We start from the raw sequence: 55,851 nt of genomic DNA, 5'->3' as shown, positions 1-55,851 counted from the left end.
CGAGCTGCTCGGCCGTCGCGGCGGCCGGTTGCTCACCCCGGATTGCCCGGAGTGGCCGGCGCTGGCGTTCTCGGCGTTCGGCGGTGCCGCGGCCCGACCGCAGGGCGCACCACCGCTGGTGTTGTGGGCGCTGGGCCCGGCGCGCCTGGACGAGGTGACACCGCGCGCGGCCGCGCTGGTCGGTACCCGGGCGGCCACGGCCTACGGCGAGCACATCGCGGGGGATCTGGCGGCGGGGCTGGTCCAGCGCGACATCGCGGTGGTCTCCGGCGGCGCCTACGGTATCGACGGTGCGGCGCACCGCGCGGCGTTGCGGTGCGAGGGGATCACGGTGGCGGTGCTGGCCGGCGGCATCGACATCCCTTATCCGGCAGGGCATTCGGCATTGCTGCACCGCATCGGCCAGCACGGGTTGCTGTTCAGCGAGTATCCGCCCGGCACGCGTCCGGCGCGGTACCGGTTCCTGACCCGCAATCGCCTGGTCGCCGCCGTGGCCGGGGCCGCCGTGGTGGTGGAGGCCGGCTTGCGCAGCGGGGCCGCAAACACCGCGGCCTGGGCCCGTGCGCTGGGCCGGGTGGTGGCCGCAGTGCCGGGCCCAATCACCTCGTCGGCGTCGGCGGGGTGTCACGCGCTGCTGCGCAACGGGGCCGAGCTGATCACCCGCGCCGACGACATCGTCGAGCTGGTCGGGCGGATCGGCGAACTCGCCGGCGACGAGGAGCGGCCGGCCACCGAGCTCGACGGGCTGGGCGAGTCCGAGCGCCGGGTGTACGAGGCGCTGCCCGGTCGCGGTGCGGTCTCCGTCGACGAAATAGCCGTCGCCGCAAGCCTGATGCCCGAGCAGGTGCTGGGCCCGTTGGCGATCCTCGAGCTGAGCGGGCTGGCCGAACGCGACGACGGGCGATGGCGCATCGTGCGGGCCCGCCGCGCCCGCACGGGAGGGGGCTAGGTGACCCAGGGGAACACGTCGGCCGTCGAGCGTGCGCCCTCGGCCGCCCGGGACCGGTTGGGTTCGCCGAGCCGGGCCAGGATCTGCGCGCCGGCCGTGACGACGTCGGAGAACACCGAGGGGGTCAGCCACGCCGGTTGCAGCGCGAACAACAGGTCTTCGGTCGACGTGTTACCGCTGGCACCCGGGGCGAACGGGCAACCGCCCAGGCCGCCGAGCGCGCCGTCGACCACGGCCGCCCCGGCCTGGATCGCGGCCATGGTGTTGGCCACCCCCAGCCCCCAGGTGTCGTGCCCGTGGAAGACGATCTCGTGCTCGGGTGCCACCTCGTGCACGCGCGAAACAAGTTGCCGCACTTGGTCGGGCGTGGCTTGCCCCAAGGTGTCACACAGCACCACGCTCGAGATGCCCGCCGTCCGGTTGTCGCTCACCAAGTTGACGACGTGCTGCGGGTCGACCGCGCCGCGATACGGACACGTGAAGGCGGTCGCCAGGGTGAGCTGCACCCGCGCGCCGCCCAGCGCCGCGATATCGATGGCCTCGGGCAATGCGGCCATGCTCTGCGTGGTGGCGCGGCCCACGTTGGCGCGGTTGTGTGCGTCGCTGACCGACAGGCAGTACTGGACGTTCTGCGCGCCGGCCGCCACCGCGCGGGCGATGCCGCGTGGGGTTGCCGTCCACACCCAACACCGTTGCCGCTCTTCGGGTGTCAACGCCTCGATGACCTCGACGGTATTGGCCATCGGCGGCACCAGATCCGGGCGGGCCATCGCCCCGATCTCCAGCTCGTCGATGCCGGCGCCGAGCAGGAACCGCGCCAGCCCGACCTTCGTGCGCGCATCGAGCAGCTGGCCGGTGAGTTGCAAACCGTCACGCAAGGTCACATCGCGTAGCCGCACCGGGGTCGTCATCGGACCGCCTCCTTGATGTCGAGTGTGCGAATGTCCGGCGGCAGGGCGCCGAGGATCTCCTCGGTGTGCTCACCGAGATCCGGTCCGAGGCTGCGGATCGCCGCGGCGTGGTCACCGATGCGGGGCACGATGCCGGGGAACGCCACGGCGGGCAGGACCTCGGTGCCGGTCGACACCGGCAGGTGCTGGATCATGCCGCGCGCCCGAAACTGCTCATCGGCCTTGATGTCGGCGGCCGTGTTGATCGGACCGGCCGGAACTGCGGCGGCCCCCAGCGCCGAAAGTGCTTCGCGCGCAGTCCTGGTGGCTGTCCACGCGCTGATCGCCTCGTCCAGCTCGTCGCGGGCCTGCCAACGCTGGGCGTTGTTGGCCAGGCGGGGGCTTTCGGCCAGGTCCGGCCGGCCGATCACGTTCATCAAGCGGCGGTAGATGCCGTCGCCGTTGCCGGCGATCACCAGCCAGCGGTCGTCGGCGCATCGGTAGGCATTCGAGGGGGCGATCCCCTCCATGCGACCGCCGGTACGGGTCCGGGTCACCTGGTAGGCGTCGTACTCGGGCACCAGCGACTCCATCACCGAGAAGACCGCCTCGGTCAGCGCGACGTCCACGGTGCGGTCGGCGATCGACGTCAATCGCCCTGCGACCCGGTCTTTTTGGCGTCGGTGCACGGCGACGAGCGCGCCGAAGGCGGCATAGATGCCGGCGATGGAGTCGCCGATCGACACGCCAGTGCGTGCCGGCGGACGGTCCGGTTCGCCGGTGAGTGCCCGCAGACCTGCCATCGCTTCGGCCACCGCGGCGAAACCCGGTTCGTGCCGACGCGGTCCGGTCTGCCCGTAGGCCGAGACGCGGACGAAGATCAGGTCCGGATTCTGCGCGCACAACTCGGCGGGGCCGATGCCCCACCGCTCCACGGTGCCCGGCCGGAAGTTCTCCAGCACGATGTCGCAGCCCCGGGCCAACTCGCGCACCCTCGCCTGGCCGTATTCGCTGCTGAGGTCGATCACCACGGACTTCTTGTTGCGGTTGATGGTGCGAAACAGCATCGAGGTCGTACCCGAGTACAGCCGCCACGTCCGTAGCTCGTCGCCGGTCACCGGCCGCTCGACCTTGATCACCTCGGCACCGAAATCGGCTAACAACCGTCCCGCGGTCGGCGCGGCGATGTAGTTGCCCAGCTCGAGAACCCGTATCCGATCGAGCGGTCCCTTATCCAATCCGTTGCCTCCTCCCTTACCCACGTCTGCCTCCATAACCCACATCGTGCATTAGAACCCACAATATGGGAAATGACTCTTTCATCCCGTGACGTGACCCGCTACAGTCAGTTCTTGTCGTTTTGCTCACAATGCGGATGACAACCCACTTTGTAGACCCGGCGCTCGGGCGGCGGGCTCTCGACGACGAGAGGGCGGCATGACCACAGCACCGACCAGGACCGGGAGTGGACATTCCGTGGGCGCCCAGCTGGACGGCTTGCCGGTGGGTGCGGTGCACCGCAAGCTCGTCGTGGCGGTCGGACTCGGCTTGTTCTTCGAGATCTACGAGATCTTCTTGTCCAGCACCATGAGCGCCACGCTCAGCCACGACTTCGGCGTGCGGGGCGCCGCGCTCAAGCTGGTTCTGGCGTCATCGTTCATCGGAATGTTCTTCGGCGCAGCATTTTTCGGTCGCCTCGCCGATCGGATGGGTCGCCGCAAAGCATTCCTGCTCGGCCTCGGCTGGTTTTCCGCCTGCTCGCTGGCCGGCGCGTTCGCGCCGTCGCCCGCGTTGCTGGTACTCGCGCGTTTGTTGGCCGGGGTGGGCATCGGCGCCGTCTATCCGGTCGCCGACTCCTATCTGGCCGACGTTTTACCCAAAGAACACCGTGGCCGGCTGGCCTCTTACGCCTACACGTGTTCGTTTCTCGCCGTACCCTTCGTCGGCTTTCTGGCGTGGTGGTTGACCCAGCACTCGCCGCTCGGCATCGCGGGGTGGCGGTGGCTGCTGGCCCTGGGTTCCGGCGGGGTCGTCATCGTGTTCGCCCTCAAGCGCTGGCTCGTGGAATCGCCGCGCTGGCTGGTGTATGCCGGACGAATCGACGAGGCCCAGCGGGCCTTGAATATCTTCGCCGCCGGGTCGAATGTGCCCGCCCTGCGAATCGATGCGGTGACCGACGACTCCCGCGCCGAACCTCGTCGGGAACCGGCGCTGCTGCGGCGCGCCCCCTACCACCGCCGGGTGGCGATGCTGATCGTGTTCCACCTGTTTCAGACCTTCGGCTACTACGGGTTCGGCACCCTGGCCGCGCTGGTGCTGGTCAGTCGCGGCTACACCGTCACGTCGTCGATGTTGTTCAGCGCGTTGTCGTTTCTCGGCTATCCCATCGGCTCACTGACGGCCATCCCATTGCTGGCCAGGTTCGAACGCAAGTTCCTGCTCGTCGGCTCGGTCGTCGCCCTGGCCGTCTTCGGACTGCTGTTCGCGACGCAGTCATCGGCCGTGGCGATCGTGTTCTTCGGCTTTTTGACCACCGCCACCAGCAACGTCTTCTCCAACGTCTACCACGTGTACCAGGCGGAGATCTTCCCGACGAGCGTGCGCGCCACCGCGGTCGGTTGGACCTACTCGTTATCCCGATTATCCAGTGGGGCAGCACCTTTCGTTCTCATCCCGATCCTGGACCGGCACGGCGCCGGCGTGATGTTCACCGTGGTGGCAACCGCGCTGGTCGTCGTCATCGTCGCCGTCCTGACGCTGGGTCCGCGGACCTCGCGCCGCAGTCTCGAGGAAATCAACCCGACATGACGGCCCGGGAGCAACGGTGATCGATTTCGGGGCACTACCGCCGGAGATCAACTCGGCCCGCATGTACGCCGGTGCCGGGCCGGGACCCATGATGGCCGCGGCCGCGGCCTGGGATTACCTGGCGGCCGAGCTGTCCTCGAGCGCGGCCAGCTATTCGGCGGTGACGGCCGAGCTGACCAGCTCGTCTTGGTTCGGCCCGGCGTCGCGCTCCATGCTGGCGGCCGCCACGCCCTACATCTCCTGGCTCAGCGCGGCCGCGGCGCTGGCCGAACAAACCAGCATCCAGGCCAAAAGCGTCGCCTCGGCGTTCGATACGGCCTTTGCGATGACGGTCCCGCCGCCGGTGATCGCCGAGAACCGCGCGCAGCTGCTGGCGCTCATCGCGACCAACATCTTGGGACAGAACACCGCGGCCATCGCGGCCACCGAGGCCGCCTACGCGCAGATGTGGGCCCAGGACGCCGCGGCCATGAACGGCTATGCCGGCCTGGCGTCGACGGCCGCCCAGCTCGTCCCGTTCGCCGAGCCGCAACAAACCACCGACCAGGCCGGACTGACCCAACAGCACGCGGCGGTTGCCGCGGCGGCGACCGGGACTGGCGCGCCGTCGACGCCGCCGGCATCGCTGACCGACCTGGTCAACAGCTTGTCCAGCCAGGTTAAGGGACTTCTGTTCGGTCCCTTGGACGTCATCTACTGGCCGATGGTCTATGCGGGATCCCTGATTTTCTTGCAAATGGGCGCGCTGTGGCCCGAGCATCTGGTCGGTGCCGCCGCGGTGGGCTTGGCCGCACCGCCCGCCCTCGCGGCCCCCGTCGGTCTCGGGGGCGGGCTGATCTCGGCAAGTCTGGCTTCGTCAACCAAGGTCGGTTCGCTGTCGGTTCCACCGGGCTGGTCCGCGACGACGCCCACGGCAGCAGAACACCCCATCGTCCACGCGATCAACACCGGGGGCGTTAGCGGCCCGTCGAACGGCCCGGAAGCGCTGCTGCGCCAACTGGCGCCGGCGCGTGGCAGACGTGACCGCGGCGGCCTGCCGCCCCGTGAATACGGATTTCGCCCCCGCTTCACCGTCCGTCCGCCATCGGCCGGGTAACTAACTGAGCCGCAACATACTTCGAACACCAGAGTGCTCCTGGAGACCGGAGATAATCGAGTAAGGAGATCATATGTCCTTTGTTACCGCGCAACCCGAAGCATTGACGGAAGCCGCTGGCGCATTGCGCGCCATCGGCGATGGGCTCGCGGCCCAGAACGCGGCGGTGGCAGTACCGACCACCGAGGTGATTCCCGCTGCCGCGGACCAAGTTTCAATACTGACCGCGGCGCAGTTTGCGGCCCACGCGCAGCTGTATCAACAGGTCAGCGCACAAGCGATGGTGATTCACGAAATGTTCGTCAGCGCTTTGGCTTTCAGTTCCGGATCGTACGCGGCGACCGAGGCCGCCAACGCGATCGCAGCCGGTTAAGGGGGCATGGTGCTCGACTTCGGGGCGTTGACACCGGAGATCAACTCGGGGCTGATGTACGCCGGTCCCGGCTCGGCGTCGATGACGGGAGCGGCCGCTGCGTGGAATACCCTTGCCGCCGAGCTGAATTCGGCAGCCCTGGGCTACGACAGGGTGCTGAACACGCTGTCCAGCGAGGAGTGGTTGGGGCAGGCGTCGACATCGATGGTGCAAGCCGTGACCCCCTATGTGGAATGGATGCGAACCACTGCCGCCGCGGTGGAGGATGCGGCCAGCCAAGCCATGTCCGCCGCGACGGCGTTCGAGACGGCGCATGCCACCGTCGTGCCGCCGCCCGTGATCGCGGCCAACCGTCGCAATCTGACGAAGCTGCTCTCCATGAACGTTCTGGGCCAAAATGCCGCGGCCATAGCAGCTTTGGAAGCCCGGTACGCAGAGATGTGGGCCACCGACTCGGCGACGATGTACAACTATGCGGGTCGATCCGCGAGCAGCGCGGCGGTCAAGCCATTTACCTCTGCGCCCCAGGCGACGAACCCGGATGGTGCGGCCCAGCAAAGCAACTCGGTCGCCGCGGCGACTGGTACGACGGCGGGCACGGCGCAAAACACGTTGCGCAGCAGGATGAGCCAGATCATCTCGGCGCTGGGGAAGTTGTCCACCGGTGCGCAGGCTGCGGCACCGGGGGACCCGGTGAAGGACGCGCTAACCTCGGGTCCGCTGGGATGGCTGGGTGACCTGTTGACCTACTACGCGCCGTTTTCCACCACGTTCTACAACACCGAGGGCCTGCCCTTCTTCTCGGCCGGCATCGCCAACACCTTCGTCACGATCGCGAAATCCGCAGGCACACTGGGCGGCGCGGCGGGTGCGGGGGCGGCGGCCGCACCGGCGATCGCCGCTCCACCGGCAGCGGGACTCGGGCTGTCCGGGCTGGGGGCTCCGGTCGCAGGAGCGTTGGGCGGCGCGACCTCCGTCGGTCGTCTATCGGTTCCGGCCCGGTGGGGCGAGAACGTGTTGGCCGAACCATCCCACGGGGCTGTGCTGCCGGCGGTCAGCAACATCAGGGAGGCCCCGGACGCGCCCGCCGGCAACGTCTTCGGCGGCATGCCGCTCGCCGGAACCGGGGTGGGCGCCGGAGGCGCTAGGGCACCCCGGTACGGCGTGCGTCCCACCGTCGTCGCCCGGCCGCCCGCCGCCGGCTAGCGCCCGCACTCAGTACGGGAGCCGGCCGCCCAGGGTGCGCGTCACCTGATCGGCGGCCCCTACGACGTTGTCGGCCCACCGTCCGGCGAGTTCGGGGGAGAACCGGAAGCTGGGCCCGCTGATCATCAACGCGCCCAGTACATGGCCGTGCGAGTCGAACACCGGGGCCGCGACACCGGTCGCCCCCTCGTCACGTTCGCCGCTGGTGATCGCGAAACCCATCCGGCGCGTCTCATCGACCTTGCTGCGCAACACATCCGGATCGACGACGGTCGCGTCGGTGAATTGGACCAGCCTCGAACCGAGCACCTCGGTGAGCGCGTCGTCGTCCCAGGCCATCAGGACCCGGCCGGCCGAGCCAACATGCAGCGGGATGATCTTGCCGATATGCATCTCGCGGCGGATCCCGTGCCGCGTCTCCGCGAGTGCGACACACACCCGGAACGGTCCCTCGCGACGGAAGAAGCACGCCGTCTCCCCGCTGGCGTCGCGCAGCGACTCCAACGCCGGCGTCACCGCATCGAGCAGGCCCATGCTGCTGGCCACCGGGGCCGCCCAGTAGGCGACCCGTGCGCCGATCCGGAACCGGTCGTCGACCCGATCGAGAAACTCCTCGGCCACCAGATTGGCCACCAGCCGCTGCACCGTCGACGTCGGATACCCGGTCCGGGTGCGGATTTCGCTGAGCGTCAACTCGGGTTCCGACAGCGTAAAGGCGTCCATGATGCCGCGAATCTTCGCCAAGACCAGCAACGGCTTCATCCCCGCGGACAGGGTCCGCGACGGCGCCAGCGGTGGAATGTGCAAGCTCTCGGCGTCGCTCAGCTCTCCCTCGCTCATCTGTCCATTGTCCCGGTTTGGCCCCGCCGCACGGCGCATTTGCGTACCGCCGTGGCGGCCGACCTGCGGCGACGGGCCGGCTCGTATAGTCGGCTGGGGCCGGGTCTGGACAGGAGGACACGTGGCAGGTCGACCCCTTCAACGTTTCGAAGTCGTCGGTACTGAGCAGATCGCGCCGCATATGGTGCGCGTGACGCTGGGCAGCGACCAGTTCGACACCTTTGTTCCGAGCAAGTTCACCGATTCGTACGTCAAGCTGGTCTTCGCCGCCGACGACATCGACGTCGCCGCGCTGCCGCAGCCGTTGACCCTGGACAGTTTCTCCGTGCTTCCGCCCGAGAAGCGGCCGTCCGTGCGGACCCTCACCGTCCGCAAGGTCGACCCCGCCGCCCGCCGGATCGCGCTGGACATCGTCGTGCACGGCGAGCACGGCGTCGCCGGCGTCTGGGCGGCGTCGGCACAGCCCGGTCAGGTGATCTATCTGATGGGTCCCGGCGGGGCCTACACGCCGGATCCCGCGGCCGACTGGCATCTGCTGGCCGGTGACGAGTCGGCGCTGCCGGCCATCGCCACCGCGCTGGAGGCATTGCCGCCCAACGCAGTCGGCAAGACATTCATCGAAGTGGCCAGTCCCGAAGACGAGATCCCGTTGACCGCCCCGGACGGCATGCAGGTGAACTGGGTGTACCGCGGCGGCCGGGCCGACCTGGTGACCGAGGACCGTGCCGGCGACTTCGCCCCGCTGATCGAGGCGGTCACGACCACGCTGTGGTTGCCCGGGCAGGTGCATGTCTTCATCCACGGGGAAGCCCAAACCGTCATGCACAATCTGCGGCCGTTCATCCGCAAGGAGCGCGGCATCGACGCCAAGTGGTCGTCGTCGATCTCGGGCTACTGGCGCCGCGGCCGCACCGAGGAGACCTTCCGGCAATGGAAGAAGGAACTGGCCGAGTCGGAATCCGGGGCACAGTCGGCGAAAGCCTGACGGCCCGGCTGGCATTCTCTACGCATGGCATACGGCGACTACCAGAACGAGATCTACTTCAAGGGACTGGGTGGGGTGGCGCCCGCGCTGCCGATGGCGTTCGCGGAGTTGGAGACGCGCGCCGAGCGGGCGATGCCGCCGTCGGTGTGGTCCTACGTCACCGGCGGTGCCGGCGATGAGCGCACGCAGCGGGCCAACCGGGAGGCGTTCGATCGCTGGGGCTTGATACCGCGCATGTTCGTCGGCGCCGCCGAGCGTGACCTCTCGGTGGAGTTGTTCGGCCTGACCCTGCCGTCGCCGGTGTTCCTGGCGCCGATCGGCGTCATCGGCATCTGCGCGCAGGACGGTCACGGCGACCTGGCCACCGCGCGCGCGGCCGCCGCCACCGGGGTCCCCATGGTGGTTTCCACCCTGACCGCCGACCCGCTGGAGGACGTCGCCGCCGAATTCGGCGACACCCCCGGCTTCTTCCAGCTGTACACGCCGAAGGACCGGGAGCTGGCCGCCAGCCTTGTGCAACGCGCCGAAGCCGCCGGGTTCAAGGGCATCATCGTCACCCTGGACACCTGGATTCCGGGATGGCGTCCCCGCGACCTGAGCACGGCCAACTTCCCTCAGCTGCGGGGGCACTGCCTGAGCAACTACACCAGCGATCCGGTCTTCCGTGCCAGCCTGGCGCGCCCGCCCGAGGAGGACCCGCAAGCCGCCGTGCTGCAGTGGATCACGACGTTCGGGAACCCGTTGACCTGGGACGACCTCGCCTGGCTTCGGTCGCTGACCGACCTGCCCCTAATCATCAAGGGCATCTGCCATCCCGACGACGCGCGCCGCGCCCGCGACGGCGGTGTCGACGGCATCTACTGCTCCACGCACGGCGGTCGCCAGGCCAACGGCGGTCTGCCCGCGCTGGACTGCCTGCCCGGCGTGGTCGAAGCGGCCGACGGGCTGCCGGTGCTGTTCGACTCGGGGATCCGCAACGGCGCCGACGTCGTCAAGGCGCTGGCGCTGGGGGCGACCGCGGTGGGCGTCGGCCGACCGTACGCCTACGGGCTGGCGCTCGGCGGCGTCGACGGCATCGTGCACGTGCTGCGCTCGATCCTGGCCGAAGCGGACCTCATCATGGCCGTCGACGGTTATCCCACGCTCAAAGATCTCACCCCGGACACGCTTCGGCGCGTCGACTAGAGCGCGGGCTTGTCGCGCTGCCACCGTGGGGGAGTGCAGGCGATCCTCGACGAGTTCGACGAATACCTGAATCTGCAGTGCGGCCGGTCCGCGCACACCCGCCGTGGCTACCTGGGCGATCTGCGCTCACTGTTCGCCTATCTGCAACGCCACGACGCGGGGCTGGACGGCCTGAGCCTGCCGCTGCTGCGGTCGTGGTTGTCCAGCGGGGCGGCGACCGGGGCCGCCCGCACCACGCTGGCCCGTCGCACCTCGGCGATCAAGGCGTTCACCGCCTGGGCGGTGCGGCGCGGATTGTTGACGTCGGATCCCGCCGTGCGCCTGCAGGTACCTAAGGCGCACCGCACCCTGCCGGCGGTGCTGCGCCAAGATCAGGCCCTGGACGCCATGGCGGCCGCGAAATCCGGTGCCGAGCAAGGCGATCCGCTGGCGTTGCGGGACCGGCTGATCGTGGAGATGCTCTATGCGACCGGCATCCGGGTCAGTGAGCTGTGCGGCTTGGACGTCGACGACGTCGACGCTCGGCAGCGGGTGGTGCGGGTGCTCGGCAAGGGCAACAAGCAGCGCACCGCGCCATTCGGGGTGCCGGCGGCCGACGCGCTGCACACCTGGCTGACCGACGGGCGTCCCGCGCTGGCGACCGCACAGTCCGGTCCGGCGCTACTGCTCGGCGCGCGAGGTCGCCGGCTGGACGTGCGCCAGGCGCGCACCGTGGTGCACCAGACCATCGCGGCGGTGCACGGTGCACCCGACATGGGCCCGCACGGGCTGCGGCACAGCGCCGCCACGCATCTGCTCGAGGGCGGGGCCGACCTGCGGGTGGTGCAGGAGCTGCTGGGTCATTCGAGCCTGGCGACCACCCAGCTCTACACCCATGTCGCGGTGTCGCGGCTGCGGGCCGTGCACGATCAGGCCCACCCGCGGGCCTGACGCATTGCGTGTGCATCGCCGGCGTCGAGTGTCCGCCCAGGGTGCCGACGCGCCGCGGCGGGCCGCCGCCGGCGCACACTCGCCACCGCAAGCACACTCGTCAGCCGTCCAGCGGTTTGAGCCGCACCGGCGTGGACGCCAGCAGGCCCACCGGGTCGACGTAATCCGCGGCCGAGGCCGGGCCCCACATCGCGCCCCAGTGCAGACATGCCGCGGCGGGGCAGCCGGGGTGCCCGGCGATCAATTCGCCCAGCACCGTCCGGGCCGTGACCTGCTGCCCGGCCTGCACCACCGCCCGGACCGGCTCGTAGCTGGTGCGTAGCCCACCCGGGTGGGCCAGCGATACCACCGGGCGTCCCGCCAGCAACCCGGCGAACACGACGGTCGCACGTCCCGCGGCGTATACCGGCTGACCGGCCCGCCCGGCCAGATCCACCCCGCGGTGCCCGGGCCGCCAGTTCGGCGACGGCGCATCGAATCCGCGCACGACGCCCGGGGCCGGGCGCAGCGGCCACTGCAGCCGAACCTGGGACACGTCAGGGTTCGCCGTCGCCGAAACCGTGCAGGTCAGCACCCCGGCCAGGGTCAAGCCCAGGATCAGCGCCGCCCGTCGCACCCGCCCAGCTCACCCCGGCACCGGCGACTCGACCACTCGGGTACGCCCGAGCTGTGCACCGACGCCGCGGTGTGGACACCGGCACCGAGGGCGGCCCGCCACCCGGCGTGCAAAACCACCAGCTGAATCGGTGTAAACTGCTCGACGCAGCTCGTTCGCGGGCTGACTTCGCGCGTCTGCCTCGCGTCTCTGGTGTCCCTAGGAGAACGCATCGCATGCCGGGCGGTCCCGTAACAGGGTCCGGCATCGCAGCAGGCGCCAGGGCCCGGCTTCACCCGTCGCCGGGCGGCAACCGAAACAAAGGAATGGCATCACCATGGCCGTCGTGACCATGAAACAGCTGCTGGACAGCGGCACCCACTTCGGGCACCAGACCCGGCGCTGGAATCCCAAGATGAAGCGGTTCATCTTCACCGACCGCAACGGCATCTACATCATCGACCTGCAGCAGACGCTGACGTTCATCGACAAGGCGTACGAGTTCGTCAAGGAGACCGTCGCGCACGGCGGCACCGTGCTGTTCGTCGGCACCAAGAAGCAGGCGCAGGAGTCCGTCGCCGCCGAGGCCACCCGCGTCGGCATGCCGTACGTGAACCAGCGCTGGCTGGGCGGCATGCTCACCAACTTCTCCACCGTGCACAAGCGGCTGCAGCGCCTCAAGGAGCTGGAGGCCATGGAGCAGACCGGTGGCTTCGAGGGCCGCACCAAGAAGGAAATCCTGGGCCTGACCCGCGAGAAGAACAAGCTGGAGCGCAGCCTCGGCGGTATCCGCGACATGGCCAAGGTGCCCTCGGCGGTGTGGGTCGTCGACACCAACAAGGAGCACATCGCCGTCGGCGAGGCCCGCAAGCTGGGCATCCCGGTCATCGCGATCCTGGACACCAACTGCGACCCCGACGAGGTCGACTACCCGATCCCGGGCAATGACGACGCCATCCGCTCGGCCGCGCTGCTGACCAAGGTGATCGCCTCCGCGGTCGCCGAGGGCCTGCAGGCTCGCGCCGGCGTGGGCCGCGGCGACGGCAAGCCCGAGGCGGAAGCCGCCGAGCCGCTGGCCGAGTGGGAGCAGGAACTGTTGGCCTCCGCAACCGCAACCGCCGCCCCCACCGCTGGCAACGACGCCGCTGCGGGCGCACCCGAATCAACACCCACGGAAGGCTGAAATGGCGAACTTCACCGCTGCCGACGTCAAGCGTCTGCGCGAGCTCACCGGTGCCGGCATGCTCGATTGCAGGAACGCACTGGCCGAAAGCGACGGCGACTTCGACAAGGCAGTCGAGGCCCTGCGGATCAAGGGCGCCAAGGACGTCGGCAAGCGTGCCGAGCGTGCGACCGCCGAGGGTTTGGTCGCGGCCAAGGACGGCGCGCTGATCGAGCTCAACTGTGAGACCGACTTCGTCGCCAAAAACGCCGAATTCCAGCAGCTTGCCGACGAGATCGTCGTCGCCGCGGCGGCTTCAAAAGCCAATGACGTCGATGCGCTCAAGTCCGCTGAGGTTTCCAGGGGGTCGCGCAACGGCACCGTCGAGGAAGCCGTTGCCGCCCTGTCGGCCAAGATCGGCGAGAAGCTCGAGCTGCGCCGCGTCGCCTACTTCGACGGCACCGTCGAGACCTACCTGCACAAGCGGTCTGCCGACCTGCCGCCCGCGGTGGGTGTGCTCGTCGAATACACCGGCGCCCGGCAATCCGCGGCCGACGCGGCGCACGCGGTGGCCTTGCAAATCGCGGCGCTCAAGGCGCGCTACCTCTCGCGCGACGACGTGCCCGAGGACGTCGTGGCCAGCGAGCGGCGCATCGCCGAGGAGACCGCGAAGGCGGAGGGCAAGCCGGAGCAGGCGTTGCCCAAGATCGTCGAGGGCCGGCTGGGCGGCTTCTTCAAGGACGCCGTGCTGCTCGAGCAGCCGTCGGTGTCCGACAACAAGAAGACGGTCAAGGCCCTGCTCGACGAGGCCGGTGTCACGGTGACCCGGTTCGTCCGCTTCGAGGTCGGCCAGGCCTAGCCCGGGGCGTTTGCTGCGCGCGTGCGGTGACCGGCTAGCGTCGACGTCATGCGACGCGTGCACGCTTTCGGCGACGATGCCCTCGGCGAACTCGATGCAATCGGCCTCAGCGAGGCGCTCCGAGCGGGTTGGGTCAGCAGATCCGAAGTCGTCGAGGCCGCGATCGCGCGGGCCGAGGCCGTCAACCCCATGCTGAATGGCTTGGCGTACAAGGCATTCGAGCAGGCCCGCACGGCCGCGGCGGGCGCGCCGCCGAGCGGGCCGGCCCGGTTCTTCGAGGGCGTCCCGACGTTCGTCAAGGACAACGTCGACGTCGCCGGCCAGCCGACCATGCGGGGCGCCGACGCTTGGGCGCCGCGCAACGCGGTCAGCGACGGGGAGTTCACCCGGCTGTTTCTGGCCACCGGCCCGATCTCGCTGGGCAAGACCCAGATGTCGGAGTTCGGGTTCAGCGCCGCCGCCGAGCATCCCCGGCTGGGGCCGGTGCGCAATCCGTGGGACACCGACTACACCGCCGGCGCGTCGTCGTCCGGGTCGGGTGCGTTCGTCGCGGCCGGGGTGGTGCCGATCGCGCACGCCAACGACGGCGGCGGCTCGATACGAATTCCGGCCTCCTGCAACGGCATCGTCGGCCTCAAGCCGTCGCGCGGCAGGTTGCCGTTGGACGCGGAGCTGCGCCGCATGCCGGTGGGCATCGTCGCCAACGGCGTGCTGACCCGCTCCGTGCGCGACACCGCGGCCTTCTACCGGGAGGCCGAACGGCTGTGGCGCAACCCCAAACTCGCGCCGATCGGCGACGTCACCGGGCCGGGCCGACAACGGCTGCGCATCGCCGTCGCGACGAGTTCGCTGCGCCGTGAGTGCGCCCCGGAATTGCGCGAGCTGACCCTCAAGACCGCCGGTGTGCTCGAAGAGCTGGGACACCGCGTCGAGCACCTCGAACAACACCCGGTGCCGGACAGCTTCGTCGACGACTTCGTCTTGTACTGGGGATTTCTGGCGCTGATGCAGGTGCGGGCCGGGCGGCGGCTGTTCGGCAACACCTTCGACCGCACCCGTCTGGACGCCCTGACGCTGGGCCTGGAACGCCACACCGGCCGCAACCTGCACCGGCTGCCGGGCGTGATCGTGCGGCTGCGCCGGATGCGCAAGCGCAGCGCCGAGTTCTACCGCAGCTACGACGCGCTGCTCACCCCGACGCTCGCCGACCAGACGGTGCCCGTCGGTCACCTGGCCCCCACCGACTACGAGCATGTCATGGATCGGCTGATCGATTGGGTCGCCTTCACGCCGCTGCAGAACGTCACCGGCGATCCCGCCATCTCGTTGCCGCTGGCTCAATCCGGCGACGGCATGCCCGTCGGCATGATGCTCGCCGCCGACCTGGGCCAAGAAGCGCTGCTGCTGGAATTGGCCTACGAACTCGAAGAAGCCAGGCCGTGGGCCAAGATCCAAGCGGTCGGGTTAACTTGACGGCGGCGACCCGCCTCGCCCGGCTTCGCCGCCCTCGCGATCACCGTTAGTCAGTCACTGCCCAGCTTTTCCAGCATCCGCTTGAACTCGCGCTGCTGCGCCGCGGTCAGCTTGTTCAGGATCCGCGAATCTGCTTCCCGCACAGCGGTTTCCGCTCGTTTCAACAACGTGCGTCCCGGGCTGGTCAGGGTGGCGGGCAGCGCACGCCCCGACGACACCGACGTCGGCCGTTCGACGGCGCCCACCTCTTCCAGTCGGCGCAGTACGGTGTTCATCGCCTGCGGTGTTACGTTGGTGCTGCGCGATAGCTCGGCGCTCGACAGGCCCGGCGACATCGAAAGCAAGCGCAGACAAACGAATTCGGGCAGGGTCAGGCCGAGCCCGCCCAACGCTGCGGAAACCTCGGGCCGCAGCGCGGCGCCCACCCGGTACAACAGATAGCCAAGCGGCGCATCGTCGGTGTGACCCATGTCAGCGATCTTGACATATCGGGCGCGGCTGCCGGACGCCAATGCCAGCGCGTCGTCGGAGATTGAATGCGTCGACGCCGGGTAGTCGACGTCGCAAGTCGACAGCAACGAGGAGGTGTGATGCCGAAGACGACCAAAAGCGGCGCCGCCAAGAAAGACGAACTACCCAGCACGCTGCGGCGTTCGAGTCCCAAGGCGCAGCGTACGTTTGCCAAGGCCCACGACTCGGCGGCGCAGGAGTATGGCAGTGAGCAGCGGGCGCATCGGGTGGCCTATGCCGCCGTCAAACACAGCTTCGAAAAGGTGGGCGACCACTGGGAACAAAAGGCCCGGAAGGGGCCCTCGGACAACCGCGCCGAACGTGGCGGCCTGCACAACACCGCGCCGTCGGCCGAGGGCGTCGACGCAAATGCCAGTAAGAAGCATCTGCTGGACGTCGCGCGCCGGCTCGACGTGCGCGGCAGGTCGACGATGAGCAAAGCGGAGTTGGTCGACGCCATCCAAAGGGAGAACCGCCGGGTCCGCGGGCGCTGACGGCGGCACTACAGGATCGGACGGCCCCCGGTGACCGCCACCCGGGCACCGGAGACGTAGCTCGCCTCGTCCGAGGCGAGCAGCACATAGACCGGCGCCAACTCGGCCGGTTGCCCCGCGCGCCCGAGCGGGGTGTTGTCGCCGAAGGACTGCACGCTCTCCGGTGGCATCGTCGACGGGATCAGCGGCGTCCAGATGGGGCCGGGCGCTACGCTGTTGACGCGAATCCCCTTGTCGCCGAGCAACTGTGCCAGGCTTGCGGACAGGTTGGCGATCGCGGCCTTGGTGGCGGCGTACGGCGCCAGGGTGGGGTTGGGGGAATCCGAATTCACCGACGAACTGCCGATGATCGATGCGCCGGGGCTCAGGTGTGGCAGGGCGGCCTTGACGAGGTAGAAGTACGCGCCGACGTTCAGCCGGAACGTGTAGTCCCATTCCTCGTCGCTGATGTCTTCCAAGTGCTGGCGCATCATCTGGTAGGCGGCGTTGTTCACCAGGATGTCGATCCCACCGAACTGGGCAACCGCCTGGTCGATGACCGTCCGGCAGTGCGCGGGCTCGGAGAGGTCGCCGGGCACCAACACGCACCTGCGTCCCGCCTCTTCGACATAGCGGGCGACGTCCTTCGCGTCGTCGTGCTCGTTGAGGTAGGAGATCAGGACGTCGGCGCCCTCGCGGGCGAAGGCGATTGCGACCGCGCGTCCGATGCCGCTGTCGCCGCCGGTGATGACGGCCCGCTTGCCGCGCAATCTGCCTGAACCGCGATAGCTGGCCTCGCCGCAATCGGGAACGGGCTGCATCCGTGCCTGCACGCCGGGTGGATCCTGTTGTTGCGGTGCGAAGCTCATTCTCGTCCTTTCCGGGGCGCCCGGCCGCCTGGGCCGCTGTCAGGTCGCCGTTAGGTCGCCGTTAGGTCGCCGTTGGGTCGTTGTTAGCGCTACCCGCACCGTCGAGGGCTAATCAGGGCGCTCGGGCGGGTGGGTATTTACGCCAAGCGCCGATTGGGAGCAAATAGATTCCCCGAAGACTTTGGTTGTCGGCTGTGGCATTTGAGGTCCATGGGGCGAAATGGATCTGCGCAGAAATGGATTTACCCCAGTTCAAAACGCCAATGTTTGAACCCATTGGACGATGGCTATGTGGCGAAGGTGCCGTGATAACCCATGCCGGGGGAAATCTCGCGGAGAAACAATCATCGTACGGAGAGGATTTAGCATGAAGGTCACTTCCAATGCTATGAAAAATGCTATGAAATCGGCGATCGGAGCCGCCGCGATTGCTGCCGCCGGTCTTTTCACCGCGGCGACTGCCACCGCGGCGCCCAACATTCAGGGCTTCGGCACCAGCCAACAACTTGTGCAGGGGCCGCTGGTCACCAGCTACACGGTGAGCAATCTGCAGCCCAGTAACGCGTCGATCCCGGGCTACACGCCCAAGGGCACGCTGTACCAGGCGGACGTCACCGTGCGGTCCGAGGGCGGCCTGGTGACCCCGATGGTCAACGACTTCATCGCCCGCGGACCCAACGGTCAGAACTACCGGGTGATCGACCACGTGCAGGCCCCCGGCAGCCTGAACCCGGCACCGATCCCGCAGGGCAGCGAGTCCACCGGCACGCTGTACTTCGACGTGACCGGCGCGCCGCCGAACGGCGTGGTCTACAACGAGGGCACCCAGGACATCCTGATCTGGACGTCGAACATCCCGGGCGGCACCCAGCCTGGCGCGGCGCCGGGCGTGGCGCCTGGTGCGGTCCCCGGTGCGGCCCCGAACTCGAGCCCGGCCCCGGCCCCGGGCACGCTACCGGCACCCGAGGGCACCTAAGCCGTTGGGCCCGGCCCGGGCCCGCAGCCACGAACTCCCCGCGTCACACCCGTGGCGCGGGGAGTTCTGCGTCCCAAGGATTTCGGTAGAAACAACGCGAATTGGACGCGACCGGCCTGGGTACCCGCAAGACATGAGTTACGCGGATCACAGACGCTCGGACGTGCGAGCCCAGGCACAGCGGCAGGCCGAAGAGGCCCGCGACACGATGGACGAACGCCGTCGCGAACAGCAGGGCGGAATCAGCGGCTGGGTGGCGGAGCGCGCCGGCCAGTGGGACCTGCGCGGCCAGGACGAGACCACCCTGCAGCGCCAGAAATTCTTCTGGAATCTGTTGGTCGACTATTGGTTTCGCATGGAGATCGACGGGTGGGAGAACATCCCCAGCCCGCCGACCTTGTTGGTCGGGATCCACTCGGGCGCACCGTTCGTCTGGGATGCGTGGACCGTCGGGTTGCAATGGTGGCGGCGTTTCGGCCCGGAGCGGACGCTGCACGGCACCGCGCACGACGCGTTGATGGCCATCCCGCTGTTCGGCCGTTATTTCCGTGCCATGGGTGTGCTGCCCGCTGCTCCGGACGCCATCGCCACGGCATTGGCCGAGGGGCGCGACGTGGCGTTGTGGCCGGGCGGCGAAGTGGATTCGTTGCGGCCCTGGGCGGAGCGGGACCGCGCCAACCTCGCCGGCCGCAAAGGCTTTGTGAAGATGGCGATTCGGGCCGGGGTGCCCATCGTGCCGATCGCGACGGTCGGCGGCGCGGACGCCATGCCGGTGCTGTTCCGGGGCGACCGCCTGTCGAAGGCGTTGCGGCTCGATAAGATGTTGCGGCTCAAGGTTTTTCCGCTAGCTGTTGCGTTGCCGTGGGGCATCGCACCGGCGGCGCTTCCGCAGCTGCCGCTGCCGGCCAAGATCAGGACGCGTTTCATGCCCGCCGTCGAGCTCGAGCACGACCCCGCGCGCGCGGACGACGACGATTACGTCGACCGCAAGTACCGGGAAGTGCAGGACAGCATCCAGCGCGGAATGGATGCTCTGGCCCGCAAGCGGGCGCTGCCGCTCTTTGCTTGAGGAGACGAAACGCCAAGGGGCGCATCAGTGCTGCGCAGCGCCATTGCGCCGCACGAGGCTGCCCGGTTTGTCGAATACCCACTCGGGGTGTGGCGGCGTCACCGCCATGTACCCCACCCCGCGCACCGTGTCCACCATGGATTCGTGCTCGCGGCCGAGCTTGGCGCGGAGCCGTCGCACGTGAACATCGACGGTGCGCACCCGCCCGTTGGAGTCATACCCCCACACTTCGTGCATCAGCCGGGTCCGGCTGAATGCCCGACCCGCATGTTGCACAAGGAAATTCAGCAATTTGAATTCGGTGACCGTGAGGTTGAGGTCGTTGCCGCGCAGTGACGCGGCGAAACTCGACGGGTGCAGGACGACGTCGCCGAACTTCAGCGATCCGTCCACGGCGTTGCGGCGGCGCTTGATCGCCAGACGTAACCGCGCCTCGAGTTCGGCCGCACCGGCCGCGGGCAGCACCACGTCGTCGAGGCGCCAGTCGACGTCGACCGCCGAGAAGTGGGCCGCGGCGACCACCGCGACCACCGCGACGGTCGGGGCGCTGGCCGTCAGGCCGCGCGAGGCGCTGCGGGCGGCCGCCACGTCGCTGCGGGCGTCGATGATCGCGACATCGGCGCCGTCGCATTGGCCGTCGAGGTTTTCCGAGAGCGGAACGCGCCGAATCGTCTGCGTCAACGACTCCAGCGTCGGCAGCGCGGCGGCGAAGTCGTCCGCGTCGGAAAGCAGTAGAACGTCCAAACACATCTCCAAACCTCATGGGGGTCCGGCGCCGCCCCCGGCCGCGCGGCCACCGCGCCCAAGGCGGCCGTTAGCGCAGCGCTGGATACCCCATTAGGGCTACAACTATGCCAACTTTGTAACCCGGATTCGGCGGAATGCGCACCCGACGGGTCGGCAGATGGAGATGATTTCGGCTGGCTGACGGGCAAAAGTCGACGGGTCCGGCCCGTCGACACGGGCCGGACCCATCCTTCCGTCAAGCTACGGGTTGGCCTACTGGTTGGCCTTCTGGCGCTCCTCGGCCGCCTTGGCGCTGCCGCGCGCGGCTTCGGCCTCGGCCTCTTTCTTGGCGGCGTCGCGCTGGGCTTCCGCCTTGTCCTGCTGAGCTTGTCCCTCGCGGGTGAGGTCGTCGCGACCGGCCAGGGCGCCGACGGCCTCCTTGGCCTTGCCCTTGACGTCCTCGACGACGCCCTTGACGGCTTCCGCGGGTCCGGAGTTTTCGTGGTCCGCCATGATCTGATGCCTCCGTGGCGTGAGCGTTCCGTCGATTTGTTGTCCGGGCGGGTACTGGTCCTCGTTCTCAAGACCAAGCCGTACCGCCGTGCTGGGACTTGATTCCCAACGGATCGAACACTCAAACATCGGGCCCCGGAGGCGAACTCGTGACCATCCCCACGTCGGGGATAGTGGCGGCGACGCGGCCGGTCCGGTACCGGGCCCGCCAACCGGGCGGATAATGCACCCCGCCGGCCCCGGATTGTGCTGCGATGGGGCAGGATATGAACTGCCGTTCCGGGTGGAGTCGCCCGGGATGGCACTGTCATGCGAGGAGTCTGATGACGCAGCCCGAGCCCACCAGCGCTAACGGCGTGCCGGCATCGTCGACCGGCCACCAACAGCGGCCGTCCACCTATTCGAGGGTCTTGCTGAAGTTGGGTGGCGAGATGTTCGGCGGCGGGCAGGTCGGCCTGGATCCCGACGTCGTGGCGCAGGTGGCGCGCCAGATCGCCGAGGTGGTCCGCGACGGTGTACAGGTCGCCGTGGTGATCGGCGGGGGCAACTTTTTCCGCGGTGCACAACTGCAGCAGCGGGGGATGGAACGCACCCGGTCGGACTACATGGGCATGCTCGGCACCGTGATGAACAGCCTTGCGCTGCAAGACTTTCTGCAAAAGGAAGGTATCGACACCCGGGTCCAGACCGCGATCACCATGGGTCAGGTCGCCGAGCCGTACATCCCGCTGCGGGCCGTTCGCCACCTGGAGAAGGGCCGCGTCGTCATCTTCGGTGCCGGCATGGGACTGCCGTATTTCTCCACCGACACCACCGCGGCGCAGCGTGCCCTGGAGATCGGGGCCGACGTGGTCCTGATGGCCAAGGCGGTCGACGGTGTGTTCACCGCGGATCCGCGGCAGGACCCCGATGCGGAGTTGCTCACCGTGATCAGCCATCGGGAAGTCATCGACCGCGGGCTGCGGGTGGCCGATGCCACCGCGTTCAGCCTCTGTATGGACAATGGCATGCCGATCTTGGTGTTCAACCTGCTGACCGACGGCAATATCGCCCGGGCGGTCGCTGGTGAGAAGATCGGAACGCTGGTTACGACTTGACGGACAGACGCGAATGATCGGCGCTGACCCAAACCGGTCACGGGATGCGGGGCGTGCCATAAGAAGGAGCGGCGCACATGATTGACGAGGCTCTCTTCGACGCCGAAGAGAAAATGGAAAAGGCCGTGTCGGTGGCACGCGACGACCTGTCGACCATCCGGACCGGCCGCGCCAACCCGGGCATGTTCTCCCGGATCGTCATCGACTACTACGGGACGAACACCCCGATCACCCAGTTGGCCAGCATCAACGTGCCCGAGGCGCGCCTCGTCGTGATCAAACCGTACGAGGCCGGCCAGCTGCATGCGATCGAGACGGCGATCCGCAACTCCGATCTCGGGGTGAACCCCACCAACGACGGCACCCTGATCCGGGTGGCGGTGCCCCAGCTGACCGAGGAACGCCGCCGAGAGCTGGTCAAGCAGGCCAAGGGCAAAGGGGAAGACGCCAAGGTCTCGGTGCGCAACATCCGTCGCAAGGCGATGGAGGAACTGCACCGCATTCGCAAGGACGGGGAGGCCGGTGAGGACGAGGTCGGCCGCGCCGAGAAGGACCTGGACAAGACCACCCAGCAGTACGTCAACCAGATCGACGAGCTGGTCAAGCACAAAGAAGGCGAGCTGCTGGAGGTCTAGGGGCCGCTCAGCAACCAAGTCTGTGGCAACCTCTGACGCCGGCCCAGGCACCCCGCCGGACGAGTCGGCGCGGGGCACCGGGCACACCCCGAACCCATCCGCCAAAAAGACCTCCCGCGCGGGACGCGACCTGCCGGCGGCGATCGCGGTCGGCGCGGCGATCGGCGGGCTGCTGATCGCGACGCTCGTCTTCGCGCCGCGGTTCTGGGTGTTGATCGTCGCCATCGCGATCTTCGTCGCCAGCCATGAAGTGGTGCGCCGGCTGCGCGAGGCCGGATACATCATCCCGATCATCCCGCTGCTGGCCGGCGGCCAACTCACCATCTGGCTGACCTGGCCCTACCGGGCGGCCGGGGCGCTGGCCGGCTTCGGCGCGATGGTCGTGCTCTGCATGATCTGGCGATTGTTCATGGCCGATCCGGGCCGGCGCGCCACGGCCGCCGGGTCGTCCTCGAACTACCTGCGCGATACGTCGGCGACCATCTTCCTGGCGGCCTGGGTGCCGCTGTTCGCCTCGTTCGGCGCCATGCTCGTCTACGAGCACGACGGCGCGGGCCGGGTGTTCTGCCTGATGATCGCCGTCGTCGCCTCCGACGTCGCCGGCTACACGGTGGGCGTGTTGTGGGGCAAGCACCCGATGGTCCCGGCGATCAGCCCGAAAAAGTCGTGGGAGGGATTCGTCGGCTCACTGGTCTTCGGTGTCACCGCGACCACCCTGACCGCGACGTTTCTGGCCGGCAAGGCGCCCTGGGTGGGCGCGGTGCTCGGCGTGGTGCTGGTGCTCACCTGCACGCTCGGTGACCTGGTGGAGTCCCAGGTGAAACGGGATCTCGGCATCAAGGACATGGGGCGGCTGCTGCCCGGTCACGGCGGCCTGATGGACCGGCTGGACGGGGTGCTGCCCGCCGCGGTGGCGACCTGGATCGTGCTGACGCTGCTGCCCGGCTAGGCCGCCCGGTCAAGTCGAGGCCGATACTGGGAAGATCATGGCCCAACAACTGGTGTTCGAAGCGCCGCGGGCGAAACGGCCGCCGCGCCACCTCGCCGACCTGGACGCGCAGGCCGCCGCCGCGTCCGTCGCCGAGCTGGGGTTGCCGGCGTTTCGGGCCAAGCAGCTCGCCGCGCAGTACTACGGCCGGCTGATCGCCGACCCACGCGAGATGACCGACCTCCCGGTGGCCGTTCGCGAGGCGATCGCCGACGCCCTGTTCCCTGACCTGCTCACCGCCGTCAAGGAAATCACCTGCGACGCGGGTCAGACGCGAAAGACGCTGTGGCGGGCCGTCAACGACCCGGGCACCACCTTCGAATCGGTGCTGATGCGCTACCCGCAGCGCAACACCGTCTGCATCTCGTCGCAGGCCGGCTGCGGCATGGCGTGCCCGTTCTGCGCGACCGGCCAGGGCGGATTGACCCGCAACCTGTCGACCGCAGAGATTCTGGAACAGGTGCGGGCCGCTGCGGTCGCCCTGCGCGACGAGTTCGGTCCCGCCCAGCACCGGTTGTCCAATGTGGTGTTCATGGGCATGGGGGAGCCGCTGGCCAACTACGCCCGGGTGCTGGCCGCGGTGCGGCGCATCACCGCCGCACCCCCGCACGGATTCGGCATCTCGGCCCGCTCGGTGACGGTGTCCACCGTCGGTCTGGCCCCGGCCATCCGCAAGCTGGCCGACGAACGGCTGGGCGTCACGCTGGCGCTGTCGCTGCACGCGCCGGACGACGAACTGCGCGACACGCTGGTCCCGGTCAACAACCGGTGGAAGGTCGCCGAGGTGCTGGACGCCGCGCGGTATTACGGCGACGCGACCGGACGGCGGGTGTCGATCGAGTACGCGCTGATTCGCGACGTCAACGACCAGCCCTGGCGCGCCGACCTGCTCGGCAAGCGGTTGCATGGCGCCCTCGGCCCGCTGGCCCACGTCAACCTGATCCCGCTCAACCCGACCCCGGGCAGTGATTGGGACGCCAGCCCCAAGGACGCCGAACGCGAGTTCGTCCGCCGGGTGCGGGCCAAGGGGGTGTCGTGCACGGTGCGCGACACCCGGGGCCGCGAGATCAACGCCGCGTGCGGACAGCTGGCCGCCCAGAACGTCTAGCCAGCATCGCGTCGAGGTTGCTGAACCCGTTGCCCGGCTACTCCGTCGTGTGAGATAGAAGTCCAGCACAAGGGAGTGGGGAATGATCGTTCGTCTGGTGTCGCTCGCGAAGCTGTTTGCCGTGGCTTGCGTGGCGGCGGTGCTGATGTCGGCCGCCGTGCCCCGCGCGGTGGCCGCCGACGACCGGCTGCAATTCACCGGGACGACGCTGGCCGGCGCGCCGTTCAACGGTGCCAGCCTGCAGGGTAAGCCGGCGGTGCTGTGGTTCTGGGCGCCGTTCTGCCCGTTCTGTAATGCCGAAGCACCCGGCGTGGCGCAAGTGGCGGCCGCCAATCCCGGGGTGACGTTCGTCGGCATCGCCGGACACTCCGACGCCGGGGCCGAGCAGGCGTTCGTGTCCAAATACGGCCTGAACTTCACCAACCTCAACGACGCCGACGGCGCCATCTGGGCGCGCTACAACGTGCCCTGGCAGCCGGCCTACGTGTTCTACAAGGCGGACGGCAGCTCGACGTTCGTCAACACCCCGACCGCGGCGATGTCCCAGCAGGAGCTGGCCGGCCGGGTCGCCGCGCTGCGCTAGGCCGTGAACCAAGGTCTGGTCGGGCTGGCCTTCGCCGCCGGACTGGTGGCGGCCCTGAACCCGTGCGGGTTCGCGATGCTGCCCGCCTACCTGCTGCTGGTGGTGCGCGGCCGGGACGGCGAACGCGCGCATCCGCTGGCCGGGGCGGGTCGCGCGCTGGCCGCCACCGCGGGCATGGCGCTGGCCTTTGTGACGGTGTTCGGGCTGTTCGGTGTGCTGACCGTGTCGGCGGCCACGACCGTGCAGCGGTATGTGCCGTACGCCACGGTGGCGATCGGCCTCGTGCTGGTGGCCCTGGGGATTTGGCTGGTGTCCGGGCGGCAGCTGACGGCCCTGACGCCCCGCCCGCTGGGGCCGCGCTGGGCGCCGACCGGCCGGGGGTCGCGGCTGCTCGGCATGTACGGGTACGGGATCAGCTACGCGATCGCCTCGCTGTCCTGCACGGTCGGACCGTTTCTGGCAGTCACCGGCGCCGGGTTGCGCAGCGGGTCGGCGGTCATCGGCGTGTCGATCTATCTCGCCTACGTCGCGGGCCTGACCCTGGTTGTCGGCGTGCTCGCGATCGCGGCGGCGACCGCGAGTTCGGCGCTGGCCGATCGGTTGCGGCGGATGCTGCCGTTCGTCAACCGGATCGGCGGCGCGCTGCTGGTGCTGGTCGGGTTGTACGTGGGCTACTACGGCCGCTACGAGGTGCGGCTGTTGAGCGCGACGGGCGACCCCCGCGACGCGGTGATCGCTGCGGCGGGCCGTCTGCAGGGTGCATTGGCGGGCTGGGTGCACCAGCATGGCTTGTGGCCCTGGATCGCGGCGCTGGTGGCGCTGCTGGTTGGGGCCGCGCTGGTGGGCGTCCGGCGTCGACGGGCGCGCTAGCTACCGAATCCAGCCGCGGCGACGTCCCCACCAGTCGCGGATCAGGACGAACAGGGCCAGGACGGCGAACCCGATCAGGAAGTTGTCCTCGACGTGGCCGACGTGGTTGCCGCGCAGCATGGCCAGCAAAAACACGATCGCGAACACGCCGACCGCGTGCCAGGTGCGGACGTTGATCTTGCTCCATCCCCAGGCAGCGGACGGCACTTCGGCGGGGTCGACGCCGTTGTAGTGCTCCACCTCGGTACTGGCCACGGCGATTCCTTTCGGATCGGATCGGCTTCTGCTCAGATTCTGGCACACGCCCGGATCGGCCGGCGCGGCTCGGGTGATGGCCCGCAGCGGCAACCGAGCGGCACAATGAGTAAGTGACCGCCCCGACCACCACGCAGGCCGAACGCCGCATCCGCGTGCTCGTGTTGGGCAGCACCGGCTCCATCGGCACCCAGGCGTTGGACGTCATCGCCGCAAACCCGGACCGCTTCGAGGTGGTCGGGCTGGCCGCCGGCGGGTCGAACCCGGACACCTTGCAGCGGCAGCGCGCCGAAACCGGGGTGCGCAACGTCGCCGTCACCGACGAGCGGGTGGCCGCCGCCCTCGGCGACGTCGCATTCTGCGGCCCCGACGCGGTGACCCGCCTGGTCGAGGAGACCGAGGCCGACGTCGTCCTCAACGCCCTGGTTGGGGCGCTGGGCCTGCGACCGACCCTGGCGGCACTGCAGTCCGGTGCCCGGCTGGCCCTGGCCAACAAGGAATCGCTGATCGCCGGCGGACCGCTGGTGCTCGAAGCGGCGCAGCCCGGGCAGATCGTGCCGGTCGATTCGGAGCACTCCGCCCTGGCCCAGTGTCTGCGCGGCGGCGAACCCGACGAGGTCGCCAAGCTGGTGCTCACCGCGTCGGGCGGGCCGTTCCGCGGCTGGTCCGCCGCCGCCCTGGAAACCGTCACGCCCGCCCAGGCCGGCGCCCATCCGACCTGGTCGATGGGCCCGATGAACACGCTGAACTCGGCGTCGCTGGTCAACAAGGGTCTGGAACTCATCGAAACCCATTTGCTGTTCGGCATCCCATATGACCGCATCGAGGTCGTGGTGCACCCCCAATCGATCGTTCATTCGATGGTCACCTTCATCGACGGCTCGACGATCGCCCAGGCCAGCCCGCCCGACATGAAGCTGCCCATCTCGCTGGCGCTGGGCTGGCCGCGCCGGGTCGGCGGCGCCGCGTCCGCCTGCGACTTCACCACCGCCTCTAGCTGGGAATTCGAACCGCTGGACAGCGAGGTTTTCCCCGCCGTCGAACTCGCCCGGCATGCCGGTGAGACCGGCGGCTGCCTGACGGCGGTGTACAACGCCGCCAACGAGGAGGCCGCCGCGGCGTTCCTGGCCGGCCGTGTCAGCTTTCCGACCATTGTCAAAACAATCGCCGACGTGCTGAGCGCCGCCGACCAATGGGCCGAAACACCGGCTAACGTGGATGAGGTACTGGACGCGCAGCGCTGGGCGCGGGAGCGCGCGCAGCGCGCGATCCAGACGGCAACCGCAGCCCCCGCGGGAGTCCCCTGACAAGGTGTCGGGAACGGTCTTAGAAAGGTCCTAGCGCCTGATGATGTTCGCACTCGGGATTGTGCTGTTCGCGCTGGCCATCCTGATCTCGGTGGCCCTGCACGAATGCGGCCACATGTGGGTCGCGCGCGCCACCGGCATGAAGGTGCGGCGCTACTTCGTCGGGTTCGGCCCCACCCTGTGGTCCACCCGCCGCGGGGAGACCGAATACGGCGTCAAGGCCGTGCCGCTGGGCGGCTTCTGCGACATCGCCGGGATGACCCCGGTCGAGGAGTTGACGCCCGACGAAACCGAGCGGGCGATGTACAAGCAGACCACCTGGAAGCGGGTGGCGGTACTGTTCGCTGGCCCGGGGATGAACTTCGTCATCTGCGTGGCCCTGATCTACGTCATCGCGCTGATTTGGGGCCTGCCCAACCTGCACCCGCCCACCCAGGCGATCGTCGGTGAAACCGCGTGCATCGCACCGGAAGTGGCGCCGGGCAAGATCGGTGACTGCACCGGCCCCGGTCCCGCCGCGCTGGCCGGTATCCGGGCCGGCGATGTCGTGGTCAAGGTCGGCAACACCCCGGTGAACACCTTCGAGGAGATGGCCGCCGCGGTGCGCAAGCTGCACGGCACCGTGCCGATCGTCGTCGAGCGCAACGGCAAACCGATCACCGCCTACGTCGACATCACCCCGACCCAGCGCTTCGTGAGCGCCGGCGGCAACGGCCAGGACGGCAAGCCGGTCGCGTCGACGGTCGGGGCCATGGGTGTCGGTGCGGTCAAGGTGGAGCCGACGCGATACGGCGTGTTGGCCGCGGTTCCCGCCACCTTCGCCTTCACCGGTGACCTGACCGTCGAGGTGGGCAGGGCGCTGATCACCATCCCGACCAAGGTGGGTGCCCTGGTGCACGCCATCGGCGGCGGTCAGCGCGACCCGGAGACCCCGATGAGCGTGGTGGGAGCCAGCATCATCGGCGGCGACACCGTCGACCACGGGTTGTGGGTGGCGTTCTGGTTCTTCCTGGCCCAGCTGAACCTGATCCTGGGCGCGATCAACCTGCTGCCGTTGCTGCCGTTCGACGGCGGCCACATCGCCGTCGCGGTGTTCGAAAAGATCCGCAACCTGGTCCGCTCGGCCCGGGGCATGGTCGCGGCCGCGCCGGTGAACTACCTGAAGCTGATGCCGGCCACCTACGTGGTCCTGGTCTTCGTGGTCGGCTACATGCTGCTGACGGTGACGGCCGACCTGGTCAACCCCATCCGGCTCTTCCAGTAACCAACCCAGCGAGAGGGGGAACAGTGACGATTGGCTTGGGCATGCCGGAGGCTCCGGCGCCCACGCTCGCCCCCCGGCGGACCACGCGACAGTTGATGGTCCGCGACGTCGGGGTCGGCAGCGAGTATCCGATCTCGGTGCAGTCGATGTGCACCACCAAAACGCACGACGTCAACGCGACGCTGCAACAGATCGCCGAGCTGACCGCGGCGGGCTGCGACATCGTCCGGGTGGCCTGCCCGCGTCAGGAGGACGCCGACGCGCTGGCCGCAATCGCCCGGCACAGCCAGATACCGGTGATCGCCGACATCCACTTCCAGCCGAAGTACATCTTCGCGGCCATCGACGCCGGATGTGCTGCGGTGCGGGTGAATCCGGGCAACATCAAGGAGTTCGACGGCCGTGTCGGTGAGGTCGCGAGGGCGGCGGCCGCCGCCGGCATCCCGATCCGCATCGGCGTCAACGCCGGCTCGCTGGACAAGCGATTCCTGGAGAAGTACGGCAAGGCCACCCCCGAGGCGCTGGTCGAGTCCGCGCTGTGGGAGGCCTCACTGTTCTCCGAGCACGGCTTTTCCGACATCAAGATCAGCGTCAAGCACAACGACCCGGTCGTGATGGTCGCGGCCTACGAGCAGCTGGCCGCGCAGTGTGACTACCCGCTGCACCTCGGCGTCACCGAGGCCGGGCCGGCGTTCCAGGGCACCATCAAGTCGGCGGTGGCGTTCGGCGCGCTGCTGTCCCGCGGGATCGGCGACACCATCCGGGTGTCCCTGTCGGCGCCGCCGGTCGAGGAGGTCAAGGTCGGCATCCAGATCCTCGAATCGCTGAACCTGCGGCCGCGCGGGCTCGAGATCGTCTCGTGCCCGTCCTGCGGGCGCGCCCAGGTCGACGTCTACACGCTGGCCAACGCGGTCTCGGCGGGTCTGGACGGCCTCGACGTGCCGCTGCGGGTCGCGGTGATGGGCTGTGTGGTCAACGGGCCGGGGGAAGCGCGCGAGGCCGACCTCGGCGTGGCGTCCGGAAATGGCAAGGGCCAGATATTCGTTCGCGGCGAGGTCATCAAGACCGTCCCCGAGGCGCAGATCGTCGAGACCCTGATCGAGGAGGCCATGCGGTTGGCGTCCGATATGGGAACCGACAACGGTCCTGGCTCAACACCAAGCGGTGCGCCGATTGTGACCGTAAGCTGAGTAGGACTTCTTTCACCGTTATCGACCGTCGGTTCGCACCACAGAGAGTTCGCCAGATGTCGGCTCCGCCGCTTTTCCGCCTGGTCGGCGACAGACGGGTCTCCGTGGTGCGCGACGCCGCCGCGGTGTGGCGGGTGTTGGACGAAGACCCGATCGGTTCCTGCATGGTGGCTTCCCGCGTCGCCGATCACGGGATCGACCCGGGCGCGATCGGCGGCGAACTGTGGACCCGTCGCGGCGCCGACGAGTCGCTGTGCTTCGCCGGGGCCAACCTGATTCCGTTGCGCGGGTTGCCCGCCGACCTCAACGCCTTCGCCGACGAGGCGATGAGCGCCACCCGGCGCTGTTCTTCACTGGTCGGGCGGGCCAGCCTGGTCCTGCCGATGTGGGAGCGCCTGGAAACCGCGTGGGGGCCGGCGCGCGACGTCCGCGAACGCCAGCCGCTGATGGCGCTGGACAAGCACCCGATGTGCGACCTCGATCCGGAGGTGCGTCAGGTGCGGCCCGAGGAGCTGGACGCGTATCTGGTGGCCGCGGTCGACATGTTCATCGGCGAGGTCGGCATCGACCCGCGGCTCGGCGACGGCGGCCGCGGTTATCGCCGCCGGGTGGCCAGCCTGATCGCCGCCGGGCGGGCCTGGGCCCGTTTCGAGGGGGGCCAGGTGGTGTTCAAGGCCGAGGTGGGTTCGCAATCGCCCGGCGTCGGCCAGATCCAGGGCGTCTGGGTGCATCCGGAGTGGCGCGGACTGGGCTTGGGCGCCCGCGGGACCGCGATGCTGGCCGCGGTGATCATCGGCAGCGGCCGCATCGCCAGCCTGTACGTCAACGACTTCAACACGGTGGCCCGCGCCGCCTACGCCCGGGTGGGTTTCGCCGAGGTCGGCACCTTCGCCACCGTGCTGCTCGACTGACGGGCCGGTTGTCGGGGCGCCCCACCGGCCCGGCGGCGCTCGGCCGGGAATGTCCACCGCGTTACATCACGGTTGGGTCTCGGTGTGTCGGCGCCGCCCGGCCCACCTCAGTTCTTAACATCAGCACCGATGGTCACAAAAGCCTCAGCAGTATCAGGCGTTTCAGTTGTTGCGGGAGTGCTGCTCGTCGCCTCGGTGGCGTTATCCGGTTGCACGCCGCGGCCCGACGGCCCGAGCCCGGCAGCGGAAAAGTTCTTCCGCGCCCTCAGCATCGGGGATACCGCGGCGGCAGCCCAGCTCAGCGACAGCCCCAGCGATGCGCGCGAGGCGCTCAACGCGGCCTGGGCCGGGCTGCAGGCCACGCATCTGGACGCGCAGATCCTCAGCTCCAAGTACGCCGAGGACACCGGCATGGTCAGCTACCGCTTCACCTGGCACCTGCCGAAGAACCGCACTTGGAGCTATGACGGCCAGCTGCGGATGGCCCGCGACGAGGGGCGTTGGGAGGTTCGGTGGGCACCCAACGATCTGCATCCCCGCCTCGGCGAGCACCAAACGTTCGCGCTGCGCGCCGACCGACCGCGGCGTGCGTCGGTGAACGAGCTCGGCGGTAGCGACGTGCTGACGCCGGGCTTCCGTTACCACTACACGCTGGACGCCGGCAAGGCCGGACCGCCGCAGTCGCTGAGCTTCACCACCCACTCGATCGTCGACGTGTTGCGGCCGTTCAACGACGCGCTGACCGACCCGCAGCTGCTGGCCGAGGAGGCCAGCTCGACACCGCACCAGGTAGACCTGGGTGTCACGCTGCTGCCCGCGGACAACGACAAGGTGTTCCCGTTGCTCGGGCGGCTGCCGGGCATCGTGGTCACGCCGCAGGCCGACATGCTGGCCACCGACCCGCATTTCGCGCCGGCCGTGATCAGCGAGGTGAAAAAGGAAGTGATCGACGAACTGGACGGCCAGGCCGGCTGGCGGGTGGTCAGTGTCAACCAGAACAACGTCGACGTCGCGGTGCTGCACGAGGTCGAGGGATCACCGGCGCCGTCGGTGACGATCACGCTGGACCGGGTGGTGCAGAACGCCGCCCAGCGGGCGGTGGACAACAAGGGCGGCAAGGCGATGATCGTCGCGATCAAGCCGTCGACGGGGGAGATCCTGGCCATCGCCCAAAACGGCGCGGCCGACGCGGACGGCCTGCCCGCGACCAACGGCCTGTTCCCGCCCGGGTCGACGTTCAAGATGATCACCGCCGGGGCGGCCGTCGACCGGGACATGGCCACACCCAACTCGATGGTGGGCTGCCCGGGCCACCTCGACATCGGGCACCGCACCATCCCCAACTACGGCGGCTTCGACCTCGGCGTGGTGTCCATGTCGCGTGCGTTTGCCAGTTCGTGCAACACCACGTTCGCCGAGCTGAGCAGCAAGATGCCGCCCCGCGGCCTGACCCAGACCGCCTCGCAATACGGCATCGGGCTGGACTACACGGTGGACGGCATCACCACCGTGACCGGCTCGGTGCCGCCGACGGTGGACCTGGCCGAGCGCACCGAAGACGGGTTCGGCCAGGGCCGCGTGCTGGCCAGCCCGTTCGGCATGGCGCTGGTGGCCGCCACCGTCGCTGCCGGGAAAACCCCGGTGCCGCAACTGATTTCGGGCAGGCCGACCGCCGTCGAGGGGGAAACGACCCCGGTCAGCCCGAAGGTGATCGATGCGTTGCGGCCGATGATGCGGCTGGTGGTGACCAATGGCACGGCCAAGGAGATCAACGGCTGCGGCGAGATCTACGGGAAGACCGGAGAGGCCGAGTTCCCGGGCGGATCGCATTCCTGGTTCGCCGGCTACCGCGGCGACTTGGCCTTCGCGGCGCTGATCGTCGGGGGCGGCAGCTCGGAATGGGCGGTCCGGATGACCAAATTCATGTTCGAGTCGATGCCGCCCGGTTATCTGACCTGAAACGCCGTGCCCGCGACCGCGGTAAATTGCGAACATGACGGATTCCGGCGGCGACATGGTGACATTGCGCGTCTCCGATGCGGACCGCAACGGCACCATGCGACGACTGCACAATGCGGTTGCGCTCGGGCTGATTGATATCGACGAGTTCGAACAGCGGTCCTCGCGGGTGTCCTACGCGCGCACCCAGGGCGAGCTCGACGGTTTGGTCGGCGACCTGCCCGGGCCGGGTGCGATCGTCACCTCGGCGGCCGACCGCGTCGAGCTACGCGGCTGGGCCGGCTCGCTGCGGCGGCACGGCGAATGGACGGTGCCTACCCGATTGGCGCTGGTCCGCCGGCTGGGGTCGGTCAAGCTCGAGCTCACCAAGGCCCGGTTCGCCGGGCCGGTGGTGGCGGTGGAACTCGACGTGCGGTTCGGTTCGGTCGACATCTGGCTGCCCGACGGCGCCAGCGCCTCCATCGACGACGTCGAGGTGTACGGCGGCAGCGCCCGCGATCGCCGCAGGGATGCCCCCGGCGAAGGCAGGCCGCACGTCGTGCTGACCGGACGGGTGATCTGCGGTTCGGTGACCATCCGGGGCCCGCGACGCTCGATTCTGCCCCGCCGCCGCGCCTGAGCCCCTCGGTCACCGGCCGAGCGTGTCCGGTGTCGAGCTGCGGCGATTAAGCTGGGCGTCATGCCTGTTCGCACCGCGCTATCACCCGGGGTGGTATCACCGACTCTGCCGGTGCCCAGCCGCATCCCGCGTCCCGAGTACGTCGGCAAGCCCACGGCCAAGGAAGGCACCGAGCCGTGGGTGCAGACGCCGGAGGTCATCGAGAAGATGCGCGTGGCCGGCCGGATCGCGGCGGGCGCACTGCAGGAGGCGGGTAAGGCCGTCGCGCCGGGCGTGACCACCGACGAACTCGACCGGATCGCGCACGAGTACATGATTGATCACGGCGCCTACCCGTCGACGCTGGGCTACAAGGGGTATCCGAAGTCCTGCTGCACCTCGCTGAACGAGGTCATCTGCCACGGCATCCCGGACTCGACGGTGATCGAGGACGGCGACATCGTCAACATCGACGTCACCGCCTACATCGACGGGGTGCACGGCGATACCAACGCGACCTTCTTGGCGGGCAATGTCGCCGAGGAGCACCGCCTGCTGGTGGAGCGCACCCGGGAGGCCACCATGCGGGCGATCAACGCCGTCAAGCCGGGCCGCGCCCTGTCGGTGGTCGGCCGCGTCATCGAGGCATACGCAAACCGATTCGGGTACAACGTTGTTCGTGATTTCACCGGCCACGGCATCGGCACCACGTTCCACAACGGACTGGTGGTGCTGCACTACGACCAGCCGTCGGTCACCACCGAAATCACGCCGGGCATGACGTTCACCATCGAGCCGATGATCAACCTCGGCGCGCTGGACTACGAAATCTGGGACGACGGCTGGACGGTGGTTACCAAGGACCGCAAGTGGACCGCGCAGTTCGAGCACACCCTGCTGGTCACTGACACTGGCGCCGAGATCCTCACGGTCGTCTGAGCCGCGTTCGCACACGTGAGCGGCGCGCTGCTGGTTGCGGGCACCAGTTCCGACGCCGGCAAGTCCGTGGTGGTCGCCGGGCTGTGCCGGTTGTTGGCCCGCAAGGGTATTCGGGTGGCGCCGTTCAAGGCCCAGAACATGTCCAACAACTCCGCGGTCACCGTCGAGGGCGGCGAAATCGGGCGGGCGCAGGCGATTCAGGCCAGGGCCGCGGGCCTGGAGCCCAGCGTCCGGTTCAATCCGATCCTGCTCAAACCCGGCAGTGACCGCACTTCGCAGCTGGTGGTCCGGGGACGTGTCGCCGATTCCGTCAGCGCGACAAGCTATTTCAAGCATCGCGACCGGCTCGCCGGCATCATCGCCGACGATTTGGCGGCGCTGCGTGAAGAATTCGACGCGGTGATCTGTGAGGGAGCCGGCTCTCCGGCCGAAATCAATCTCCGGGCAACCGATTTGGCCAACATGGGGTTGGCCCGGTCCGCGAACCTGCCGGTGGTTCTGGTCGGCGACATCGACCGGGGCGGCCTGCTGGCTCACCTGTTCGGGACGGTCGCGGTGCTCGAGACGGACGACCAGGCGCTGATCGCGGGTTTCATCGTCAACAAGTTCCGCGGCGATCCCGGACTGCTGGAGCCGGGTTTGCGCCGGCTCGCCGAGTTGACCGGCCGTCCCACCTACGGTGTGCTGCCCTACGCCGACGACCTGTGGCTGGACGCCGAGGACTCGCTGTCGGTCATCGCCCACCGCGTGGTGGGTCGGCCGGCGCCGCCGCGGGGCAGCGAGTGGCTCACGGTGGCCGCCGTCCGGTTGCCGCGGATCTCCAACTCCACCGACATCGAGGCGCTGGCTTGCGAGCCGGGCGTGCTGGTCCGCTGGGTCACCGACCCGGCCGACCTGCACGACGCCGACCTGGTCGTGCTGCCGGGCAGCAAGGCGACGGTCGCCGACCTGCAGTGGCTGCGCGAGCGCGGGCTGGCCGACGCGGTCGTCGGGCACGCCCGGGCGGGCAAGCCGGTGCTGGGGATCTGCGGGGGCCTGCAGATGCTGTGCCGGCGCATCGAGGACCAGCTGGAATCCAAGTGTGGGGAAGTGGCCGGGTTGGGGCTGTTGGATGCCGACATCGTCTTCGCCGAGCCGAAAACGGTGCGGCGCCTGGGGCAGCCGCTGAGTGGTTACGAGATCCATCACGGGCGGCTGATTCGCTGCGACGAGGCGGCCTGGTGCGCGGTCGAGGGGCAGCCGCACGGCATCGCGCGGGGCGCGGTCTTCGGCACACACTGGCACGGCCTGCTGGACAACGACGAGTTCCGGCGCGACTGGCTCACCGCCGTCGCAGCCGCGGCCGGTCGTCCCGGATTCGTTGTGGCTGCGGACACCGACGTCGCGGCGCGACGGGATGCTCAGCTGGACCTGGTGGCCGAGCTGCTGGCGGCTCACCTCGACCTGGACGCCGTGCTCGGCCTGCTCGCTGGGCCACCGCCCCCGCGCCCGCATATCGCAACCCGGCTGGCGCCGTGATCGGTTCCGCTGTCGGGACGCGAAGAGACCTCGCGCGGTCTCAATATTGGCTGTAGCGTGCGTAAGTGCCCTCGATGATGACCACGCTCGACGGGTTTCCCGTCCCCGTCGGCGTGTCCGGTCCCGAGAACGGCGTCGTCGTCGTGATCCTCGGCGACGAGCGGCGGGAGCTGGCCGCATATGACGCGGTGTGCGAGCGGCTGCACACCGCGTCCGTTCGCACCGTCGTCATCGGCCTCGACCCCCGGCTGACCCCCAAATCGGTGATCGGCATCCTCGACGGCCTGGGCATCGGCTGGGCAGTCGTGGTCGGTGACCGGGCGGGCGGCGACCTCGCCTGGGAACTGGCAGCCACGAAGTTGGGCCGGTTCGTCGGACTGGTCGTCATCGATCGCGGCCATCCGCGGGTGGCCGACATCAACGGCGAGGTCCGCGACGATCATTGCCCGCCCGTGGAGATTGGCACCACCGTGCTGGTCAGCAGCCCGAACGGGCGCGAGGTGGCCAGCAACAGCCAGCGGTTTGTGTACGCGGACTACCGCACGGTCGATCTGCTCGGCCGGCGCAATCCGCAGGAGTCGACCGCGCAGTTGGCGGCCGAAATCGTCTTGCGTACCAGCACCTGGTAATAACCCGGTCAACGAATATCGGCAGTCGCGGTACCCGCCGCGACGAGCGTGGGCGACAGCTTGGGCGACAAGGTGGTCGCGCAGTCAAGGAAAGGATGCGTGCGGCGTGAACGCCTCGGGGATCGGTCGGCCCGTCATCGGTCTGACCAGTTATCTGGAGCAAGTGCAGTCCGACGGCTGGGACATCCCGGCCGGATATCTGGGCGCGAACTATTTCGAGGGCGTGATCAAGGCGGGTGGCGTCGCGGTGCTGCTGCCGCCCCAACCGGTGGATGACGACATCGTCGAAAACCTGCTCGACAGCCTGGACGGGCTGGTGATCACCGGTGGCTACGACCTGGACCCGGCGACCTACGGCCAGCGGCCGCACCCCAAGACCGACCCACCGCGCACCCTGCGCGACACGTTCGAGCTCGCGCTGTTGCGAGGTGCGCTGGTTCGGGGCCTACCGGTCCTGGGCATCTGCCGCGGCACGCAGCTGCTCAACGTCGCGTTCGGCGGCACGTTGCATCAGCATCTGCCCGATGTCCTGGGCCACCGCGGCCATCATGCGGGCTACGGCCGGTTCACCAAGTTGGCGGTTCGCACGGTGGCCGGCACCCGGCTGGCCGCGTTGTTGGGCGATTCCGCCGACGCGTGGTGCTACCACCATCAGGCCGTCGACCAGGTCGGCGACGGCCTGATCGTCAGCGCCCGGGACGCCGACGGCGTGGTCGAGGGTCTGGAAGTGCCCGGTGCCAACTTCGCCGTCGCGGTGCAGTGGCATCCCGAACAGTTTCTCGACGACCTGCGCCTGTTCAACGCGATTGTCGAGGCCGCGAACTCGTACGCCTCGAATGCGCGAATCGGTAGCGTGTCTCGGCGTTGACGGCGCTGGGCCATTCGGCGGCGGCCGGCAATGGCGTCGCGGCCATCCAGCCCCGGGGCGCCGACAGGCTCCCGACGGACACCGCGCGTCCCAGCCCCGCCCCCGCATTCGCGGCGCGTTCCCGGTTCGGTAACAGCGCGAGCAGCGCCGCCGCGTTGGCCAGCGTCGCCTGCTTGTTCAGATAACTGAGGCGGTTGATCGCGAAATCCGAATCTCCGCACAGCGAACCGAGTTTCGACAGGGGGACGGTCACCGGGGCGAGGGAACTTTCGAAGGCGGTTCGCGGCGACGTGGCCAGGGCAGTCAGGGTGTCGCAGATCGCCGAAATCACGGCGTCGCCGGTCGCGACCACCTCCGGTGCGGACGTCAACTCCCAGCTGCCTGGTGTGTCGTCGGGTGTGATACCCGAGCCCGGCGGCGGCGGGAAGGGGGTGTCGGTCACCACCTCGGCGGAGAACGCGGCGTAGGCATACATGGTGGCGGCGTCCTGAGCCCACATCTGGTCGTAGTCGGCCTCGGCGTCGGCGATCGCCGGGCTCGCTTGAGCCAGATGATTCGTCTCCGCCAGCCATGTCCGCAGGCTGCGGTTGGCGGCGACGGCCGAGGGATGCACCGTGGCCGCCAGGGCGAGTTCGTAGGCCGAGGCGGCCGCCCTGGCCCGGTCTGCGGTCTGTTCGGCATGCTCGGCAAGAACCTGCAGCCAATGGACGTAGGCTGCCGCGGCTCGGCTCGGCATCATCACCGCGTCGTATTGCGCCGCTGTCCGGCGCAGCCGTCCCGCCAGCCCCTCCCAGGCGATTGCGGCGTCCATCAACGATCTCGCGCCGGGGCCGGTGTACATGCGGGCGGAATTGGTCTCCGGTGGCAGCGTTGCGAAATCCACTGCTACCTCGCTCTTTTGCTGGCGAAATGACACGAAAACATAAATTTCCCTTCAAAGCATCGATGCTGAGAACGACCACTGCCTTGGTGCTGACCGGCACGGCCTCATTCGCCGCGTAGGGCAAAGGGAGGTGCCGACCGGCTGGTGGCGCGGGATCAGCGACGAGCGATACAGTTCAGGGCAAGAATGTCCTGGTCGGGATGCTGGGTCTGGGGCGGGCCGACATCACCCTCGCCTGGGTGAAAAGTGTTGTTAGCAAAGGAAGCCGGGAGCGCCGGCCACAGTAGCGCGGTTTGCATGCGCGGCCAGGTATCCGGCCGGCCGTGTGTCATCCAGGTGCTGTGGAACGGCTTCTTGTGCTGGGGGGACGCTCCCCACGACGCATGTTGCACGTGGGCCGCCGCATTGCCGTCGGCTGCCTGCTGTGCGGCGTGGCCCTCGGTGTCCGGGGTGGCGTGCAACCAGGCCGCCGGTTCGGGGAGGGAGGCCGCAGAAAACTGGGATCGCAACGCATCACCCGCGACGAGACTGACGAACAGGCTCAATGCCGCCACAATCGCGATGGCGGGCTGCCACCGCCGAAAGTTCTTGCCACCGTGCCCGTTCACAGTGGTCAGACTGTAGCCGACGAACCTTGCTCGTCAGCTGACCAAAGCTGTGAGAAAGGTCGGAGTCCGTTGTGGGTTCCGGCGAGCGAAACACTGCGAATGTGTGCCGTGATTCGCGTTGTGCGACCGCGATCCCGAGCTTGTGCCGTGCCTAATCGGCACGTCGCCTGCTATTCGAACACGATGAGCGGTATGTCCATTTCGACGGGCGTGGCACCGCCGTGAAAACCGACAAGGCGGGCCGCTTCCGGGGGCTCGTGCTCGGTCGCCAGTACCGCCGTGTCGCCGGTGCAGATGACGACGATGTCACCGATTCGCGCCAGATGCCGCGGATCGACCGGCCCGAACATGCCGGTGGCGACCGCCTGTTCGCGGGTGTAGACCACGGCCCGGCCGTCGAGCACCTCGCTCCACGCCGCGCGCACATCGGCGGCGGCACCCGGTTCGGTGTGCAGGTAGCGCACCCGCGGTTCCCCCGCGACCACCCGGATTCCCGCGCTCAGCCGTGGGTCGGTGTCCAGGTCGACGCGGGCCTGCGGCGGCACGTTCAGGCCGCCGTGGTCGGCGGTGACCAGCAGTGTGGTGTTCGCGGGTAATGCGTCGACCAGGCGGGTCAGCAGCATGTCGACGCGTGCGGCCGCCTGATGCCAGTGCGGCGATCCAATGCCGAAGACGTGTGCGGCGGTGTCCAGGTCGGCGATGTAGCCGTAGACTAGCCCCGGCGCGGCGTGCAGTTCGTCGATCATCAGTTGGGCATAGTCGTCGGTCGGGCTCGCCGGGCGCACGGTGGCGCCGCGATACGCCGCGTCGGTCAGCCCGCTGCCCACAAACAGCTGCGGCAGCACCGCCCGGGTGGCCACCCCGGACCGCTCGAGCCGCTCGAACCAGGTCGGCACCGGCTGCCATTGGGCGTGCGGCGGGGCCCCGGGTGAGTCCGAGCGCCAATAGATGTGGGTCAGCACCCGATCGGTGCCCGGGACGTTGACGGTGAAGCCGAGGATGCCGTGCGCGCCCGGTGGCGTGCCGGTACCCAGCGACACCAGGCTGCTCGGCGTGGTGGACGGGAAGGTGCACTCCAGCCGGGTCAGCCGTCCGGTGCCGCCGCCCAGCACGCAGGCAAGCAGCGGCGCGCTGGGCGCTAGCTGTGGCAATAGGTGCCAGCCGAGGCCGTCGACCAGCAGCACCGCGACCCGATCCACCTGCGCGGCAACCGATTCCGTCACGCCTAACCGGTCGGCGCTGCCCGCAATCCCGAGCAGTGCGGCACTCGCGGGCAGCACATCACACAGGGAACCGGGCGCTGGACCAGACATGGGCCCAGTCTGGCAGGGCCTAGACTCGGGCCAGCCGCCGGCTGGTCACCCGCAATTGGCGGTGGGTGCTGTCGGCGAGTCTGCGTGCCTGCTCGGCGTCCAGCCGGCCGCACAACCGGTCCCAGTGCACCGCGACCTCGTCGCCGACGGCCACCCCGGGCAGCGCGCTGTGCCCGTCGGCGCAGACGTCCAAGGTGCGCACCGCCGGTTCGCCCAGCGCGAGACCGTCACCGTCGCAGACCAACCGCCGGCACCGTAGTTCGACCGTGTCGCCGGTGCGGGAAACCACGGTGCCCCAAGCTATTCGGCAATTGTCCAGCACGTCCAGCGGATGCTGATCGGCGCCCCGACCGAGAAATCGCGTCCACGGATAGACGCCGAAGACGTGGAAGCAGTGATTGCCGGCGGCCTCGCGGGCCAGGTCCGGCGTGAGGTGCGACCAGTAGTGGCCGGCCTGCGGGCCGATGATCGCCAGCAACGCGTCGAGGAACTGGGCCGGGTCCAGCGCTGCACCGATCCCGCCGCCCAGCCAGTACGATTCGACGACCCGGTAGTCCAGCGGGTCGTCGATCCCGCTCAGGCTGGCCAGCACCCGCAGGTACGGCCAGGCTCCGGAGAACTTTGCCGCCGCAGCGCGTATCTGGGCGACCGAGCCGGCGCGCAATGTCGCTCCCAGTGGTGGGCCGCAATAGCCCAGCGCGTTGGGCGCATGCGCGTAGCGGGCGAACATGTCCGCGCCGCGCCGGATTGTCGTGTCGCTCAAGTGCGCCCCACAAGTTTGACGGCGTCTCGATGCATCCGGCCGAAGTTGTAGTAGGCCGCGCATGCGCCCTCGGGGGATACCATGCAGGTGCCGATCGGGGTCTCCGGCGTGCAGGCGGTGCCGAAAACCTTGCATTCCCAAGGCTTGAGCACACCCTTGAGGACCTCGCCGCACTGACAGGCCTTCGGGTCGGCGACCCGCACGCCCGGCATCGCGAAGCGCAGCTCGGCGTCGTATTCCGCGAAATCGTCGTGCAGCCGCAGCGCGCTTTGGGAGATGAAGCCCAGGCCGCGCCATTCGAAGTGCGGCCGCAGCGCGAACACCTTGCCCATCAGGGCCAGGGCGGCGGGGTTGCCGTGCTCGGGCACCACCCGCTGGTATTGATTCTCCACCTCGCAGCGGCCGTCACGAATCTGACGGAGTAGCATCGTGACCGACGCCAGGATGTCCAGTGGCTCGAACCCGGCCACTACCAACGGCTTTCGGTATACCTCAGGAACGAACCGGTAGGGGCGATTGCCCACCACCGTCGACACGTGCCCGGGTCCGATGAAGCCCGACAGCCGCAGATCCGGTGATTCCAGGATCGCCTTGATCGGCGGGACGATCGTGACGTGGTTGCAGAACACAGTGAAGTTGGCCAGCCCCAGCTCGCGCGCCCGCACCAGCGTGACCGCAGTCGACGGGGCGGTGGTCTCGAACCCGATTGCGAAGAACACGACGTGTTTGTCCGGGTTGTCGATCGCAACCTTCAGCGCGTCCAGCGGGGAGTACACGAACCGCACATCGGCGCCGCGGGCTCTGGCGTCCAACAGACTTCCGTTCGATCCGGGCACCCGCATCATGTCGCCGAAGCAGGTGAAGGTCACGCCCGGCTGCGCGGCCAGCCACATCGCGTCGTCGATGCGGCCCATCGGGATCACGCAGACCGGGCATCCCGGGCCGTGCACCAGTTCGACGGTTTCGGGCAACAGGTGCTCGATGCCGTGCCGGTAGATGGTGTGCGTGTGCCCGCCGCACACCTCCATGAACTTGAAGTGTTCGCCGTCGGTTCCGGCCAGGTGTTCGATGGCCACGAGTAGCTTTCGCGCTGCGGCGGGATCGCGGAATTCGTCAACAAATTTCACGTCGATCCTCCTTAGCCGATCGCCGACGAGTCGAAGGCCGCCATCTCGGTGGTGTAGGCGTCGCCGAGCTTCTGGATCGCGGCCAGGGTGCGCATCGCCTCGGTCTCGTCGATCTTGGCCATCGCGAAGCCCACGTGGACTAGCACCCACTCGTCGGGGTCCGGCATGTCGTTTTGCAGCAGCCGCACGCTGATTGTCCGTTGCACGCCGCTGACGTCGACCTTCGCCAGATAGTTGGCGGGGTCGGTGATTTCGACGATTCGTCCTGGAATGCCAAGACACATGTGGGCGCACCTCCTTGCGGTCTGCGGCTTAGCAAATTCTCGGCAACGGGTCGCCGACCAGCATGTCGACGATCCGAGTGCCGCCGAAACCGGTTCGCAGCACCACGCTTTCGGCTGGTTCGGCGACGATTTCCCCTACTTCGGCGGCCTCGGCGCCCAACGGGTGCGACCGCAGCGCCCGCAACCCGGGTTCGGCCTCCTCGGCCGCGACGACGGCGACGAACTTGCCCTCGTTGGCCACGTAGAGCGGGTCGATACCGAGCAGCTCGCACGCGCCGGTCACGGTGGGCTGTACGGGAAGCCGTCGCTCGTCGAGCAGCACTCCGAAGCCGCACGCCTGGGCCAGCTCGTTGCACACGGTGCCGACCCCGCCGCGGGTGGCGTCGCGCATCCAACGGGTTGACGGGGCCGCGGCCATCAGCAATTCCACCAGCGGGCCCAGCGAGGCGGTGTCGGAGCGGATGTCGGCGTCGATGGCCAGATCGCCGCGGGCCAGCATGACCGCCATGCCGTGGTCGCCCATAGTCCCGGAGAGCAGCAGTTTGTCGCCGACGCGAACCGAATCGGCCGACAGCGTCCGCCCGGACGGAATCACGCCGGCTCCGGTGGTGGTGACGAACAGGCCGTCGGCGGCGCCTGCCGGGACCACCTTGGTGTCGCCGGTGACGATCTGCACGCCGCAATTGGCCGCCGCCGTCGCCATATCGGCGACGATCTCTTTCAACTCGGCGATGGGGAAGCCCTCTTCGAGCACGAATGCCGCCGAGATCCAGGCGGGCACCGCGCCGGTCATCGCCAGGTCGTTGCAGGTGCCGTGCACGGCGAGGGCACCCACGGAGCCGCCGGGAAAGCGCCTGGGCTGCACGACAAACGAATCCGTGGACATGGCCAGTCGCTGCCCGCCGGGCAAGGTGAGCACCGCGCCGTCACCCAGTGACTCCAGCGCCGGATTGCGGAACGCTTGCACAAACACGGCGTCCAGCAATGCCGCCGACGCTTTGCCGCCGGCGCCGTGCGCTAGCGTCACGTGATCGTCGAGCAACCGCGGCCGGCGCCGCCGGAATGACTCGATCCGCTCGATAACCTCGCCTTCGGCGAAGCGCGGTCCCGATGCCAGGTACTTGTTCATGCGGCCCCCACACCGTGGTTGTCGAGTCGTTTGTGGACGGTCAGCCACAGCTGGTAACCGAGCAGCGCTTGCGATTCCTGGATCCGGTGCACACTTTGCGAATGAACGATGAAGCCGGCGTTCACGTTCGGGTTGTCCACGAAGGCGCCGCCGTCATAGCCGGCGAAACCGATTGTGTAGAGGCCACGTTGGTGCGCCTCGGCCAGCGCGGTGAGCAGGTTCGGCGAGTTGCCGCTGGTGGATATCGCGATCGCGACGTCGCCGGCTTTCGCGCGGGCGATCAGCTGGCGGGCGAACACCAGCTCGAATCCGACGTCGTTGCCCAGAGCGGTCATGATGGCCTGGTCGGCGGTCAGCGACCAGGCCGGCAGCGATCCGCCGGTCGGCGGCCTGGCGAACAAGCTCGCGAGGGTGGTGGCATCCGTACAGCTGCCGCCGTTTCCGAAGGTGAACATCCGGCCGCCGGCGGCGAAGCGGCGCGCCGTCTCGGCGCCCGCCAGCTCCAGCAGTTCCGCATTGGCCTGCAGGGTTGAGCGCCGCAACGCCAGGCTCTCGGCCGCCTTGGCCTGTGCTGATGCGGCCAGGTCGGCGAGCAGCGAGGGTGGGTCGCTCTCTTCGGCGTCGATGAAGGGGTAGAGGAAGTTGGTGGGTTCGTCGCTCATCAAAGACCCTCCTGGATCTTGCTGATTGCCGTGCCTGCGTGCACCAGCACCAGGTCGCCGGCGGCGACCGGCTCGACCAGCGTCGTGATCACGTTCTGCACCCCGCGGGCCGTGCGGACCGCGGCCTGCCCGCCGGTCGAGGGGCCCACGACCTCGCCCAGCCGGCCTTCGTCGCTGCAGGTGAGGCAAATGTCTTCGGCGCATTCGGGTTTGAGCAGCCCGGAGTGCTCGAAACAGACATGGGTGAGCTCCCACAGCAGGTGGTAAAACAGCACGAATCCGCCGGTTGCCGGCACCCGCGGATCGGGATCGTCGAGCCAGAGCACGTGATCGGCGGCACCGGCCGGCGGCCGGGCGCCGCTGCCGATCCAGATCGTGGTGGCTCCCCATGCCGGGGCTCGGCGCAGCACCGAACGTGCCTGCGCGTCGTCGGCGCCGGCAACGGCGATCACGACGTCGCCGGGCTGCACCGACACTCGCGCCAGGTCCACCAGATCCGGTCCGGTGAGCGCGACCGCCGGTAACGCCCGTTTGCCCATGATCACCGGATGGACGAATTCGACCGCGATGTGCAGGGCATGCGGTTCCCAGGACGGGGCGATCGACCACATGGTGGCGCCCGCGGCGAATCGCTTCGCCACGGTGAAGGCCGTGGCGGCCAGGTCGTCGGTTAGTTCGGCGGCCAGCCCGGCGCTCAGTCCGCGGTCGATCGCGGCGATGGGTGTCATGTCTTTGCCTCCTCGAGCGCGGTCAGCATCGAGATCACTGCCTGTCCCAACGCCAGTCCGCCGTCGTTAGGTGGCACCAAGTGGTGGCTCAGCACCTCAAAGCCGTTGTTTTGCAACAATTCCCGACATAGGCGTAGCAGCAGTACGTTCTGGAACACGCCGCCAGTAAGGCCGACCAGTCGGGTGGGCCCGGCCACCAGCGAGACTGCCTTGGCGACCGCGGCCGCGATCGCCCGGTGAAACGCGGCGGCCAGCCGCGCGGGTGGGGTACCGGCGTACAGCGCCGAGACCATCGTTTGGATCAGGGTGGTTGGGTCGATCACCCCGTTGGGACGGACCGGCAGCGGTAGCGAGGGAACGGGGCCGTCGGCGCGTTCGGCGAGTGCCTCGAGTTCGATCGCGGCCTGGCCTTCGTAGTCGACGCGGTGTCGCACCCCGAGTAGCGACGCGACCGCGTCGAACAGCCGCCCCACGCTGGAACACGGGACACATCCCGCACCGGTTTCCAATTGCGAGCGGACCAGCCGTAGTTCGTCCGGGGTGGCTGCGGCGACCGGTGCGAGGTCGCCGCCGAAGTCGATGCCGGCGATCCATAACTGGGACAGTGCCGCCCGCCATGGATTGCGGATCGCCGAGTCGCCGCCGGGCAGTGGCGCCGGACGCAGGTGGGCCGCCCGCGCGAAGCGGTGGCTGTCCGGCCCGAGGGTGAGAATCTCCCCGCCCCAGATGGTGTGATCGGGACCGTAGCCGGTGCCGTCGAAGGCCACGCCCACGACAGGTTCGCCGATGCGCCCGTGTTCGGCCAACAGCGACACGACGTGCGCGTGGTGGTGTTGGATCAGATCCAGTGGCCTGCCGCCGCCGTGGCGCTCGGCCCAATTGCGGGTGTGATACCCCGGATGCAGGTCGGCCGCGAATCGTGTTGGGGTGCCTCGGATCTCGCTGAGTTGACCAACCGCCCGCTCGAATGCACGCAGGGTCTCCCAGGTAGCCATGTCCCCGATATGACCGGACAGGTAGGCGAGCGCACCGTCGGTGAGACAGAAGGTGTTCTTCAGTTCCCCGCCCACCGCCAGGACGCTGGGGGCCCGTCGCGCGTCGATGCGCCCATCGAGGTTCAGGTCGATCGGCAGCGGTGCGTAGCCGCGGGACCGGCGCAGCGGGAGTTCGCTGCCTTCGGCGTCGTCCCTTACGACGCGCACCACGGAGTCGTCACAGGGCACGTGAATGGGCCGATCGTGGTCGAGGATCGCATCGCAGAGTTCCGGCAGCCTGGCCTCGACGTCGTCGTCGGTGAAGCAAATCGGTTCGTCGCTGCGGTTGGCGCTGGTGAGTACCAACGCTTCCGGTGCCGCTTCGGCGCCGGGGCCTCCCGGAACTTCCGTCAATAGGAGGTGGTGGAGGGGGGAGTACGGCAGCATCAAGCCGAGCAGCGGGTGGCCCGGTGCAACGGCTTCGGCGACGGGTGCGTCCCGGCGGCGCCGCAACAACACTATCGGGCGAGCGGGGCTCGTCAGTACCGTCGCCCCGGTTGCGTCGAGGTGGGCGTAGCGGCGCGCCACATCGAGGTCGCGGACCAGCATGGCGAACGGCTTGGCGCCGCGCGTCTTTCGGGCGCGCAACGTGTCGACGGCTGTCTCGTCCTGCACGGCGCACGCCAGGTGGTAGCCGCCGATTCCCTTGATGGCGACCACCGCTCCGGTCGCCAATGCCCGTTGTGCGGCCGCCACTGCCGGATCGGAGCCGGCGACCCGCCGTGTCCCGGCCGAGAACCACAGCGCGGGACCGCATTCGGGGCAGGCGATGGGTTGGGCGTGGAATCGGCGGTCCGCGGGATCGTGGTATTCGGCGGCGCACCGGTCACACATCGGGAATCCAGCCATCGTGGTGGCCGGGCGGTCGTAGGGTAGCTCGCGGATGATGGTGAACCGGGGTCCGCAGTTGGTGCAGGTGACGAACGGGTGCCGATAGCGGCGGTTACCCGGGTCGAACAGCTCGGCGACACACTCGTCGCACACCGCGATGTCGGGGGAGATGGGCGTCTTACCAATGCCGGTCGGCGCGCTGGCCACGATCCGAAATTGGCCGCCGCATGCCGGGTCGGTCATCAGGTCGGTCGACGTGACCGCGGTGAGGCGGGCCAGCGGCGGCGCATCGGCGGCGAGCCGGCGCACGAATTCCGCCACCTGGGGCCGTTCGCCCTGTATTTCGATGAACACTGCGCCGCAATCGTTTCCGACGAAACCGGCCAGGCCCAGCTCGTTGGCAAGCCGGTGCACGAACGGGCGGAAGCCCACCCCCTGGACAACACCGGTGACGGTGAGGCGCTGCCGCACGTGGTCCGTGGCGAGGTCGGGCCGTAGCAGCAGGGGTGCGCCGGTCATCTCAGCCGCCGGCCGAGGGTGCGATTCCCCGACCCATCAACTCGAGACCCTCCATCGCCTGGTCGGCACCGGCGCGATCGGTCTTTTCGACCACGAAGCCCAGGTGGATGATCACCCAGTCGCCGGGCGCGAACGTCTCCTCCGGCAGCATGCCGACATTGACCTTGCGCTGCTCGCCCGCGACGTCGACCAACGCGAGCTGGCCTTCGTAGCCGTCCAGCAACTCGATCACCTGCCCCGGAATTCCCAGGCACATGTCAACACCCCTCGACGCTCGGGTTGGTAGACCGCAACGCGGCGACGATCTCCTCGACGGCCTGCGCGGCCCGTGGCACAGCCATGGCGACGGGGTCGGTGAGGCCGATGCCCTCCTCGACGCTGCTCGCCTCGCACCCCACGACCACGGTGTAGGGCGGTGTGCCCCCCAGCGCCCGCAGATTGGCGAACACCGCGGCGGGATTCATGCTGTGTCCATCGAGACCGTTTGCCGCGCAACGGGAATCGTCGTGGTCAGCCTGGAACACGTGTAAGGTGCCCGGGTTGCCACGATTGGGCACCGCGTCGACGAGCACCAAGCCGTCCCAGTCGTCGAGCAGGTCGTAGGCCAGGTGCATGCCGGAGACGCCGTAGTCGGTGACGCGGACACTGGGATCGTTGCGCGGCAACGCGGCGTTGCGGACCACTTCGGAGCCGAACCCGTCGTCGCCCAGAAAGATGTTGCCGATGCCAGCCACCAGGATTCGCGCTGTCATGACCGTCCCCGATGCGGCTACATGCGCCTCAATTTCAGATAGCGGCGGGCATCTGGCAGCGATACCACACCCAGCGCCAACGCGATCCCGACCGCCAGGGCGATCAGGGCGACGAATACCCAACCTACGATTTCCATGTCGAACTCCTTTCCGGGGCTGTGATGTCGTGCGCTGCTGCCAGCGGCTCGATCTCGTCGGGAGAGAAGTACAAATAGCGGCCGTACCAGTCGTGCAGGTCGGCGGCGGGGTCGTCGTCGACCACAACCCCGATGTGTTTGTTGCCCTCGACGTCCTCGTGCACCGACGTGACGCGTGCGGTCCGGCCGGCGACGAAGATGTCCTGCGCGTCAGCGTTGCGGCGTGGCCGCAGCCGGACCAGGCTGCCCCGGGCCACCTGGGTCCCGTGCACCAGGACGGCGTCCAGCTCGGGTCGAACGGCGTTGTCGGCGAGCGGATCCCACCAATCGATGCCGTCGGGCACCGCGGGAATCAGGCCTGCGGACGGGTCGACGCGGTGCGGGTCGCGCAGCACGCCGTGCAGGCGTGCCATCGCCTCGGCTGACATCGCGTCGCACTGGTCGATGATCCGGGCGGCCCGTGGGTCGGTGGCCCGCGCCTGCGCCTTCTCGTCGTCGGTCATCGTCAGCACGCGCAGGGTCAGGATTTCGTCGATCTCGGTGCAGTCGTAGAGCGCGGTGTTGCTTTGCTCGGCGACTTCGGGGTGGTCGTACAGAATGATCGGCGAGATCAGCAGCGTGTCCTGGCTGTCGGGCGGGCCGGCCAGGACCGGGAAGCAGCGGTGTTGGCGGCATCGGGACACCGCGTCGGCGGCCGCTGCCGGCGGCTCGAGCATCGAGACGAACCGGCCCCCTGTAACCACGGCGATCAGGTGGGTGCCGATCATCGACCGGGCGATCGCGTCGTCCTTGTCGAGTGCTGCGGCGCCGGAGTTGGTCAACCGCGCCGACATCCTGCGCACGGCGCCGTCGGCTTCGCTGGAGAGGGTGAGCTCGCCGCGAATCTGTTTGCGTTCGCGCACCAGGCGGCCACCGCCGAGCACTTCGATGTCGACCGCCGCGCCCGCCACGACTGGCGCTGTGCACGGCAGATCACCTAATGCGATGGGCCCGAACGAGCTCTCGCATTCGACGGCCTCATCCCAGGTCAGCCAGGACCCGGCCGGCGTTGTCAATTGCCCGACGGGTGTGAACCGCCCGTCGGCTTCCTCGCGCTCGGCCCGCCGGTGTTGCAACTGTAAAAAACGCACCACCACGGTGATCGCCTCGGCGTCCTCGACCAGGAACTGCGCCGCCAGGGCGTCGTCTTCGCCAAGGCCTGCCTCGCCCGCATCGGGTGGCCCTAAAACGCCGAATTGCCAACGTGATTGATTCTTGGCGGAGGTACCACGGTACGGGTACAGCAGGTAGCCCTCGTAGAGCACCGCGTCGGCGACGGCGCGGGCCCGGTCCCAGGTCGGCGTGGTCATACCGCGGTCCGTTCGAAGTCCAACAGCGAGGTCACCGCGCCGTCCAGGTCGAGCAAGCCTTGTGCGGACTTGTAGGCGATCAGTGCGGCGATGGTCTCGTGACCCAACCGCACCCAGCCCGAGTTGGGGAAGTGCTGTGCCATCAGCGCGCGCCAGACGTCGACCGGCATGTCGTAGCGGCACTCGCGGTCCCACGGCACCTGCCGGACCGAGAAGCCACGCCCTGACCTGACGAATACGGTTCCGCTGAACAGGAATTGCAGCGGTATCGCGCCGTCGCGCAGCGCGTGCAGATACTTCGCGGCCGCGACTTCGAAGTCATAGGTGCATTCCAGCGCCAGGTCCACCGTGCTGTGGCCGGTGAACCCGGGCACCATAGCGGCGCAGTGCTGCCAAAGGAAGCCGTGCTGGGTGCTCGTCCAGCGCTCACGCGGGCCGAACAGGTCGGTCAGCCCGGCCGCTTCCCCGTCGGTGTACGGCCGGCGCGCCGGCTCGATGCGCACCTGGCAGCGCAGCGCGATGGCGTGCACCGGATCGTCGCCGTCGGCGGTCACGCCGACGCGGGCGGTGAGCACCGGGGTGACGGCATAGGGTTCGGGTGCGACGTCGAGCACCGCGAAGTTCACCTCGGTCATGGTGGTGTCCCGGGTGTTTGCGAGGCGCGGGCGTCGATCGTGGCGAAGAAGCCGTCGATGAAGTCGCGCGCCTGTTGGCCGCCGTCGAACCCGCGCCACAGCAGCCGCAATCGACCGACGAACTCATAGCAGGCGTCGATGGGGACGAGATACGTGTGCGGAGAACCTGATTCGGGTGCCCGCACCAGCAGGGCTTCGACGTCGTCGGTCAGCAGGTGCACCCGGGCGTCGGCGTTGCTGAGGGCGTTCCAGGCGGCGAGGTCCAATTCGGACTCGCACGCCCCGGCCGGGCCGGGGTAGAACGCGACGGTGCGCCGCAGCGCGGAGTTCCTGAAAAAGAATGCCACCCCGACCGGGATCTGCAAGGCGTCCCAGGTCTGCCGGTCCAGCGCGAAGTCCGGGAAGGCCAGATACCGGTCCGGCACCGCGCGATAACGCAGTTCGGCATCGACGTCGGTGAACAGCAGATAGCAGGCTCGGCACACGCACAACAGTTGGCGGCCGGCGACATTCACCACATGCTGATGCTCGTCCGCGATCAGCTCGGAGCACATTTCGCAGCGCTCGCCGGCCGGCTCGGGAACCGACCGCACCGCGGTGATGCGGGCCAAAACGTCGTAGGGACTGGTCATCTGCCCGCCCCCAGCGGCTCGGGCAGCGCGACCGAGGGCACCCCGTCGCGCAGCAGCAGGGGGAGCGGGTCGAGGTGGGAACCGTTGGGCCCCGCACCCGCGTGCGCCACGTCGAACTGCGTGCCGCAGCGCGGGCAGCCCAGCATCGTTTCGCGTAGCTGTGCCCCTGCCAGGGAGTCGTCGCACACCGGGCAGTAGTCACGGTAGGCCAGGGGCAGGTCACCGAGCCTGCACACCAGTAGCGTGCTGCCCGCAACAAGGAACCCGGCCACGTCGCCCGGTTCGAGCCCGGCGACCTCGGGCACCGGATGCCAGCTCGTGGCGGTGGAATGGCGGTGGCCGTTGGAGCGTAGTGGGGCCAACAGCGTGTCGGCGGGGATAACGGCGGGGCGGGCCGCGGCTTCGGCGCCCACCACCTCGATCGTGGCAATGCCCGGCGCCGCGGCACGGATCGCGTCCTCGACGGCGAGCTCCAGCGTGGCCGCCGACGACGGGCAACTCTTGCAGCTTCCCCGAAACGCCAGCCGCACAACGCCGTCCGCGGTGACGTCGATCAACTCGACGTCACCGCCGTGCGAACCGAGGTAGGGGCGGACCCGGTCCAGGGCGTCCGACACCCGGCGGTCGACATTGTGCGGATGCAGGTCGTGGATAAGGAGCAGGCTGGCCACCAGGTCGTCGGTGGCCAGCCGCTCGGCTAGCTGCGGGCCGCCCAGCCGCAGGATCCGTTCCAGCCCGGCGCCGTAGAGCGCGACCACCTCACGAACCAGCTGTCGCGCACGTTCGTGCGCGCCCGTTCCGGCCGCGGCGCACGAATCCAGGAGTGTCTGGATTCGATCGCCCGCCGTGCGCCACTGTGTTTCGCTGTCCGGGACCCCCGGGCGATCCACCTTCACTCACTCCTCGGCAGGTGACTGGGTCGGCGTGTGCAGTCTGTCCAGGGTTCTGCCCTTCCCCAGATACATGTGCACACCGCACGGCAGGCAGGGGTCGAAGCTACGCACCGTGCGCATGATGTCGATGCCCTTGAAGTTCTCCCGGCCGTTCTCCTCGAAGATCGGCTGTCCCTGCACCGCGTCCTCGTAGGGGCCCGGCGTGCCAAAGCTGTCGCGCGGGTTGGCATTCCACGGCGTGGGCGGGTAGGGGTGATAGTTCGCGATCTTGCCGTCCCGGATCACCAGGTGGTGGCTCAGCACGCCGCGCACCGCCTCGGTGAAGCCGCAGCCGATCGCCTCGTCGGGCACCTCGAATTTCTCCCAGGTCTTGGTGCGTCCGGCCCGGATCTCCTCGAGCGCCTTCTCGGCGAAGTGCAGCGCACAGGCCGCGGCGTAGGCCTGGAAGTAGGTGCGCGCCCGGTCGCGTTCGATCGTGTTGCTGCCGTGCTGTGGGATCTTCCACTCCAGCTCGACCGGTCCCAACAGGGCGGTCTTGGGCAGGTTGATCTGCACGCTGCTGCCGGTCGCTTTGACGTAACCGATGTCGACCAGGCCAGCCAGGGCGGTCGCCCACAGCCGGGCCAGCGGACCGCCGCCGGTATCCAATGCCAGATGATCTTTGCCGTCGAACCAGCGCGGCGACATCACCCAGCTGTACTTGCCGCCATCCATGTCGCGCTTCTGCGGATGGGGGTTGGTGTGCTGGTTCCACGGGTGGCGCCGGTCCACGGCGTTGCCCAGCGGATCGGTCTTGACGAACGTCTCCTGGTCGGTCCAGTCGTCGTAATACGAACTGCCCAAAAGGATTCGGATGCCGAGGTTGATGTCGACCAGCGAGTGGGTGACTAGCTTGCCGTCGACCACCACGCCCGGCGTGACGAACATTGCGTTGCCCCAGCGTTCCATGTCTCGGTACTCGAAGTTGCATACCTCGGGGTCCTGGAAGGAACCCCAGCAGCCGAGCAACGTGCGGCGCAGTCCGACGTTCTGGTAGCCGGGCAGCGCTTCGTAGAAGAAGTCGAACAGGTCGTCGTGCATGGGCACGACCTTCTTCATGAACTCCACGTAGCGCATCAGCCGGGTCAGGTAGTCGGTCATCAGCTGGATGGTCGCCACGGTGCCGACTCCGCCCGGGTACAGCGTGGAGGGGTGCACGTGGCGACCCTCCATCAGGCAGAACATTTCCCGGGTCCACCGGCTGACCTGTAACGCCTCGCGGTAGAACTCGCCGCTGAATGGGTTGAGCGAACGCATGATGTCGGCGATGGTCCGGTAGCCGTGGGCGCCGGCCTGTGGGGCCGGGGTCTTCTCGGCCAACGAGAGCACGCTGGGGTTGGTTTCGGCGACCATCTTCTCGCAGAAGTCCACTCCGACCAGGTTTTCCTGGAAGATGTTGTGGTCGAACATGTATTCCGCGGCCTCGCCGAGGTTGACGATCCACTCGCCCAGGTATGGCGGCTTGACGCCATAGGCCATGTTCTGGGCGTAGCAGGAGCAGGTGGCGTGGTTGTCGCCGCAGATGCCGCAGATCCGGCTGGTGATGAAGTGGGCGTCGCGCGGGTCCTTGCCCTTCATGAAGATCGAGTAGCCGCGGAAAATCGACGAGGTGCTGTGGCATTCGACGACTTGGCGGTTCTCGAAGTCGATCTTGGTGTAGATGCCTAGGCTGCCCACGATCCGGGTGATCGGGTCCCACGACATGTCGACGAGTTGACCCGGCTGCTGCTTGTCTTGCGTGGGCTTGGGAATGATGGTTGTCATCGCATTACTACTCTCTGCCCGACGGCATGTGGCGTGAAGATCGCTGGAAAATTTGACGCACGCGCCCGGCACCTACCAGGTGCGGCGTGCCCCGGTGGTAAGTTCAGTGCCCTTGTGGCGCCAGCGCGGTTCCTTGTCGACGGTGCGGGCCGTGATACCCCTCAAGCTGCGAATCACGGAGCCGTACAACCCGGACGCGGTGCTGGAGAGCTTGCCGCCCGGTGGCTCGTCCATGAACGGCATGAACTTGTCGGGGAATCCCGGCATTGTGCACCCGATGCAGATGCCGCCGACGTTCGGGCAACCGCCGATTCCGTTGATCCAACCTCGTTTGGGCACATTGCACTTCACCACGGGGCCCCAACAGCCAAGCTTGACAATGCATTTCGGTGACCCGTACTCGGTGGCGAAGTCGCCCTGCTCGTAATAGCCAGCCCGGTCGCAGCCTTCGTGGACGGTGTGGCCGAACAACCACTTCGGGCGCAGCGCATCGTCGAGCGGAATCATCGGCGCCTGACCTGTCGCCATGTAGAGCAGATAGGTCAGCGTTTCCGACAAGTTGTCGGGATGGATCGGGCAGCCCGGTACGCACACGATCGGGATGCCGGCCTTGCTCTGCCAGCCCCAGCCCAGATAATCGGGCACGCCCATCGCTCCGGTCGGATTGCCCGCCATGGCGTGGATCCCGCCGTAGGTTGCACAGGTGCCGACGGCGACGATTGCGGTGGCCTTGGGGGCAAGCCGGTCCAGCCACTCGCTGGTGGTCATCGGCTGGCCGGTCGCGGGGTCGTTGCCGAACCCGCACCAGTAACCCTCCTGCTTGATGTTCTCGTTCGGAATGGACCCCTCGACCACGAGGACGAATGGCTCCAGTTCGCCGCGGTCGGCCTTGAAGAACCATTGCAGGAAGTCGTCGGCGCCTCCGGTGGGGCCGCATTCGAAATCGATCAGGGGCCAATGCACGGCGACTTTGGGGAGACCGGGAAGAGCTCCGAGGGCGATCTCCTCGACACTGGGCTGGGTGGCGGCAGTCAACGCCACCGAATCGCCATCACAACTGAGGCCCGCATTGATCCAAAGGACGTGGATCAATGTTTCTTCCGCTTTGACTGCTGCTTCCGTTGGCATGCTGCAGCTTTCCGGGGCCGGGCTGGGGTCCCTCACGCTGCCGGAGTCGACCGTCGGCCCACTTGCGCAGCGTTGTTTCTGGGTTTACTCCCGCCCCTTGGAGTTGTCAACGGTCACCCCCGCCGCGATCGATCCCTGGCGCCCGTGGGCAAGGTGGGTGTCCACCTCGGCGTCCAGTTGCGGCGTGCGGTCAATCTTGTTGAGTAACACCGGATCTCCATGCTCGCCGACGTCGAATTCGGCTGGGCGGCAAGCCCTTTCAGGAGACGTCCAGCGATGTCACCAGGAACTCGTCGCCGTGCAGCACCTGCACGTCGGAGCTGTCGCACTGCGGGCACCAAATCGACCACGTCGACGTGATCTCAGATTGCCGACCGCAGGAACGGCAGCGCACCTCGGCGCCGACACACTCGAGTTCGAGCTCGGCGTCGGGCAGGCTCTGCGCGTCGCGGACCAGGGTCCAGCAAAACGACAACGACTCGGGGACCACTTGACGCAGCGCGCCGATCCGGACGCGCACCACGTCGACGTGCCGCCCGTCCGCATGGGCCTTCACCACACCGGCGATCGCCTCGCACAGCGAGAGCTCATGCATCGCCGGCCGTCGGCGTCGGGAGCGCCCCCATACCGTTGTTTCTACTCCGCGCCAGCCGCGACGAATACCCGCAGCTGGCGTAGGGACCGCTAGATCGTGCTCTCGGCGACCGGAGCCCACTTCTCTTCGATGCGGCCGTACCGCCACACCACCAGCGCCGCCACCCAGGTCAGCGCGAACAGACCGACGATGACGAAGCCGACGGCATTCAGGTCCAGGGTTTGCACCCAGTCCCAGAACGGGCCACGCCAGCCGAGTTGCTCGGCGAACAGGTCGATCAGCTCGATGCTGCCGATCAACAGGGCGACCACCACCGACAGCCCGGTGATGGTGATGTTGTAGTAGATCTTGCGCACCGGTTTGGCGAACGCCCACCCGTAGGCGAAGTTCATGAACGATCCGTCGATGGTGTCCAGCAGGCACATGCCGGCGGCGAACAGCACGGGCAAACACAAGATGGCGTACCACGGCAACCCGGCCGCCGCGCTGGTACCCGCCAATACCAGTAGTGCGATCTCGGTCGCGGTGTCGAAGCCCAGACCGAACAGCAACCCGATCGGGTACATGTGCCACGACTTGGTGATCGAACGGGTGAAGCGGCCGAAAATCCGGTTCAGGAAGCCGCGGCCGGCCAACTGCTGCTCGAGTTCGGCCTCGTCGTAATGGCCGTGCCGCAAGCGTAGAAACACCCGCAAAATCCCAGCCAGCACAACCAGGTTCAAGAGGGCGATCAGGTACAGGAACACTCCGGAGATGCCGGTGCCGATCAGGCCGGTGTAGTGGTGCAGCGCCGACGAGTCGTTCTCGACGGGCCCGACGAGGGTTTTCGCGCCGATGGCC

The 55,851-nt window shown here is 68.4% G+C and carries 60 protein-coding genes and 1 pseudogene (2 of these 61 cut by a window edge); 30 read left to right on the top strand and 31 right to left on the bottom strand.

The window, feature by feature from the left end; genetic code table 11:
• Nucleotides 1-949, top strand: the 3' portion of a protein-coding gene (gene dprA / locus AWC25_RS07910; RefSeq protein WP_069398643.1) for a DNA-processing protein DprA. It extends 206 nt beyond the left edge of the window; only the last 949 of its 1,155 coding nucleotides appear in the window; the start codon falls outside the window, past its left edge; its stop codon occupies nt 947-949.
• On the opposite strand, the gene AWC25_RS07905 is transcribed toward dprA, so the two are convergent.
• Complete coding sequence (locus AWC25_RS07905) at nt 946-1,860, bottom strand: beta/alpha barrel domain-containing protein (RefSeq protein WP_069398644.1); 915 nt, start codon at nt 1,858-1,860, stop codon at nt 946-948. The two genes, dprA and AWC25_RS07905, sit on opposite strands and share 4 nt — an antisense overlap.
• On the bottom strand, nt 1,857-3,101 hold the full coding sequence (locus AWC25_RS07900) for a CaiB/BaiF CoA transferase family protein (protein WP_244899470.1): 1,245 nt from the start codon (nt 3,099-3,101) through the stop codon (nt 1,857-1,859). The genes AWC25_RS07905 and AWC25_RS07900 overlap by 4 nt, the downstream gene beginning before the upstream one ends.
• 175 nt (nt 3,102-3,276) lie before the next feature.
• Here AWC25_RS07900 and AWC25_RS07895 point away from each other — a divergent pair, with 175 nt between their 5' ends.
• The 4 genes from AWC25_RS07895 to AWC25_RS07880 all read left to right on the top strand — a co-directional run bounded on the left by AWC25_RS07895 (nt 3,277) and on the right by AWC25_RS07880 (nt 7,322).
• The gene (locus AWC25_RS07895; protein WP_211281029.1) at nt 3,277-4,647 is read left to right on the top strand and encodes an MFS transporter; all 1,371 of its coding nucleotides are present in this window, start codon (nt 3,277-3,279) and stop codon (nt 4,645-4,647) included.
• Between the two features lie 16 nt (nt 4,648-4,663).
• Entirely contained in the window at nt 4,664-5,743 is a 1,080-nt protein-coding gene (locus tag AWC25_RS07890) for a PPE family protein (RefSeq protein WP_069398646.1), read from the top strand.
• Nucleotides 5,744-5,816: 73 nt separating this feature from the next.
• Nucleotides 5,817-6,116: a PE family protein gene (locus AWC25_RS07885; protein WP_069398647.1), complete on the top strand. Its 300-nt coding sequence runs from the start codon at nt 5,817-5,819 to the stop codon at nt 6,114-6,116.
• Nucleotides 6,117-6,122: 6 nt separating this feature from the next.
• On the top strand, nt 6,123-7,322 hold the full coding sequence (locus tag AWC25_RS07880) for a PPE family protein (protein WP_085166581.1): 1,200 nt from the start codon (nt 6,123-6,125) through the stop codon (nt 7,320-7,322).
• A gap of 9 nt (nt 7,323-7,331) precedes the next feature.
• On the opposite strand, the gene AWC25_RS07875 is transcribed toward AWC25_RS07880, so the two are convergent.
• The gene (locus tag AWC25_RS07875; protein WP_085166580.1) at nt 7,332-8,162 is read right to left on the bottom strand and encodes an IclR family transcriptional regulator; all 831 of its coding nucleotides are present in this window, start codon (nt 8,160-8,162) and stop codon (nt 7,332-7,334) included.
• Nucleotides 8,163-8,283: 121 nt separating this feature from the next.
• Here AWC25_RS07875 and AWC25_RS07870 point away from each other — a divergent pair, with 121 nt between their 5' ends.
• Genes AWC25_RS07870 through AWC25_RS07860 form a run of 3 tightly spaced genes read left to right on the top strand, consistent with a single transcriptional unit; the run spans nt 8,284 to nt 11,262 of the window.
• Complete coding sequence (locus AWC25_RS07870; protein ID WP_069398649.1) at nt 8,284-9,147, top strand: siderophore-interacting protein; 864 nt, start codon at nt 8,284-8,286, stop codon at nt 9,145-9,147.
• A 24-nt stretch (nt 9,148-9,171) separates the two neighbouring features.
• Nucleotides 9,172-10,332 (top strand): lactate 2-monooxygenase, encoded by a 1,161-nt coding sequence (locus AWC25_RS07865; protein ID WP_069398650.1) that lies wholly within the window; start codon nt 9,172-9,174, stop codon nt 10,330-10,332.
• A gap of 33 nt (nt 10,333-10,365) precedes the next feature.
• Nucleotides 10,366-11,262 carry a tyrosine recombinase XerC gene (locus AWC25_RS07860; RefSeq protein ID WP_085166579.1) on the top strand — a complete coding sequence of 299 codons (897 nt, stop codon included), beginning with the start codon at nt 10,366-10,368 and terminating at the stop codon, nt 11,260-11,262.
• 109 nt (nt 11,263-11,371) lie between these two features.
• Here the strand turns inward: AWC25_RS07860 and AWC25_RS07855 are convergent.
• Nucleotides 11,372-11,878, bottom strand: a pseudogene (locus AWC25_RS07855) (M23 family metallopeptidase); the annotation flags it as partial.
• 316 nt (nt 11,879-12,194) lie between these two features.
• On the opposite strand from AWC25_RS07855, the gene rpsB reads away from it, so the two are divergent.
• From rpsB to AWC25_RS07835, 3 genes are read left to right on the top strand one after another with little or no spacing between them, the layout of a single operon-like run.
• Nucleotides 12,195-13,040 carry a 30S ribosomal protein S2 gene (gene rpsB / locus AWC25_RS07845; protein ID WP_069398653.1) on the top strand — a complete coding sequence of 282 codons (846 nt, stop codon included), beginning with the start codon at nt 12,195-12,197 and terminating at the stop codon, nt 13,038-13,040.
• Between the two features lies 1 nt (nt 13,041).
• A complete protein-coding gene (gene tsf / locus AWC25_RS07840) occupies nt 13,042-13,878 on the top strand; it encodes a translation elongation factor Ts (RefSeq protein WP_085166578.1) in 837 nt (278 codons plus the stop codon).
• Between the two features lie 48 nt (nt 13,879-13,926).
• On the top strand, nt 13,927-15,351 hold the full coding sequence (locus tag AWC25_RS07835; RefSeq protein ID WP_069398655.1) for an amidase: 1,425 nt from the start codon (nt 13,927-13,929) through the stop codon (nt 15,349-15,351).
• 50 nt (nt 15,352-15,401) lie between these two features.
• Here AWC25_RS07835 and AWC25_RS07830 read toward each other — a convergent pair whose 3' ends face one another.
• Nucleotides 15,402-15,821: a MarR family winged helix-turn-helix transcriptional regulator gene (locus AWC25_RS07830; RefSeq protein ID WP_069398720.1), complete on the bottom strand. Its 420-nt coding sequence runs from the start codon at nt 15,819-15,821 to the stop codon at nt 15,402-15,404.
• Nucleotides 15,822-15,941: 120 nt separating this feature from the next.
• Between AWC25_RS07830 and AWC25_RS07825 the strand changes: the two genes are divergently transcribed.
• Nucleotides 15,942-16,355: a ChaB family protein gene (locus AWC25_RS07825; protein WP_069398656.1), complete on the top strand. Its 414-nt coding sequence runs from the start codon at nt 15,942-15,944 to the stop codon at nt 16,353-16,355.
• A gap of 8 nt (nt 16,356-16,363) precedes the next feature.
• On the opposite strand, the gene AWC25_RS07820 is transcribed toward AWC25_RS07825, so the two are convergent.
• Nucleotides 16,364-17,203 carry an SDR family oxidoreductase gene (locus tag AWC25_RS07820; protein ID WP_069398657.1) on the bottom strand — a complete coding sequence of 280 codons (840 nt, stop codon included), beginning with the start codon at nt 17,201-17,203 and terminating at the stop codon, nt 16,364-16,366.
• Between the two features lie 367 nt (nt 17,204-17,570).
• Between AWC25_RS07820 and AWC25_RS07815 the strand changes: the two genes are divergently transcribed.
• Together AWC25_RS07815 and AWC25_RS07810 are read left to right on the top strand one after the other, a co-directional pair.
• Nucleotides 17,571-18,179 (top strand): MPT63 family protein, encoded by a 609-nt coding sequence (locus AWC25_RS07815; RefSeq protein ID WP_069398658.1) that lies wholly within the window; start codon nt 17,571-17,573, stop codon nt 18,177-18,179.
• A gap of 133 nt (nt 18,180-18,312) precedes the next feature.
• Nucleotides 18,313-19,248 carry a lysophospholipid acyltransferase family protein gene (locus AWC25_RS07810; protein WP_069398659.1) on the top strand — a complete coding sequence of 312 codons (936 nt, stop codon included), beginning with the start codon at nt 18,313-18,315 and terminating at the stop codon, nt 19,246-19,248.
• Nucleotides 19,249-19,272: 24 nt separating this feature from the next.
• On the opposite strand, the gene AWC25_RS07805 is transcribed toward AWC25_RS07810, so the two are convergent.
• Both AWC25_RS07805 and mbp1 read right to left on the bottom strand, forming a co-directional pair.
• Nucleotides 19,273-19,998: a winged helix-turn-helix domain-containing protein gene (locus AWC25_RS07805; protein ID WP_069398660.1), complete on the bottom strand. Its 726-nt coding sequence runs from the start codon at nt 19,996-19,998 to the stop codon at nt 19,273-19,275.
• A 249-nt stretch (nt 19,999-20,247) separates the two neighbouring features.
• The gene (gene mbp1, locus AWC25_RS07800; RefSeq protein WP_069398661.1) at nt 20,248-20,487 is read right to left on the bottom strand and encodes a microaggregate-binding protein 1; all 240 of its coding nucleotides are present in this window, start codon (nt 20,485-20,487) and stop codon (nt 20,248-20,250) included.
• A 323-nt stretch (nt 20,488-20,810) separates the two neighbouring features.
• Between mbp1 and pyrH the strand changes: the two genes are divergently transcribed.
• The 6 genes from pyrH (at nt 20,811) to AWC25_RS07770 (ending at nt 25,768) form a co-directional block, all read left to right on the top strand.
• Nucleotides 20,811-21,584 (top strand): UMP kinase, encoded by a 774-nt coding sequence (gene pyrH / locus AWC25_RS07795; protein ID WP_069398662.1) that lies wholly within the window; start codon nt 20,811-20,813, stop codon nt 21,582-21,584.
• 77 nt (nt 21,585-21,661) lie between these two features.
• A complete protein-coding gene (gene frr / locus AWC25_RS07790; protein WP_069398663.1) occupies nt 21,662-22,219 on the top strand; it encodes a ribosome recycling factor in 558 nt (185 codons plus the stop codon).
• Between the two features lie 22 nt (nt 22,220-22,241).
• A complete protein-coding gene (locus tag AWC25_RS07785; protein ID WP_069398664.1) occupies nt 22,242-23,168 on the top strand; it encodes a phosphatidate cytidylyltransferase in 927 nt (308 codons plus the stop codon).
• Nucleotides 23,169-23,205: 37 nt separating this feature from the next.
• Nucleotides 23,206-24,315 (top strand): dual-specificity RNA methyltransferase RlmN, encoded by a 1,110-nt coding sequence (gene rlmN / locus AWC25_RS07780; protein ID WP_069398665.1) that lies wholly within the window; start codon nt 23,206-23,208, stop codon nt 24,313-24,315.
• Nucleotides 24,316-24,397: 82 nt separating this feature from the next.
• Nucleotides 24,398-24,898, top strand: a complete 501-nt coding sequence (gene dsbE / locus AWC25_RS07775) for a disulfide bond-forming protein DsbE (RefSeq protein ID WP_069398666.1) — start codon at nt 24,398-24,400, stop codon at nt 24,896-24,898.
• Nucleotides 24,899-24,901: 3 nt separating this feature from the next.
• Nucleotides 24,902-25,768, top strand: coding sequence for a cytochrome c biogenesis CcdA family protein (locus AWC25_RS07770; RefSeq protein WP_085166577.1), 867 nt, complete (start codon nt 24,902-24,904; stop codon nt 25,766-25,768).
• Here AWC25_RS07770 and AWC25_RS07765 read toward each other — a convergent pair whose 3' ends face one another.
• The gene (locus AWC25_RS07765) at nt 25,769-26,023 is read right to left on the bottom strand and encodes a DUF2631 domain-containing protein (protein WP_069398721.1); all 255 of its coding nucleotides are present in this window, start codon (nt 26,021-26,023) and stop codon (nt 25,769-25,771) included.
• 113 nt (nt 26,024-26,136) lie between these two features.
• Here AWC25_RS07765 and dxr point away from each other — a divergent pair, with 113 nt between their 5' ends.
• From dxr to AWC25_RS07715, 10 genes are all read left to right on the top strand, one after another.
• A complete protein-coding gene (gene dxr, locus AWC25_RS07760; protein ID WP_069398668.1) occupies nt 26,137-27,330 on the top strand; it encodes a 1-deoxy-D-xylulose-5-phosphate reductoisomerase in 1,194 nt (397 codons plus the stop codon).
• Nucleotides 27,331-27,370: 40 nt separating this feature from the next.
• A complete protein-coding gene (locus tag AWC25_RS07755; protein WP_069398669.1) occupies nt 27,371-28,594 on the top strand; it encodes a M50 family metallopeptidase in 1,224 nt (407 codons plus the stop codon).
• Between the two features lie 23 nt (nt 28,595-28,617).
• A complete protein-coding gene (gene ispG / locus AWC25_RS07750; RefSeq protein WP_085166576.1) occupies nt 28,618-29,784 on the top strand; it encodes a flavodoxin-dependent (E)-4-hydroxy-3-methylbut-2-enyl-diphosphate synthase in 1,167 nt (388 codons plus the stop codon).
• 56 nt (nt 29,785-29,840) lie between these two features.
• Nucleotides 29,841-30,695, top strand: a complete 855-nt coding sequence (locus AWC25_RS07745) for a GNAT family N-acetyltransferase (RefSeq protein WP_069398671.1) — start codon at nt 29,841-29,843, stop codon at nt 30,693-30,695.
• A 129-nt stretch (nt 30,696-30,824) separates the two neighbouring features.
• Nucleotides 30,825-32,654 (top strand): penicillin-binding transpeptidase domain-containing protein, encoded by a 1,830-nt coding sequence (locus AWC25_RS07740; protein WP_085166575.1) that lies wholly within the window; start codon nt 30,825-30,827, stop codon nt 32,652-32,654.
• A 34-nt stretch (nt 32,655-32,688) separates the two neighbouring features.
• Nucleotides 32,689-33,273 (top strand): DUF1707 SHOCT-like domain-containing protein, encoded by a 585-nt coding sequence (locus AWC25_RS07735; protein ID WP_069398673.1) that lies wholly within the window; start codon nt 32,689-32,691, stop codon nt 33,271-33,273.
• A gap of 60 nt (nt 33,274-33,333) precedes the next feature.
• Nucleotides 33,334-34,191, top strand: coding sequence for a type I methionyl aminopeptidase (map, locus tag AWC25_RS07730; RefSeq protein ID WP_069398674.1), 858 nt, complete (start codon nt 33,334-33,336; stop codon nt 34,189-34,191).
• Between the two features lie 15 nt (nt 34,192-34,206).
• Complete coding sequence (locus tag AWC25_RS07725) at nt 34,207-35,709, top strand: cobyric acid synthase (RefSeq protein ID WP_085166574.1); 1,503 nt, start codon at nt 34,207-34,209, stop codon at nt 35,707-35,709.
• 74 nt (nt 35,710-35,783) lie between these two features.
• Nucleotides 35,784-36,338, top strand: a complete 555-nt coding sequence (locus AWC25_RS07720) for an alpha/beta hydrolase (RefSeq protein ID WP_069398676.1) — start codon at nt 35,784-35,786, stop codon at nt 36,336-36,338.
• A 106-nt stretch (nt 36,339-36,444) separates the two neighbouring features.
• A complete protein-coding gene (locus AWC25_RS07715; protein WP_069398677.1) occupies nt 36,445-37,206 on the top strand; it encodes a gamma-glutamyl-gamma-aminobutyrate hydrolase family protein in 762 nt (253 codons plus the stop codon).
• On the opposite strand, the gene AWC25_RS07710 is transcribed toward AWC25_RS07715, so the two are convergent.
• The 22 genes from AWC25_RS07710 to nicT form a co-directional block, all read right to left on the bottom strand.
• Complete coding sequence (locus AWC25_RS07710; RefSeq protein WP_069398678.1) at nt 37,136-38,089, bottom strand: PPE family protein; 954 nt, start codon at nt 38,087-38,089, stop codon at nt 37,136-37,138. The two genes, AWC25_RS07715 and AWC25_RS07710, sit on opposite strands and share 71 nt — an antisense overlap.
• A gap of 155 nt (nt 38,090-38,244) precedes the next feature.
• Entirely contained in the window at nt 38,245-38,697 is a 453-nt protein-coding gene (locus AWC25_RS07705) for a hypothetical protein (protein WP_069398679.1), read from the bottom strand.
• A gap of 170 nt (nt 38,698-38,867) precedes the next feature.
• Nucleotides 38,868-40,010 carry an alkaline phosphatase family protein gene (locus AWC25_RS07700; protein ID WP_085166573.1) on the bottom strand — a complete coding sequence of 381 codons (1,143 nt, stop codon included), beginning with the start codon at nt 40,008-40,010 and terminating at the stop codon, nt 38,868-38,870.
• A gap of 19 nt (nt 40,011-40,029) precedes the next feature.
• Nucleotides 40,030-40,773 carry a DUF6390 family protein gene (locus AWC25_RS07695; RefSeq protein WP_264033826.1) on the bottom strand — a complete coding sequence of 248 codons (744 nt, stop codon included), beginning with the start codon at nt 40,771-40,773 and terminating at the stop codon, nt 40,030-40,032.
• A complete protein-coding gene (hypD, locus tag AWC25_RS07690; RefSeq protein ID WP_069398682.1) occupies nt 40,770-41,900 on the bottom strand; it encodes a hydrogenase formation protein HypD in 1,131 nt (376 codons plus the stop codon). Before hypD ends, AWC25_RS07695 begins: the two co-directional genes overlap by 4 nt.
• 11 nt (nt 41,901-41,911) lie before the next feature.
• Nucleotides 41,912-42,184 carry a HypC/HybG/HupF family hydrogenase formation chaperone gene (locus AWC25_RS07685; protein ID WP_069398683.1) on the bottom strand — a complete coding sequence of 91 codons (273 nt, stop codon included), beginning with the start codon at nt 42,182-42,184 and terminating at the stop codon, nt 41,912-41,914.
• 28 nt (nt 42,185-42,212) lie between these two features.
• Nucleotides 42,213-43,313: a hydrogenase expression/formation protein HypE gene (gene hypE, locus AWC25_RS07680; RefSeq protein ID WP_085166571.1), complete on the bottom strand. Its 1,101-nt coding sequence runs from the start codon at nt 43,311-43,313 to the stop codon at nt 42,213-42,215.
• Nucleotides 43,310-43,975: a D-sedoheptulose-7-phosphate isomerase gene (locus AWC25_RS07675; RefSeq protein WP_069398684.1), complete on the bottom strand. Its 666-nt coding sequence runs from the start codon at nt 43,973-43,975 to the stop codon at nt 43,310-43,312. The genes hypE and AWC25_RS07675 overlap by 4 nt, the downstream gene beginning before the upstream one ends.
• Nucleotides 43,975-44,703 carry a HypC/HybG/HupF family hydrogenase formation chaperone gene (locus AWC25_RS07670; RefSeq protein WP_069398685.1) on the bottom strand — a complete coding sequence of 243 codons (729 nt, stop codon included), beginning with the start codon at nt 44,701-44,703 and terminating at the stop codon, nt 43,975-43,977. Before AWC25_RS07670 ends, AWC25_RS07675 begins: the two co-directional genes overlap by 1 nt.
• The gene (hypF, locus tag AWC25_RS07665) at nt 44,700-47,087 is read right to left on the bottom strand and encodes a carbamoyltransferase HypF (protein WP_069398686.1); all 2,388 of its coding nucleotides are present in this window, start codon (nt 47,085-47,087) and stop codon (nt 44,700-44,702) included. Before hypF ends, AWC25_RS07670 begins: the two co-directional genes overlap by 4 nt.
• A gap of 1 nt (nt 47,088) precedes the next feature.
• A complete protein-coding gene (locus tag AWC25_RS07660) occupies nt 47,089-47,343 on the bottom strand; it encodes a HypC/HybG/HupF family hydrogenase formation chaperone (protein WP_061558962.1) in 255 nt (84 codons plus the stop codon).
• A 1-nt stretch (nt 47,344) separates the two neighbouring features.
• Nucleotides 47,345-47,839 carry a hydrogenase maturation protease gene (locus AWC25_RS07655; protein WP_069398687.1) on the bottom strand — a complete coding sequence of 165 codons (495 nt, stop codon included), beginning with the start codon at nt 47,837-47,839 and terminating at the stop codon, nt 47,345-47,347.
• 17 nt (nt 47,840-47,856) lie between these two features.
• Entirely contained in the window at nt 47,857-47,976 is a 120-nt protein-coding gene (locus tag AWC25_RS27820) for a DUF6893 family small protein (protein WP_372513418.1), read from the bottom strand.
• A complete protein-coding gene (locus AWC25_RS07650) occupies nt 47,964-49,325 on the bottom strand; it encodes a hypothetical protein (protein WP_085166570.1) in 1,362 nt (453 codons plus the stop codon). Before AWC25_RS07650 ends, AWC25_RS27820 begins: the two co-directional genes overlap by 13 nt.
• Entirely contained in the window at nt 49,322-49,960 is a 639-nt protein-coding gene (locus tag AWC25_RS07645; protein WP_069398689.1) for a DUF6084 family protein, read from the bottom strand. The genes AWC25_RS07650 and AWC25_RS07645 overlap by 4 nt, the downstream gene beginning before the upstream one ends.
• Entirely contained in the window at nt 49,957-50,592 is a 636-nt protein-coding gene (locus tag AWC25_RS07640) for a DUF5947 family protein (protein WP_085166569.1), read from the bottom strand. The genes AWC25_RS07645 and AWC25_RS07640 overlap by 4 nt, the downstream gene beginning before the upstream one ends.
• On the bottom strand, nt 50,589-51,488 hold the full coding sequence (locus AWC25_RS07635; protein WP_069398691.1) for a NifU family protein: 900 nt from the start codon (nt 51,486-51,488) through the stop codon (nt 50,589-50,591). The genes AWC25_RS07640 and AWC25_RS07635 overlap by 4 nt, the downstream gene beginning before the upstream one ends.
• Complete coding sequence (locus AWC25_RS07630; RefSeq protein ID WP_069398692.1) at nt 51,489-53,288, bottom strand: nickel-dependent hydrogenase large subunit; 1,800 nt, start codon at nt 53,286-53,288, stop codon at nt 51,489-51,491.
• Nucleotides 53,289-53,360: 72 nt separating this feature from the next.
• A complete protein-coding gene (locus AWC25_RS07625; protein WP_085166568.1) occupies nt 53,361-54,416 on the bottom strand; it encodes an NADH-quinone oxidoreductase subunit B family protein in 1,056 nt (351 codons plus the stop codon).
• Nucleotides 54,417-54,500: 84 nt separating this feature from the next.
• Entirely contained in the window at nt 54,501-54,626 is a 126-nt protein-coding gene (locus AWC25_RS27655; RefSeq protein ID WP_254902393.1) for a hypothetical protein, read from the bottom strand.
• A gap of 49 nt (nt 54,627-54,675) precedes the next feature.
• Nucleotides 54,676-55,011 carry a hydrogenase maturation nickel metallochaperone HypA gene (locus AWC25_RS07620; RefSeq protein WP_061558970.1) on the bottom strand — a complete coding sequence of 112 codons (336 nt, stop codon included), beginning with the start codon at nt 55,009-55,011 and terminating at the stop codon, nt 54,676-54,678.
• An 89-nt stretch (nt 55,012-55,100) separates the two neighbouring features.
• Nucleotides 55,101-55,851, bottom strand: the 3' portion of a protein-coding gene (gene nicT, locus AWC25_RS07615) for a Nickel transporter NicT (protein ID WP_069398693.1). The gene runs 368 nt beyond the window's last position; the window shows 751 of its 1,119 coding nt (coding positions 369-1,119); the start codon falls outside the window, past its right edge — the gene reads right to left on this strand; its stop codon occupies nt 55,101-55,103.

This window comes from Mycobacterium sherrisii, from assembly GCF_002102355.1.
GTDB classification, from domain to species: Bacteria; Actinomycetota; Actinomycetes; order Mycobacteriales; family Mycobacteriaceae; genus Mycobacterium; species Mycobacterium sherrisii.
The sequence above is the reverse complement of the archived record's forward strand: the minus strand, read 5'-3'. Positions and strand labels throughout refer to the sequence as shown.

Coding starts and splice junctions, on each gene's coding strand:
- AWC25_RS07820 (WP_069398657.1), bottom strand. CDS start 17,203: ATGAGCTTCGCACCGCAACAACAGGATCCACCCGGCGTGCAGGCACGG.
- AWC25_RS07835 (WP_069398655.1), top strand. CDS start 13,927: ATGCGACGCGTGCACGCTTTCGGCGACGATGCCCTCGGCGAACTCGAT.
- AWC25_RS07645 (WP_069398689.1), bottom strand. CDS start 49,960: ATGACCGAGGTGAACTTCGCGGTGCTCGACGTCGCACCCGAACCCTAT.
- mbp1 (WP_069398661.1), bottom strand. CDS start 20,487: ATGGCGGACCACGAAAACTCCGGACCCGCGGAAGCCGTCAAGGGCGTC.
- hypE (WP_085166571.1), bottom strand. CDS start 43,313: ATGAACAAGTACCTGGCATCGGGACCGCGCTTCGCCGAAGGCGAGGTT.
- AWC25_RS27820 (WP_372513418.1), bottom strand. CDS start 47,976: ATGGAAATCGTAGGTTGGGTATTCGTCGCCCTGATCGCCCTGGCGGTC.
- AWC25_RS07745 (WP_069398671.1), top strand. CDS start 29,841: ATGTCGGCTCCGCCGCTTTTCCGCCTGGTCGGCGACAGACGGGTCTCC.
- AWC25_RS07895 (WP_211281029.1), top strand. CDS start 3,277: ATGACCACAGCACCGACCAGGACCGGGAGTGGACATTCCGTGGGCGCC.
- AWC25_RS07810 (WP_069398659.1), top strand. CDS start 18,313: ATGAGTTACGCGGATCACAGACGCTCGGACGTGCGAGCCCAGGCACAG.
- AWC25_RS07620 (WP_061558970.1), bottom strand. CDS start 55,011: ATGCATGAGCTCTCGCTGTGCGAGGCGATCGCCGGTGTGGTGAAGGCC.
- AWC25_RS07700 (WP_085166573.1), bottom strand. CDS start 40,010: ATGTCTGGTCCAGCGCCCGGTTCCCTGTGTGATGTGCTGCCCGCGAGT.
- AWC25_RS07805 (WP_069398660.1), bottom strand. CDS start 19,998: ATGTGTTTGGACGTTCTACTGCTTTCCGACGCGGACGACTTCGCCGCC.
- AWC25_RS07720 (WP_069398676.1), top strand. CDS start 35,784: ATGATGACCACGCTCGACGGGTTTCCCGTCCCCGTCGGCGTGTCCGGT.
- AWC25_RS07660 (WP_061558962.1), bottom strand. CDS start 47,343: ATGTGCCTGGGAATTCCGGGGCAGGTGATCGAGTTGCTGGACGGCTAC.
- AWC25_RS07685 (WP_069398683.1), bottom strand. CDS start 42,184: ATGTGTCTTGGCATTCCAGGACGAATCGTCGAAATCACCGACCCCGCC.
- tsf (WP_085166578.1), top strand. CDS start 13,042: ATGGCGAACTTCACCGCTGCCGACGTCAAGCGTCTGCGCGAGCTCACC.
- frr (WP_069398663.1), top strand. CDS start 21,662: ATGATTGACGAGGCTCTCTTCGACGCCGAAGAGAAAATGGAAAAGGCC.
- AWC25_RS07630 (WP_069398692.1), bottom strand. CDS start 53,288: ATGACAACCATCATTCCCAAGCCCACGCAAGACAAGCAGCAGCCGGGT.
- AWC25_RS07885 (WP_069398647.1), top strand. CDS start 5,817: ATGTCCTTTGTTACCGCGCAACCCGAAGCATTGACGGAAGCCGCTGGC.
- AWC25_RS07735 (WP_069398673.1), top strand. CDS start 32,689: ATGACGGATTCCGGCGGCGACATGGTGACATTGCGCGTCTCCGATGCG.
- AWC25_RS07905 (WP_069398644.1), bottom strand. CDS start 1,860: ATGACGACCCCGGTGCGGCTACGCGATGTGACCTTGCGTGACGGTTTG.
- AWC25_RS07650 (WP_085166570.1), bottom strand. CDS start 49,325: ATGACCACGCCGACCTGGGACCGGGCCCGCGCCGTCGCCGACGCGGTG.
- AWC25_RS07670 (WP_069398685.1), bottom strand. CDS start 44,703: ATGACACCCATCGCCGCGATCGACCGCGGACTGAGCGCCGGGCTGGCC.
- AWC25_RS07815 (WP_069398658.1), top strand. CDS start 17,571: ATGAAGGTCACTTCCAATGCTATGAAAAATGCTATGAAATCGGCGATC.
- AWC25_RS07755 (WP_069398669.1), top strand. CDS start 27,371: ATGATGTTCGCACTCGGGATTGTGCTGTTCGCGCTGGCCATCCTGATC.
- AWC25_RS07865 (WP_069398650.1), top strand. CDS start 9,172: ATGGCATACGGCGACTACCAGAACGAGATCTACTTCAAGGGACTGGGT.
- rpsB (WP_069398653.1), top strand. CDS start 12,195: ATGGCCGTCGTGACCATGAAACAGCTGCTGGACAGCGGCACCCACTTC.
- AWC25_RS07675 (WP_069398684.1), bottom strand. CDS start 43,975: ATGAGCGACGAACCCACCAACTTCCTCTACCCCTTCATCGACGCCGAA.
- AWC25_RS07825 (WP_069398656.1), top strand. CDS start 15,942: ATGCCGAAGACGACCAAAAGCGGCGCCGCCAAGAAAGACGAACTACCC.
- rlmN (WP_069398665.1), top strand. CDS start 23,206: ATGGCCCAACAACTGGTGTTCGAAGCGCCGCGGGCGAAACGGCCGCCG.
- AWC25_RS07830 (WP_069398720.1), bottom strand. CDS start 15,821: ATGGGTCACACCGACGATGCGCCGCTTGGCTATCTGTTGTACCGGGTG.
- AWC25_RS07740 (WP_085166575.1), top strand. CDS start 30,825: ATGGTCACAAAAGCCTCAGCAGTATCAGGCGTTTCAGTTGTTGCGGGA.
- map (WP_069398674.1), top strand. CDS start 33,334: ATGCCTGTTCGCACCGCGCTATCACCCGGGGTGGTATCACCGACTCTG.
- hypF (WP_069398686.1), bottom strand. CDS start 47,087: ATGACCGGCGCACCCCTGCTGCTACGGCCCGACCTCGCCACGGACCAC.
- AWC25_RS07875 (WP_085166580.1), bottom strand. CDS start 8,162: ATGAGCGAGGGAGAGCTGAGCGACGCCGAGAGCTTGCACATTCCACCG.
- AWC25_RS07640 (WP_085166569.1), bottom strand. CDS start 50,592: ATGACCAGTCCCTACGACGTTTTGGCCCGCATCACCGCGGTGCGGTCG.
- pyrH (WP_069398662.1), top strand. CDS start 20,811: ATGACGCAGCCCGAGCCCACCAGCGCTAACGGCGTGCCGGCATCGTCG.
- dsbE (WP_069398666.1), top strand. CDS start 24,398: ATGATCGTTCGTCTGGTGTCGCTCGCGAAGCTGTTTGCCGTGGCTTGC.
- AWC25_RS07625 (WP_085166568.1), bottom strand. CDS start 54,416: ATGCCAACGGAAGCAGCAGTCAAAGCGGAAGAAACATTGATCCACGTC.
- AWC25_RS07880 (WP_085166581.1), top strand. CDS start 6,123: ATGGTGCTCGACTTCGGGGCGTTGACACCGGAGATCAACTCGGGGCTG.
- AWC25_RS07655 (WP_069398687.1), bottom strand. CDS start 47,839: ATGACAGCGCGAATCCTGGTGGCTGGCATCGGCAACATCTTTCTGGGC.